Source organism: Caulobacter sp. DWP3-1-3b2 (assembly GCF_049896325.1).
Taxonomy (GTDB): Bacteria; Pseudomonadota; Alphaproteobacteria; order Caulobacterales; family Caulobacteraceae; genus Caulobacter.
On sequence record NZ_JAFCUB010000004.1, the window covers coordinates 136,745 to 193,348 of the forward strand.

At 67.2% G+C, this 56,604-nt stretch carries 49 protein-coding genes and 1 pseudogene (1 of these 50 running past the window's edge); 26 read left to right on the forward strand and 24 right to left on the reverse strand.

Annotated elements, in window-relative coordinates:
• Positions 1-35: 35 nt before the first annotated feature.
• The 4 genes from ACP7AG_RS04490 to phnC all read right to left on the reverse strand — a co-directional run bounded on the left by ACP7AG_RS04490 (position 36) and on the right by phnC (position 4,341).
• On the reverse strand, positions 36-1,322 hold the full coding sequence (locus tag ACP7AG_RS04490; protein WP_426010966.1) for an OprO/OprP family phosphate-selective porin: 1,287 nt from the start codon (positions 1,320-1,322) through the stop codon (positions 36-38).
• 350 nt (positions 1,323-1,672) lie between these two features.
• Entirely contained in the window at positions 1,673-2,500 is an 828-nt protein-coding gene (gene phnE, locus ACP7AG_RS04495) for a phosphonate ABC transporter, permease protein PhnE (RefSeq protein ID WP_426029921.1), read from the reverse strand.
• Positions 2,501-2,506: 6 nt separating this feature from the next.
• On the reverse strand, positions 2,507-3,511 hold the full coding sequence (gene phnD, locus ACP7AG_RS04500) for a phosphate/phosphite/phosphonate ABC transporter substrate-binding protein (protein WP_426029987.1): 1,005 nt from the start codon (positions 3,509-3,511) through the stop codon (positions 2,507-2,509).
• Between the two features lie 17 nt (positions 3,512-3,528).
• Positions 3,529-4,341 (reverse strand): phosphonate ABC transporter ATP-binding protein, encoded by an 813-nt coding sequence (phnC, locus tag ACP7AG_RS04505; protein ID WP_426029922.1) that lies wholly within the window; start codon positions 4,339-4,341, stop codon positions 3,529-3,531.
• Positions 4,342-4,588: 247 nt separating this feature from the next.
• Here phnC and ACP7AG_RS04510 point away from each other — a divergent pair, with 247 nt between their 5' ends.
• From ACP7AG_RS04510 to ACP7AG_RS04525, 4 genes are all read left to right on the forward strand, one after another.
• Positions 4,589-5,851, forward strand: coding sequence for a type III PLP-dependent enzyme (locus ACP7AG_RS04510; RefSeq protein WP_426010961.1), 1,263 nt, complete (start codon positions 4,589-4,591; stop codon positions 5,849-5,851).
• Between the two features lie 326 nt (positions 5,852-6,177).
• Positions 6,178-7,230 carry a 1,9-bis(guanidino)-5-aza-nonane synthase gene (locus ACP7AG_RS04515; protein WP_426029923.1) on the forward strand — a complete coding sequence of 351 codons (1,053 nt, stop codon included), beginning with the start codon at positions 6,178-6,180 and terminating at the stop codon, positions 7,228-7,230.
• A gap of 196 nt (positions 7,231-7,426) precedes the next feature.
• Positions 7,427-7,909 carry a transcriptional repressor gene (locus ACP7AG_RS04520; RefSeq protein WP_426029924.1) on the forward strand — a complete coding sequence of 161 codons (483 nt, stop codon included), beginning with the start codon at positions 7,427-7,429 and terminating at the stop codon, positions 7,907-7,909.
• Positions 7,910-8,093: 184 nt separating this feature from the next.
• Positions 8,094-9,044 (forward strand): thioesterase family protein, encoded by a 951-nt coding sequence (locus tag ACP7AG_RS04525; protein WP_426029925.1) that lies wholly within the window; start codon positions 8,094-8,096, stop codon positions 9,042-9,044.
• Between the two features lie 34 nt (positions 9,045-9,078).
• Here the strand turns inward: ACP7AG_RS04525 and ACP7AG_RS04530 are convergent, their stop codons facing one another.
• Entirely contained in the window at positions 9,079-9,984 is a 906-nt protein-coding gene (locus tag ACP7AG_RS04530; RefSeq protein WP_426010954.1) for an alpha/beta fold hydrolase, read from the reverse strand.
• 73 nt (positions 9,985-10,057) lie between these two features.
• Between ACP7AG_RS04530 and ACP7AG_RS04535 the strand changes: the two genes are divergently transcribed.
• The 5 genes from ACP7AG_RS04535 (at position 10,058) to ACP7AG_RS04555 (ending at position 13,470) form a co-directional block, all read left to right on the forward strand.
• Positions 10,058-10,495: a DUF488 family protein gene (locus tag ACP7AG_RS04535; protein ID WP_426010953.1), complete on the forward strand. Its 438-nt coding sequence runs from the start codon at positions 10,058-10,060 to the stop codon at positions 10,493-10,495.
• 74 nt (positions 10,496-10,569) lie between these two features.
• Positions 10,570-10,989 carry a hypothetical protein gene (locus ACP7AG_RS04540; protein ID WP_426010951.1) on the forward strand — a complete coding sequence of 140 codons (420 nt, stop codon included), beginning with the start codon at positions 10,570-10,572 and terminating at the stop codon, positions 10,987-10,989.
• A gap of 137 nt (positions 10,990-11,126) precedes the next feature.
• Positions 11,127-12,542 (forward strand): dihydrolipoyl dehydrogenase, encoded by a 1,416-nt coding sequence (gene lpdA, locus ACP7AG_RS04545; protein WP_426029926.1) that lies wholly within the window; start codon positions 11,127-11,129, stop codon positions 12,540-12,542.
• 245 nt (positions 12,543-12,787) lie between these two features.
• Positions 12,788-13,042: a type II toxin-antitoxin system Phd/YefM family antitoxin gene (locus tag ACP7AG_RS04550; protein WP_426029927.1), complete on the forward strand. Its 255-nt coding sequence runs from the start codon at positions 12,788-12,790 to the stop codon at positions 13,040-13,042.
• Positions 13,042-13,470, forward strand: coding sequence for a type II toxin-antitoxin system VapC family toxin (locus ACP7AG_RS04555; RefSeq protein WP_426029928.1), 429 nt, complete (start codon positions 13,042-13,044; stop codon positions 13,468-13,470). The genes ACP7AG_RS04550 and ACP7AG_RS04555 overlap by 1 nt, the downstream gene beginning before the upstream one ends.
• 129 nt (positions 13,471-13,599) lie before the next feature.
• Here ACP7AG_RS04555 and ACP7AG_RS04560 read toward each other — a convergent pair whose 3' ends face one another.
• The 3 genes from ACP7AG_RS04560 to ACP7AG_RS04570 all read right to left on the reverse strand — a co-directional run bounded on the left by ACP7AG_RS04560 (position 13,600) and on the right by ACP7AG_RS04570 (position 17,480).
• Positions 13,600-15,582, reverse strand: a complete 1,983-nt coding sequence (locus tag ACP7AG_RS04560) for a methyl-accepting chemotaxis protein (RefSeq protein WP_426029929.1) — start codon at positions 15,580-15,582, stop codon at positions 13,600-13,602.
• A 139-nt stretch (positions 15,583-15,721) separates the two neighbouring features.
• Positions 15,722-16,663 carry a tyrosine recombinase XerC gene (locus ACP7AG_RS04565; protein WP_426029930.1) on the reverse strand — a complete coding sequence of 314 codons (942 nt, stop codon included), beginning with the start codon at positions 16,661-16,663 and terminating at the stop codon, positions 15,722-15,724.
• 136 nt (positions 16,664-16,799) lie between these two features.
• Complete coding sequence (locus tag ACP7AG_RS04570) at positions 16,800-17,480, reverse strand: DUF484 family protein (protein ID WP_426010942.1); 681 nt, start codon at positions 17,478-17,480, stop codon at positions 16,800-16,802.
• Between the two features lie 164 nt (positions 17,481-17,644).
• Between ACP7AG_RS04570 and ACP7AG_RS04575 the strand changes: the two genes are divergently transcribed.
• On the forward strand, positions 17,645-19,807 hold the full coding sequence (locus tag ACP7AG_RS04575; RefSeq protein WP_426011299.1) for a primosomal protein N': 2,163 nt from the start codon (positions 17,645-17,647) through the stop codon (positions 19,805-19,807).
• A 194-nt stretch (positions 19,808-20,001) separates the two neighbouring features.
• Here the strand turns inward: ACP7AG_RS04575 and ACP7AG_RS04580 are convergent, their stop codons facing one another.
• Complete coding sequence (locus ACP7AG_RS04580; protein WP_426010941.1) at positions 20,002-20,784, reverse strand: TerC family protein; 783 nt, start codon at positions 20,782-20,784, stop codon at positions 20,002-20,004.
• Positions 20,785-20,900: 116 nt separating this feature from the next.
• On the opposite strand from ACP7AG_RS04580, the gene ACP7AG_RS04585 reads away from it, so the two are divergent.
• The 4 genes from ACP7AG_RS04585 (at position 20,901) to ACP7AG_RS04600 (ending at position 25,101) form a co-directional block, all read left to right on the forward strand.
• Positions 20,901-21,998: an acyltransferase family protein gene (locus tag ACP7AG_RS04585; protein WP_426029988.1), complete on the forward strand. Its 1,098-nt coding sequence runs from the start codon at positions 20,901-20,903 to the stop codon at positions 21,996-21,998.
• A 67-nt stretch (positions 21,999-22,065) separates the two neighbouring features.
• A complete protein-coding gene (locus ACP7AG_RS04590; protein WP_426010939.1) occupies positions 22,066-22,749 on the forward strand; it encodes a CHAP domain-containing protein in 684 nt (227 codons plus the stop codon).
• Positions 22,750-22,800: 51 nt separating this feature from the next.
• Complete coding sequence (locus ACP7AG_RS04595) at positions 22,801-23,760, forward strand: magnesium transporter CorA family protein (protein ID WP_426010937.1); 960 nt, start codon at positions 22,801-22,803, stop codon at positions 23,758-23,760.
• 69 nt (positions 23,761-23,829) lie between these two features.
• Positions 23,830-25,101: a pentapeptide repeat-containing protein gene (locus ACP7AG_RS04600; protein WP_426029931.1), complete on the forward strand. Its 1,272-nt coding sequence runs from the start codon at positions 23,830-23,832 to the stop codon at positions 25,099-25,101.
• A gap of 293 nt (positions 25,102-25,394) precedes the next feature.
• Here the strand turns inward: ACP7AG_RS04600 and ACP7AG_RS04605 are convergent, their stop codons facing one another.
• Positions 25,395-26,249 (reverse strand): crotonase/enoyl-CoA hydratase family protein, encoded by an 855-nt coding sequence (locus tag ACP7AG_RS04605; RefSeq protein ID WP_426010933.1) that lies wholly within the window; start codon positions 26,247-26,249, stop codon positions 25,395-25,397.
• A 99-nt stretch (positions 26,250-26,348) separates the two neighbouring features.
• Between ACP7AG_RS04605 and ACP7AG_RS04610 the strand changes: the two genes are divergently transcribed.
• The gene (locus ACP7AG_RS04610; RefSeq protein WP_426010931.1) at positions 26,349-27,140 is read left to right on the forward strand and encodes an SH3 domain-containing protein; all 792 of its coding nucleotides are present in this window, start codon (positions 26,349-26,351) and stop codon (positions 27,138-27,140) included.
• Between the two features lie 131 nt (positions 27,141-27,271).
• Here ACP7AG_RS04610 and odhB read toward each other — a convergent pair whose 3' ends face one another.
• The 7 genes from odhB to ACP7AG_RS04645 form a co-directional block, all read right to left on the reverse strand.
• Positions 27,272-28,525 (reverse strand): 2-oxoglutarate dehydrogenase complex dihydrolipoyllysine-residue succinyltransferase, encoded by a 1,254-nt coding sequence (gene odhB / locus ACP7AG_RS04615; RefSeq protein ID WP_426029932.1) that lies wholly within the window; start codon positions 28,523-28,525, stop codon positions 27,272-27,274.
• A 55-nt stretch (positions 28,526-28,580) separates the two neighbouring features.
• Positions 28,581-31,544: a 2-oxoglutarate dehydrogenase E1 component gene (locus tag ACP7AG_RS04620; protein WP_426010929.1), complete on the reverse strand. Its 2,964-nt coding sequence runs from the start codon at positions 31,542-31,544 to the stop codon at positions 28,581-28,583.
• 168 nt (positions 31,545-31,712) lie between these two features.
• Positions 31,713-32,597: a succinate--CoA ligase subunit alpha gene (gene sucD / locus ACP7AG_RS04625; protein ID WP_426010927.1), complete on the reverse strand. Its 885-nt coding sequence runs from the start codon at positions 32,595-32,597 to the stop codon at positions 31,713-31,715.
• Positions 32,598-33,797, reverse strand: coding sequence for an ADP-forming succinate--CoA ligase subunit beta (gene sucC, locus ACP7AG_RS04630; RefSeq protein ID WP_426029933.1), 1,200 nt, complete (start codon positions 33,795-33,797; stop codon positions 32,598-32,600).
• Between the two features lie 242 nt (positions 33,798-34,039).
• Positions 34,040-37,396: a glycosyltransferase gene (locus tag ACP7AG_RS04635; protein ID WP_426029934.1), complete on the reverse strand. Its 3,357-nt coding sequence runs from the start codon at positions 37,394-37,396 to the stop codon at positions 34,040-34,042.
• Between the two features lie 87 nt (positions 37,397-37,483).
• Positions 37,484-38,188, reverse strand: coding sequence for a TetR family transcriptional regulator (locus tag ACP7AG_RS04640; RefSeq protein WP_426029935.1), 705 nt, complete (start codon positions 38,186-38,188; stop codon positions 37,484-37,486).
• A 79-nt stretch (positions 38,189-38,267) separates the two neighbouring features.
• Positions 38,268-38,822 carry a DUF2306 domain-containing protein gene (locus tag ACP7AG_RS04645; RefSeq protein ID WP_426029936.1) on the reverse strand — a complete coding sequence of 185 codons (555 nt, stop codon included), beginning with the start codon at positions 38,820-38,822 and terminating at the stop codon, positions 38,268-38,270.
• Between the two features lie 170 nt (positions 38,823-38,992).
• Between ACP7AG_RS04645 and ACP7AG_RS04650 the strand changes: the two are divergent.
• Positions 38,993-39,725: pseudogene (locus tag ACP7AG_RS04650) on the forward strand (LytTR family DNA-binding domain-containing protein).
• Between the two features lie 16 nt (positions 39,726-39,741).
• Here the strand turns inward: ACP7AG_RS04650 and ACP7AG_RS04655 are convergent.
• Positions 39,742-41,670, reverse strand: coding sequence for a methyl-accepting chemotaxis protein (locus tag ACP7AG_RS04655; RefSeq protein ID WP_426029937.1), 1,929 nt, complete (start codon positions 41,668-41,670; stop codon positions 39,742-39,744).
• A 294-nt stretch (positions 41,671-41,964) separates the two neighbouring features.
• Positions 41,965-44,895 carry a DNA polymerase I gene (gene polA, locus ACP7AG_RS04660; protein ID WP_426029938.1) on the reverse strand — a complete coding sequence of 977 codons (2,931 nt, stop codon included), beginning with the start codon at positions 44,893-44,895 and terminating at the stop codon, positions 41,965-41,967.
• Between the two features lie 153 nt (positions 44,896-45,048).
• Between polA and ACP7AG_RS04665 the strand changes: the two genes are divergently transcribed.
• Positions 45,049-46,398, forward strand: a complete 1,350-nt coding sequence (locus tag ACP7AG_RS04665) for a TonB family protein (RefSeq protein WP_426029939.1) — start codon at positions 45,049-45,051, stop codon at positions 46,396-46,398.
• On the opposite strand, the gene ACP7AG_RS04670 is transcribed toward ACP7AG_RS04665, so the two are convergent.
• Entirely contained in the window at positions 46,395-47,198 is an 804-nt protein-coding gene (locus tag ACP7AG_RS04670) for an isocitrate lyase/PEP mutase family protein (protein WP_426029940.1), read from the reverse strand. The two genes, ACP7AG_RS04665 and ACP7AG_RS04670, sit on opposite strands and share 4 nt — an antisense overlap.
• 279 nt (positions 47,199-47,477) lie before the next feature.
• Between ACP7AG_RS04670 and ACP7AG_RS04675 the strand changes: the two genes are divergently transcribed.
• From ACP7AG_RS04675 to leuB, 8 genes are all read left to right on the forward strand, one after another.
• A complete protein-coding gene (locus ACP7AG_RS04675; protein ID WP_426010910.1) occupies positions 47,478-47,672 on the forward strand; it encodes a hypothetical protein in 195 nt (64 codons plus the stop codon).
• A gap of 55 nt (positions 47,673-47,727) precedes the next feature.
• A complete protein-coding gene (trmD, locus tag ACP7AG_RS04680) occupies positions 47,728-48,465 on the forward strand; it encodes a tRNA (guanosine(37)-N1)-methyltransferase TrmD (protein ID WP_426029941.1) in 738 nt (245 codons plus the stop codon).
• A 3-nt stretch (positions 48,466-48,468) separates the two neighbouring features.
• Entirely contained in the window at positions 48,469-48,864 is a 396-nt protein-coding gene (gene rplS, locus ACP7AG_RS04685; protein WP_426010908.1) for a 50S ribosomal protein L19, read from the forward strand.
• 402 nt (positions 48,865-49,266) lie between these two features.
• Positions 49,267-50,199: an iron-containing redox enzyme family protein gene (locus ACP7AG_RS04690; RefSeq protein ID WP_426029942.1), complete on the forward strand. Its 933-nt coding sequence runs from the start codon at positions 49,267-49,269 to the stop codon at positions 50,197-50,199.
• 144 nt (positions 50,200-50,343) lie between these two features.
• Positions 50,344-51,798: a 3-isopropylmalate dehydratase large subunit gene (gene leuC, locus ACP7AG_RS04695; RefSeq protein WP_426029944.1), complete on the forward strand. Its 1,455-nt coding sequence runs from the start codon at positions 50,344-50,346 to the stop codon at positions 51,796-51,798.
• On the forward strand, positions 51,798-52,406 hold the full coding sequence (leuD, locus tag ACP7AG_RS04700; RefSeq protein WP_426029946.1) for a 3-isopropylmalate dehydratase small subunit: 609 nt from the start codon (positions 51,798-51,800) through the stop codon (positions 52,404-52,406). The genes leuC and leuD overlap by 1 nt, the downstream gene beginning before the upstream one ends.
• Before the next feature lie 4 nt (positions 52,407-52,410).
• Positions 52,411-52,713: a putative quinol monooxygenase gene (locus ACP7AG_RS04705; protein WP_426029948.1), complete on the forward strand. Its 303-nt coding sequence runs from the start codon at positions 52,411-52,413 to the stop codon at positions 52,711-52,713.
• Positions 52,714-52,725: 12 nt separating this feature from the next.
• Positions 52,726-53,778: a 3-isopropylmalate dehydrogenase gene (gene leuB, locus ACP7AG_RS04710; RefSeq protein WP_426029949.1), complete on the forward strand. Its 1,053-nt coding sequence runs from the start codon at positions 52,726-52,728 to the stop codon at positions 53,776-53,778.
• A gap of 426 nt (positions 53,779-54,204) precedes the next feature.
• On the opposite strand, the gene ACP7AG_RS04715 is transcribed toward leuB, so the two are convergent.
• Genes ACP7AG_RS04715 through ACP7AG_RS04725 form a run of 3 tightly spaced genes read right to left on the reverse strand, consistent with a single transcriptional unit; the run spans position 54,205 to position 55,660 of the window.
• Complete coding sequence (locus tag ACP7AG_RS04715; RefSeq protein ID WP_426029950.1) at positions 54,205-54,603, reverse strand: SRPBCC family protein; 399 nt, start codon at positions 54,601-54,603, stop codon at positions 54,205-54,207.
• A gap of 9 nt (positions 54,604-54,612) precedes the next feature.
• Complete coding sequence (locus tag ACP7AG_RS04720; RefSeq protein ID WP_426029952.1) at positions 54,613-55,245, reverse strand: lysoplasmalogenase family protein; 633 nt, start codon at positions 55,243-55,245, stop codon at positions 54,613-54,615.
• Complete coding sequence (locus ACP7AG_RS04725; protein ID WP_426010896.1) at positions 55,238-55,660, reverse strand: YkvA family protein; 423 nt, start codon at positions 55,658-55,660, stop codon at positions 55,238-55,240. The genes ACP7AG_RS04720 and ACP7AG_RS04725 overlap by 8 nt, the downstream gene beginning before the upstream one ends.
• Positions 55,661-55,715: 55 nt before the next feature.
• Here ACP7AG_RS04725 and ACP7AG_RS04730 point away from each other — a divergent pair, with 55 nt between their 5' ends.
• Entirely contained in the window at positions 55,716-56,498 is a 783-nt protein-coding gene (locus ACP7AG_RS04730; RefSeq protein ID WP_426010894.1) for an SDR family NAD(P)-dependent oxidoreductase, read from the forward strand.
• Positions 56,499-56,540: 42 nt separating this feature from the next.
• Here ACP7AG_RS04730 and ACP7AG_RS04735 read toward each other — a convergent pair whose 3' ends face one another.
• Positions 56,541-56,604 carry the end of a CC0125/CC1285 family lipoprotein gene (locus ACP7AG_RS04735; RefSeq protein ID WP_426029953.1) on the reverse strand. It continues 569 nt past the right edge of the window, so the window shows 64 of its 633 coding nt (coding positions 570-633); its start codon lies off the right edge, out of view; the stop codon is at positions 56,541-56,543.

Consider the following 56,604-nt stretch of genomic DNA (forward strand, 5'->3'; position numbering starts at 1 on the left):
GAAGACGGGCCGGCCTGGCGGCCGGCCCGTCGGTCTTAGAAGTCCAGCTGGGCGCGGAACTGCAGTTGCTTGATGTCCGAGCCGCGGCCGACGACGACGGGGTCAACCGAGCCGTCGGTGTAGTTGGCCATGAAGCGCACATAGGCGGTCGGGTAGTAGTTCACGCCCAGGGTCCAGGCGGTGTACTTGCCGGCGTCTTGCGACAGGGTCCGACCGGCGGCGGTCGAAGCGGTGTCGTAAGCGTCGTTCAGGTCGGCATAGTCGTAGCGCAGGCCCAGTTCCACGCCGCCGAAGCCGCCAGCGGTGATCGGGTTGAGGATCTTCGGACGCTTCATTTCGCCAGCGGCCGGATCGTAGTTGCGGGTCTCGCCCGTCGGCCAGAAGCTGACGAAGGCGTAGCCGACCTTGATGTCCGCGTTCGAACCCGGAGCCACCGTGGCCAGGCGCTTGACCTTGATGTCCGAGAATTCGCTCTGGATCGACAGGTTGTTATGGATCCAGGCGCCTTCGGCGGCGAAGGTCTGGTCGGAGTCGCCGATCGCGCCCGTGCTGTAGTAACGGCCCGAGTTGCCGTAGTTGGTGTCGGTGCGGCCTTGATAGGCGAAGGCGGCTTCGTTGCCGTGGTTGCGGCTGCGGGCCGACAGGGCCAGGTGGACCTTGTCGGTGTCGGTCAGGATCGGGGCGTAATGGCCGCGAAGGGTGAAGCCCAGACGCTCGTTGGAGTTCTGGTTGGTGGTCAGGCTGGCGGCGGTGTTATTGATGTCAGCGTTGTTGATGCTGTCGCCCTGGACGGCGCCGGTGACGCTCCAGTTGGGACCATTGACCTTGCCGACGACGCTGAGCAGGTAGCTGTCGACGCCGAAGTCACCATAGGGACCGCGGTCCATGAAGGTGGTGAAACGGGTGGAGGTCAGGTTTTCGAGGCCGGCGGCCTTGATGTTACCAAACAGGATCGAGCTGAACTCGGTCGGCTTGAGCTCGATGACCACGTCGTCCCAGGACCAGCCGCCGCCGTTCACCGCGCCGCCTTCGGCCTTGTAGGCGATGGCGTTGTTCAGCTTGCCTTCGACGCCGAGGAACACCTGGCGACCGCGAATGTTGCTGGTCTTGTAGTCGGTGGCCGCGCCGTTGCGATTGACGTCCTGGAACACGCCGTCGAGCAGGATCCGACCGCGGACCTTGAAATAGACGTCGTCATTGGTCCATTGCGGCGCGCCCTTCCAGGCGACCGTGGTGTCTTGCGCGTGAGCCGCGACGCCGAGGCCGCAGGCGAGCATGGCGCCCAGCGCCGCGCCACTGACCAGCGAGGTCTTGATCCGCATGTGAGAAATCCCCTTAGGCTTTGCCCCCTGTCCGTTGGTCCGGATCAGGTAGGAGCGCTTTACGGGGGACCCGTGACGGTTCCGCCACCCTTTGATGACAGCTGCGTGACACGGCTTTTCAAGGTGTTAACTGTTGCCAGAGGGCCACAGGATCGGACGCGGCATCGTCCGTTCACGGGCGGGTTTTCTGGTCGCCCCGCCCTCCAAATTCCGCTCATCCCGGCGAATGCCGGGACCCAGATCCCATAGCGGTGTGGATGATTGGAAGGACTCAGAGCGCCTGGCGTAAGCTCCAAAGCCATTCCAGCTGGGTCCCGACTTTTGTCGGGATGAAAGGATATAGAGGAAGCCTACAGCAGCCGTGTGCGGATGATCTGCGACAGCAGGTCGATCAAGGATACGGCCACCACGATGACCAGGACGATGCAGCCGGTCTGGTCGTACTGGAAGCCGTTGATCGAATCCAGCAGCACCTGGCCGACACCCCCGGCGCCGATCAGCCCCAGGACCGTCGCCGAACGGCTGGAGGACTCGAAGCGGTAGAGCGCATAGCTGGTCCACAGCGGCGCGACCTGCGGGATCACCCCCCAGACCACTTCCTGCAGCTTGCCCGCTCCGGTGGCGCGCACGCCCTCGACCGGGCCCTTGTCGATCGACTCGACCGCCTCGGCGAACAGCTTGGCCAGCACGCCGCCGGTATTGAACATCAGGGCCATGACGCCCGCGAAGGGACCAAGGCCCACGGCGGTGATGAAGATCAGCGCCACCACCAGGTCGGGCAACGAGCGGATGATGTCGAGCAGGCGGCGGACAGGCTGCTGGATCCACCATGGGCTGATGTTGCGCGCGCCCAGCAAACCGAGCGGGATGGCGACGATGATCGCCAGGGCCGTGCCCCACAGCGCCATCTGGATGGTCTGCCACATCTTGCCGATATAGAGGGGCCAGTCGGCGGCCAGAAACGCCTGGCGATCAACGAACGGCGAGAAGAAGCCACGCCCGAACTCCTGCATCTTGCCGGCTTCGATGAAGAGTTGCGGGAACTTGTCGATTTCGGCCGGCTTGAAACTGATCACCAGCAAGGCGATGACGCCGCCCCACAGCAGGACGTCGAAGGCCCGCGCCGAGATCGGCTTGCTCGGCGGCGGGGGAACGGCGCTCATCGCGGTGCTCGACATTGGCGATCAGTTGGCCGGGGCGGAGACGCCGGCCTTGCCGTCGGCGATCACGCGCTCGGCCTTGATGCCTGCCAGCGTCTTCTCGGCGGCCGCCAGCTTGGCGGGATCGCCGGCTTCGCGGGCCAGGCCGACGTTTTCCAGGGCTTCCATTTCGCGCACCACAAGCAAGTGGCTGTCATCGGCGGCCTTGAAGCCGCCCATGCTAAGGCGCTTGAGATTGGCGCGTTGCTGGGCCGCGGCCGGAGTGTCGCCCTGGCCATAGGTCAGGAAAAACTGACGCAGCTTTTCCTTGATCACTGGGTCGAGGTCCTTGCGCCAGACGATGGGGTCTTCCGGCAAGGTGGGTGACTCCCAGATCACCTTGACCTTGTTGGCCTGGGCGCCGCCCTTGGCCAGGCGGTTGAGGCCCAGCGCGGTGGAGTTGTTTGTTGAGGCGTCCAGCTTGTGATTGGCCACCGCGAACAGATTGGCGTCATGGCTGGCGCTGAGCACGGTCTTGAAACAGGTCTCGGGCTTCTTGTTGGCCGGGATGAACAGATAGGTCATCGGGGCCAGGGTGCCCGAGGTCGATTTCTTGTCGCCGATCCCGAAGTTCAGGGTCTTGTCGCATTTAAGCAGCCCCTCGACGGTGAGATTGCTGTCGGCCGGCACGATGATCACCGACTTGTAGCCGTCGACGCCCGACGGGTCGAAGGTGCGGGCGAAGACCTCGCCGTTCGAGCGGCGCACGGCCTCCAGGCCCGACTGGTTGGAGAACCAGCCGACGTCGGTCTGTTTGGCGCCCATGGCGACGATCAGCGACGAATAGTTGGACGAGAAGAACGGCTTCACCTTCATGCCGGTCGACGTCTCCATGTCGGCCAGGATGGGCTTCCAGTAGCCCTCCATGTTCTGGGCCGACTCGGTGGACAGGATCGAGAAGGTGATGGTGTCCTTGACCTTGGGGACCTCGGATTTCGGCGCGCAGCCGGCCAGGGCCAGGGTGGCGACAGCGGCGGCGAGGCCGGCCATACCAGTGCGGCAGCGGATCATTGCGGAGCTCCTTCCCAGAATACGTCCTCGAATTCCGGGCCGTAAATGTCGATGAGTTTGGCGCGGTCAAGACCGTCGGTCGGGCCGTCATAGACCTTTTGGCCGGCCTTCAGCGCCACCACGCGGTCGCAATAGCGCAGGGCGTAATCGACCTGGTGCAGGGTGACCACGACGGTCAGGCCATCGGACTTGTTCAGATCACGGAGGATCTCCATGACCTTACGGGCCGAGACGGGATCGAGCGAGGCGACCGGCTCGTCGGCGAGGATGATCTTGGCCTTCTGGACCAGGGCCCGGGCGATGGCGCCGCGCTGCTGCTGGCCGCCCGACAGGGTGTTGGCGCGCTGGGCGGCATAGTCGGCGACGCCGACCCGGTGCAGGGCCGCCATGGCCGCCAGCCGCGTCTCGGCCGGCCAGGCGCCGAAGAAACCGCGCACCGGACCAATCCGCCCCAGCGAGCCCAGGGCGACATTGGTAAATAACGAGAGGCGTCCGACCAGATTGAACTGCTGGGCGATGAAGCCGATGCGAACCCGGGCCTTGCGGACCTGGTCGCTGACCCGTCCCTTGGCCTGCACCGGGCCGCCGAACGCGGTGATCACGCCCTCGCCCTCCTTGCCGTCCAGAGGGGCATCCACCGTCTGCAACCCGTCGATCGAGCGCAAAAGCGTCGATTTGCCCGAACCCGACGGACCGATGAGCGCGATCATCTCGCCGCGACTCACGTCGAGCGAAACGGCGTCCAGCGCCCTGCGCGACCCGAAGGTCTTGGAGGCGGCGCGGATCGAGAGAACGGGTTCCGACATCATGGTCGGGGCGAATCCTTAACGGGGTTTCTGGCGCAGGGAAGTGCGTTCGTCGGTTTGGGGCACGGACGCAATGGATTTGTGACGGCCCGTGGAACAATTCACCTGCCAACGGCCGGAACCCCCGCCTCCGAAACACTCTTTACATCAAGGAGCGATGACCCTATTTCGCTCCCTCCGGCGGACCCGAAGTCCTCATAAGCGCTGCTAACGCCGGCCTGGGTTTAACTTTTGCAGGGGTCTACGTGAATTGCACACGTACCATAACCCCCTGGACCTGGTCCGTGAGCGGTCACCGGAACGTCCCGTCGCACTCGTGCGACCCGACGCGGTGTCCGTAGCGGCGCGCTGGTTCCAGGCTGAATTCAAGGGCGACGTCTTTTACGCGGTGAAGGCCAATCCTTCGCCGTGGGTTCTCCGCGAGCTCGTGGAGGCCGGCGTCCGCTCGTTCGACGTGGCCTCGCTCAACGAGATCGAGCTGGTGGGCGAACACGCCCCAGGCTCGCGCATGGCCTTCATGCACCCGGTGAAAAGCCGCGTGGCGATCTCGGCCGCCTATTTCGATCACGGCGTGCGAACCTTCTCGTTCGACACCCATGAAGAGCTGGCCAAGATCCAGGACGCGACGGGCAACGCCAAGGACCTCAACCTGATCGTCCGCATGGGCGTGCAGGCCGAGGGTGCGGCCTATAGCCTGTCGGGCAAGTTCGGCGTCGAGCCGCACAATGCCCCCGAACTGCTGCTTGCCGCCCGCCGCGCGACCCAGGACCTGATGGGCGTTTCCTTCCATGTCGGCAGCCAGTGCATGCGTCCCACCGCCTACCAGGCGGCGATGGCCCAGGCCTCGCGGGCTTTGGTTCGCGCCGGCGTGCTGGCCGATGTCGTCGACGTGGGCGGCGGTTTTCCCTCGATCTACCCGGGCATGGTGCCGCCCGACATGTCGGAATATCTGGCCGCCATCGACCGCGGCTTCAACGACATGATGGTCCACGAGACCACGAAGCTGTGGTGCGAACCCGGTCGGGCCCTGGTGGCCGAGGCCTCGTCCCTGCTGGTCAAGGTCGAGCTGAAGAAGGGCGACGCGCTCTATCTGAACGACGGCTCCTACGGCTCGCTGTTCGACGCGGCGCACATGAAGTGGCCCTTTCCGGTCAAGCCCTACCGCAGGGACGGCGCCGAGGCGGCGGAGGAGGCCTTGCGCCCCTTCCGCTTCTACGGCCCCACCTGCGACAGCGTCGACCACATGCCGGGCCCCTTCTACCTGCCCGACAGCATCGACGAGGGCGACTATATCGAGATCGGCATGCTGGGCGCTTACGGCGTGGCGATGTCGACCCGCTTCAACGGCTTTGGCGAGATCGACACCGTCGAGGTGCAGGACGCGCCGATGGCCTCGATGTACGGCCTGGCCAAGCGCTCGATCCCCACGCCCCGGCCCGAGGCCGAGGAACGCAAGATCGTCCGCTTCTCGCGGCCCAAGGGCGCGGCGGGCAAGAAGCGCCGTCGTCGCTGATCCGTCGCGGTTTTGTCCTAAACCCGCCCTGAGCTTTGTTGCTCGAGCTCTAACGCCGTCTCCCCGGCCCTCAGGTCGCGCGTAGCGCGCGCCTCAGGGCAAACTCCGGCCGGGCCCAGGTGAAGCCCAGAGCCTCTCTGGATGAATCTGGGTCGCGGCCTTCGCAGGGAAAACGGGGTTGGGTGTCTGGCGATAACAGATTAGAACCCCACCCGCTCGCCGGACGTTTGTCCGTCCGCGCCAATGCTATCGCCCCCACCGGTCGCTCCGTCCCGGTGGATGGCCACTTCTAACGACGGGCGTCCAAAGTCAGGGAAACCGAAGCGATGAACGCTCCCGTTCCGAACAACACCAAGGCCGAGCTACTCCAGAACGTCGTCGAGCACATCGACATCGCCAGCTTCGACGCGCGCCCGATCATCGACGCCATGCGCAAGATGAGCTTCTCCAGCCGCGACACCGCCCGCGCCGCCGACATCTTCAACATGGCCCTGGCCGACCGCGACTGCTCGCCATGGCTGATCCTGGCCGGTTCCACCTCGGCCGGCGGCTGCATGCACGTCTATCGCGACATGGTGAAGAACGGCATGATTGACGCCGTGGTCGCCACCGGCGCCTCGATCGTCGACATGGATTTCTTCGAGGCCCTGGGCTTCAAGCACTACCAGGCCGCCGGCCCGGTCGACGACAACGTGCTGCGCGACAACTATATCGACCGCATCTACGACACCTATATCGACGAGGAAGAGCTCCAGAACTGCGACCACACGATCCTGGAGATCTGCAATCGCCTTGAGCCGCGCGCCTATTCCTCGCGGGAATTCATCTGGGAAATGGGCAAGTGGCTCAGTGAGGGCAACGCCAAGAAGCCCGGCTCGCTGATCCAGACCGCCTATGAGGAAGGCGTGCCGATCTTCTGCCCGGCCTTCGTCGACAGCTCGGCCGGGTTTGGCCTGGTCAAGCACCAGAAGGAACGCATCGCGGCCAAGCAGCCCTATCTGATGATCGACGCGGTGGCGGACTTCCGCGAACTGACGGATATCAAGATCGCGGCTGGCACCACCGGCCTGTTCATGGTCGGCGGCGGCGTGCCCAAGAATTTCGCCCAGGACACCGTGGTCTGCGCCGAGATCCTCGGCGTCGAGGCCGAGATGCACAAGTACGCCATCCAGATCACCGTGGCCGACGTGCGCGACGGCGCCTGCTCGTCCTCGACGCTGAAGGAGGCCGCCTCCTGGGGCAAGGTCAACACCACCTATGAGCAGATGGTGTTCGCCGAAGCCACCACCGTGGTGCCGCTGATCGCCTCGGACGCCTATCACCGCGAGGCCTGGAAGGGCCGCGAAAAGCCCCGGTGGCAGAAGCTGTTCGCGAAATAGTTTTGGTTTCAGCTCTGGGTGACACCCCAACATCCGTCTTCCCGACCAAGGCCGGGGAGGCGGAAATGGGTTGAGTATTCAGGCTGGAAATTCGCTCGACTCCTCCAAGGTCCCGGCCCCGGCGGAAAAGGTTCTTCCCCTGTGGGATCGGTGGGGGGAGTTGCGTCCAACGTCCCAGACCTCTACCTCTCGCCCCATGGCCCACGCCGCTTGCGACCACGATCATCATAACCACGGCGTCGCCGGCGACGGCCTGGCGGCGGAACTCGCCGCCGCCGAGGCGCGCTGCGCGACGGCCGACCAGCGACTGACCGCGCCGCGCCGCCGGGTGCTGGAACTTCTGCTCCAGGCCGGTCAGCCGGTGAAGGCCTATGACCTGATCGCCAGCTACGCCATTGATGGTCCACCTGCGAAGCCGCCGACCGTCTATCGGGCCCTGGACTTCCTTGAGAAACAGGGTTTCGCCCACCGCATCGAGAGCCTCAACGCCTATGTCGCCTGCCGCAAGGAGGCTGACGGCCACGCCGCCGCGTTCCTGATCTGCGACTGTTGCGGCGCCACCCGAGAGATCGAGCCCAGGGCTAGCGCCGAGATCATCGCCGCCGGGGCGAGCGCGGGCTACGCCCTGACGGCGGTGACGATCGAAGCGCACGGGCTATGCGGGGATTGTCGGGGTTAGACTTTCAGCCTCGGCGGATGGGTTTGGGGACACACACTCATTCCGCCGCCCGCGCCAGGTTGGCCAAGGCCGTGGGATGAGTTTGTGTCCCCGTCCAATCCACGGCGCCGTCCGTCCTGATTGCGAATAGGCCGCGAACCCCGCTAGGGTCCAGCCAACCGTTCCATCGCCGAGACTCCCCACCATGACGACCCAAGAGGCCGCCTACCCCGGCGTCGAGATCTGGCGCGGCGGGGTCAATACCTGGGACTGCGACGAGATGGGGCACATGAACGTGCGCTTCTACGTCGCGCGGGCCATGGAGGGCCTGGCGGGACTCGCGGCCGAGCTAGCCCTGCCCCACGCCTTTTCGCCCTATGCCAACGCCACGATCTTGGTTCGCGAGCAGCACATCCGCTTCCTGCGCGAGGCCCATGCCGGCGCGACCCTGCATATGCTGGGCGGGGTGATCGAGATCACCGACACCGAGGCTCGGCTGTTGCAACTGTTGATCCACACCGCCACAGGCCAGCTCGCCGCCACGTTCCAGACCACGGTCGCCCATGTCACACCGCGCGAGGGCGAGGCCTTCCCGTGGCCGTCGGTGACCCGGGAACGCGCGCGGGTCCTGAAGGTCGAGGTTCCGGAGATGGCCCGGGCCCGCAGCCTGGAGCTGGGGCCGATCGAGACCACCGCCAGCCTGGCGCGCGCAGACGCCCTGGGCCTGCAACGCATCAGCCTGGGCGCCCTGGCCGCCACCGATTGCGACGTGTTCGGACGCATGCGCGCCGAGCAATTCATCGGCCGCGTGTCGGACGGCATCGGCAGCTTCATCGGCCCTTTCCGCGACACGGTGGTCGAACACGCCGAATCTCCACCCGCCCAGGTCGGCGGGGCCGTGCTGGAATACCGCATCGCCCAGCTGGCCTGGCCCCGGGCGGGCGACCGGGTAGAGATCCGTTCGGGCCTGGTCGGCACGACGGGCGCCGCCATGCGGGTGGTCCACTGGATGCTCGACCCGACGACGGGCCGCCCCTGGGGGACCTCCGAGGCGGTGGCGATCGCCTTCGACCTCGACGCGCGCAAGGTGGTGGCGATTTCGGACGCGGCGCGCGCGGCGCTGGGTGAGAAGTCTGTCGAGGGGCTGGCGCTGTGATTTCTGAGACCCTCTTCCAGAGGGGTTTTAAAAACTAGGTCGCCATCTCGAAGATCGCTTCCCGCACCAGGTCGGGCCGTTCCATCGGCAGGAAGTGGCTCGCGCCTTCCACGGTCTCGACCGACACCTTCGGATAGCGCCGCGCCAGCCGTTCGGGGTCGCCGACCCGGCAGGTCGAGCCCCGCTCAGCCCGCAGGATCCGCGCTTGGCAGCGCAGCCGCGCCATTGCTCGCCAGGGATCGTGCGCCTGGGCGCTGTAGTTGGAGGCCTCCCAGGCCGGGGCGCAGGCCAGTTCGACCGCGCCGTCGTCGCGATCCTTGAAGCCGCCGCCGACATAGTCGGTCAGCATGGCCTCGGGCCAGGTCTTGAAGGCGCCGCGGCCGCGATAGGCGCTGAACGCGGTCTCGCGATTGTCGAACACTGCCCGCCGGCGCAGGGCGCCTTGGACCATCGGCATGCGCTTCCACAGCGCGCCCGAGGTCCACGGCAGGTGGGCGTAGAGCGCCAGGAGCCGCGGCATGATCACGGGGTCGAGCAGCACCAGACCGCTGACCGCCTTGGGCGCCTCGGCGGCCGTCAGCAGGCTGACGGTGCCGCCCATCGAATGGCCGGCCAGCACCACCGGCGCCTGGTCGAGCACCACCAGCAGGGCCAGCAGGTCGTCGCGCAGGTCCAGCCAGTTTCGACGACGAGCGGGATCGGCGGCCAGCCGGCTGGAGCCGTGTCCGCGCTGGTCGACCGCCATCACCCGCAGGCCCGCCGACAGCGGCGCCAGCAGGGCGCGGTAGGTCTGGGCGTTGAAGCCGTTGGCGTGGACGAAGACCACGTCGACCGGGCGATCGGCCGGACCGAACTCCAGCACCGCCATCTCGCCAGCCCCGGCCCGGCTGTCGATCGGGATGAAACGTCGTCGGGGATCCCGAAACACGGCCGCGTCCATGGCGAAAAGCTCCCGTTGCGGCCACTGGAGCCTAAACTAGGCTCGCCGCGTTGCCTCGTCCATGGAGCCCGCCATGAAAAATCGCCTCGCGACCATCGGCTACCAGACTGACACCCAGGCCGGGATGATCGCCCGGCTCAAGGCGGCCGGGGTCGAGACGGTCGTCGACGTGCGGGCCGTGGCCTCGTCGCGCAAGGCGGGGTTCTCCAAGACCCTGCTGGGTAACAGCCTCAAGGCCGAGGGCATCGACTACGTGCACCTGCGCCCGCTGGGCACGCCCAAGGCCGGACGCGACGCGGCGCGGGCGGGGCGGACCGACGAGATGCGCGAGATCTTCCACGCCCATCTGGCCGAGCCGTCGGCCCAGGTCGCCCTGGGCGAGGCGATCGACCTGGCGGGACGCAAACGCATCGCCCTGCTCTGTTACGAGGACGACGCCCGCTGCTGTCACCGCGCCATCGTGGCCGACGAGATCCGCCAGCGGTTGAAGTGCGAGGTGGTGGACCTCTAGGTCATCACGCCACGTGGTGACTTTCACAGACCCGCTCATGGGTCTAGCCTCCCCGAAAGCCTGGGGAGGTCGCGATGAAATATCTACGCTGGCTATTGGCCGCAGCCGTGGCGTTGTACGCCCTCATGGTCGCCGTGCCGGCCACCTTCACCCTACTCTACAAACTTCGCCTGCTGGTCCTGACCGACATCGTCAAGTCGCACGAAGCCCTGATGGACACCCTGTCCTGGCCGCGCGTGATCCTGCTGTGCGCGGTGGTCATCCTCTACTTCGTCGCCGCCTGGCGGCTGGCCCTGGCCAAGGGGCGGGCCTGGCTGGTGTTCGCCATCGCCTATGTCGGCGACGCCCTGGGCTGGCTGTGGATGCAGGGACCGGTCTATGACGCCACCTTCCCGCCCGGCCAGCGCCAGTCGAACCTGACGATCATCGCCGTGATGGCGGTCGTCGGCCTGCTGATCGCCTGGGTGGACTTGAGCAAGACACGAGCAAACTGAGCCTTTAGCGCTCTGTGGGTTGATCCTTGGGACGAAGGCGCTAGGAAGTACGCGCGCCCGCCGCCCCTTGGGAAACCGGGGGGCAGGCCCCATTTCTTGTCCGGCGCCATTCGCGGCGCGTCTCAAGGCGAAGATCCATGGCTCAGTACGACGTCGTCATCATCGGGGGCGGCCCCGGCGGCTACAACGGCGCGATCCGCGCCGGGCAACTGGGTCTGAAGACCGCCATCGTCGAAGGTCGCGGCAAGCTGGGCGGCACCTGCCTGAACGTCGGCTGCATGCCGTCCAAGGCGCTGCTGCACGCTTCGGAAATGTTCGACGCCGCGACCAATGGCGAGTTCGCCAAGCTGGGGATCGAGGTGAAGCCCAAGCTGAACCTGCAGCAGATGATGGCCCAGAAGGCCGAGAGCGTCGAAGCCCTGACCAAGGGCGTCGAGTTCCTGATGAAGAAGAACAAGGTCGACTATATCAAGGGCTGGGGCCGCATCGACGGACACACTCCTGAAGGTTTGGGCAAGGTGGTCGTCAAGGCCGAGGACGGCAGCGAGACCGTGCTCGAGGCCAAGAACATCGTCATCGCCACGGGCTCGGAGCCCACCCCGCTGCCGGGCGTGACCATCGACAACAAACGGATCGTCGACTCGACCGGCGCGCTCAGCCTCCCGGAAGTGCCCAAGAGCCTGATCGTCGTGGGCGCCGGCGTCATCGGGCTGGAGCTGGGCTCGGTGTGGAAGCGCCTGGGCGCCGAGGTCACCGTGGTCGAATATCTGGACCGCATCATTCCGGGCACCGACACCGAAGTGGCCACCGCCTTCCAGAAGATCCTCACCAAGCAGGGTTTCAAGTTCAAGCTGGGCTCGAAGATCACCGGCGCGACCTCGACCGACAAGCAGGTGCAGGTCACCGTCGAGCCCGCCGCCGGCGGCCTGGCCGAGACCCTGCAGGCCGACTATGTGCTGGTGGCCATTGGCCGCCGTCCGTTTACCCAAGGCCTGGGCCTGGAGACGGTGGGCATTACGCCCGACAAGCGCGGCGTGATCGCCAACGACCATTTCAAGACCTCGGCGCCGGGCGTCTGGGTGGTCGGTGACGTCACCAGCGGCCCGATGCTGGCTCACAAGGCCGAGGACGAGGCCATCGCCTGCATGGAGCTGATCGCCGGCAAGGCGGGTCACGTGAACTACGGCATCATCCCGGGCGTCATCTACACCAAGCCTGAGGTCGCCACCGTGGGTCAGACCGAGGACGAACTGAAGGCCGCGGGCGTCGCCTACAAGGTCGGCAAGTTTCCGTTCCTGGCCAACAGCCGGGCCAAGATCAACCACGAGACCGAGGGCTTCGTGAAGGTGCTGGCTGACGCCAAGACCGACCGCATCCTCGGCGCCCACATGGTGGGTCCGAGCGTCGGCGACATGATCGCCGAATATTGCCTGGCCATGGAGTTTGGTGGGTCGTCGGAAGACGTGGCCCGCACCTGCCACCCCCACCCCACCCGCTCCGAAGCCCTGCGCCAGGCGGCCATGGGCGTCGAGGGCTGGGTGACGCAGGCTTAGGCGAGCGCCGTCGGTCGCCGAACGAGCGAGGCTCCGGTACGGCGTCCCGCCTTATATTCGTCTAGCCTAGAGCATCGCGGAAAAGTGGCCACCGGTTTTCCGCAAAAGCGATGCGAAAACAAGAGTCTAGAGCAAGCCGTGCGATTCCTATATCGCGCGGCTTGCTCTAGGGGCGGTGCGGGAGAGCCCGTCGTCCCGAGGGTCAAATTGTAGTAACGTCACTACAACGACCCTCGGGCGAGCCAATGCCGATCACTACCTTATCGAGCCGTGAGTTCAACCAAGACGCCAGCGGCGCCAAAAAGGCCGCTACGAACGGCCCGGTGTTCATCACTGATCGGGGGCAGCCGCGTCATGTTCTGCTCAGCATCGAAGACTATCGGCGGCTAGCCGGCGCCCCGCGTAGCATTGCCGACGCCCTCGCGATGGCCGATGAAGCGCAGACGGAGCTCGAGCCCCCTCGCGTGATGATTGGCGTTGGGCCCGCCGATCTCGACTGATGTTCATCCTCGACACCAACGTCGTCTCCGAGTTGCGCAAGGCCCGGCATGGCAGGGCAAATGAGGAGGTTGTCGCATGGGCCGATCAGGCGGACGCCGCGACGCTCTACATCTCGGCGCTCACGATCTTGGAGCTTGAGACCGGCGTCCTGCAAATCGAACGCCGGGACTCCAGGCAGGGCGCGGCGCTTCGGGCTTGGCTCAATGACCAGGTTCTGGTGGAGTTCAAGGACCGCGTCCTGGCGATCGACACGGCCGTGGCGAGGCGCTGCGCGAGCCCGCATGTGCCCGATCCCAGGGCCGAACGGAATGCGCTGATCGCGGCGACGGCCCTTGTCCACGGCATGGTCGTGGTCACTCGGAATACAGCGGATTTCGTCGCCACGGGTGTTGCCCTGCTCAACCCCTGGCACCTCGGCGCGACCTAACGAGGCTTCATACAGCCCGATCTCCCCGAAACAAAAAGCCCCGCCGGGGCGAACCGGCGGGGCCTTCCTAAAAGTCCTCGGGGGGAGGAGACGCCCTCAGTCACGCGAGGGCGGTACGCTTACTGAACCCTAGAATTCTTCCCAATCGTCCGAGGACGGCTGGGCCGAGCCGGCGAATGCGGCGACCTTGGCCTGGGCGGCGCGGACCGGATTGGCGCCCGGACGGCTGGCCGAGGAGGCCGGCGACAGCACCGGACGGGCCGGGGCGCGGGTCACCTGGGTGGGCGGGGCGGCGCGGCGCGTGGTGGTGGTGCGGGACACCTGGGCGCCGCTGACCTGGAAACGGCCGATCATCTGCATCAGGCTGTTGGCCTCGCCCTTCAGGGCGTGGCTGGCCGCCGTCGACTGCTCGACCATGGCGGCGTTCTGCTGGACGGTCTGGTCCATCTGATTGACAGCGGCGTTGACCTCGTTGAGGCCGGTGGCCTGCTCGGCGCCGCCGGCGGCGATCTCGCTCACCAGGGCGTCGATCTCGCTGACCTTGCCGACGATGGCCTGCAGGGCCTCGCCGGTCTGGCCGACCAGGTTGACGCCGGAGGCGACCTGTTGGGTCGAGGACGAGATCAGGGTCTTGATCTCCTTGGCGGCGTCGGCCGAGCGTTGGGCCAGGGCGCGAACTTCCTGGGCGACGACCGCGAAGCCGCGGCCCGCGTCACCGGCCCGGGCGGCTTCGACGCCGGCGTTCAGGGCCAGCAGGTTGGTCTGGAAGGCGATCTCGTCGATGACGCCGATGATCTGGCTGATCGACTGCGACGACTTCTCGATCTGGTTCATGGCGTCGACGGCGCCGCGCACCACCACCGACGAGCGTTCGGCGTCGGAACGGGTCGAGGTGACGACGCGCGAGGCCTCGACGGCGCCGGCCGACGAGCGCTTCACCGTGGCGGTGATCTCGTCCAGGGCGGCGGCGGTTTCTTCCAGGCTGGCGGCCTGCTGCTCGCTGCGGCGCGACAGGTCGTCGGCGGCCGAGGCGATCTCGTCGGAGCCAGAGCCGATGCTATTGGCGGCCTGAACGATGGTGCGCATCGCCTCTTCCATCTGGGTGATGGCGCCGTTGAAATCGCTCTGCAGGCGCTGATAGGCCGGCGGGAACTGGGCGTCGACGCGATAGGTCAGGTCGCCTTCCGCCAGGCGGGTCAGGCCGGTGGCGATGTTTTCCATGACAAAGGCCTGTTCGCGGGCGGCGATCTCGGCGGCTTCCTGGTTGCGCTGACGTTCGGCTTCCGTCTCGGCGCTGACGCGCTGCTGCGCGGCCTCTGCGGTGCGCAGGGCCAGGGCGTTGTCCTTGAACACCTGGACCGAACGGGCCATGCCGCCGACCTCGTCCTTGCGCTGGGCGCCGACGACTTCGACATCGACGCTGCCCTGGGCGAGAACTTCCATGGTGCGCGACAGGTTGGTCAGCGGGGCCGAGATCTTCGAGCGGCCGATCCACAGGGCGAAGATCATGGCGGCGGCCGAGGCGATCACGCCGAACAGGATGCTCGCCAGCGAACCCGCGGCCGACGCCTTGGCGGCCTTGGCCACCATCGCCTTGGTATCGTCATTGTGGTGGTTATTGAAGGCGGTGACGTCCTTGTTGAGGCTGGCGATGTCGGGATCGATGACCCCCATCACCATCTTTGCGGCGTCATTGGCGTCCTGAAGACCCAGGTCGGCTCCTTGGCGGGCGCTGGAATAGATGGCGTCCAGGCGGGTTTGAAAGCCAGCGACCGCCTTGGTGCTCGAGGGATCGGCTTTCTTGATGTTGGCCAGGTTGTCCTTGGCGTCTTTATAGGCCTTGTCGATCTCGCCGCTGGCCTCCTTGGCTTCGGCCGAGGCCCCGCTATTGGAAACGGTGCGATAGGCCGCATATCCGATACCGGTGATGCGGCGGTTGAACCGCGCGGCTTCCAACTCGGCCGGCGCGCGCTGCTCGACCAGCACCCTGGTGGCGGCTTCGGATTTCTTGGCCTGCCAGGCGCCCACGCCGGTGATGGACAGCGCCACCACGGTCAGGATGACGGCCGGCAGGGCCACCTTGGTCGAAATCTTCAGATCGTCGAACTTCATCACAAACCCCATGTCCGGGCGCGTCCGAGAAGGAGGACGATTTCCGGTCTTGAACCTACAAGCGCTGAACGCCGTAAAAACGCGGTTAATAGCAGCGCTGTGGGCGAGCTCGCGTGACGGAATGTCACATCGCCGCCACTCAGGCCCGCGGGTGGGCCTTGCCATAGGCGGCCAGCAGGCCGGCGGCGTCGACCTGGGTGTAGCGTTGGGTGGTCGAGAGCGAGGCGTGGCCCAGCAGGTCCTGGATCGAGCGCAGGTCGGCGCCGGCTCCCAGCAGGTGGGTGGCGAAGGAGTGGCGCAGGGCGTGCGGGGTGGCGCGGTCCGAGAGGCCCAGACGGCCGCGCAACGTCTGCATCGTGGCCTGGACGTGGCGCGACGACAGCGGCCCGCCCCGCTTGGCGCGAAATAGCGGTTCGTCGGGCGTCAGGGCGAAGGGCAGGACGGCGACATAGGCTTCGATCCCGGCCCGCACGGCGTCGAGCACCGGCACGATGCGGGTCTTGCCGCCCTTGCCGGTGATCCGCAGTATCTCGGCCAGCGGCGCGTCCTTGCGCAGCAGAGACAGGGCCTCGGAAATCCGCAGGCCGCAGCCCCACAGCAGGGTCAGCACCGCCTGGTCGCGGACGACCTCCCAATCGTCGCGGTCGGGGTCGAGGCCGAGCTCGGCGATCAGGCCATGAGCCTGGTCCTCGGTCACGGGGCGCGGAGCCCCGACCTTAATACGCGGCCCGCGCACCAGGCCAATGGCGGCGTTGGGGGTGTCCAGCCGGTGGTCGAGATAGCGGTGGAAGGCGCGGATCGACGACAGGCTCTGCGACAGCGAGCGGGAGGAGAGGCCCTCCCCGTCTTGAGAGAGGGAACCGCCGCGTCGAAAGGCCAGATAGGCCCGCAGCTCGGCGGCGGTGACCGCGCCGAGGTCGGCGACCGACTGGGCCTCGCCGCGATGGCGCTCCATGAAATTCAGATAGGCTGTCACGTTGTCGCCATAGGCCCGCACCGTGCGCGGCGAGGCGCGGCGCTCGTGGGCCAGGTGCTCGAGCCAGGCGGCCAGGGCGGCGCGGGCGGTGTTGGGGGGGGTCACTTCCTCCCTCGCGCAGCGGGGGAGGTGGCGCGATGCGAATACGCATCGTGACGGAGGGCGCGTTGCGGCGGCGGGAACGCCCCCTCCGTCCACTCCGCGTCCACCTCCCCCGTTTTACGGGGGAGGAGAAGAGGACTCACAGCACCGGCCAACGCTCGGCCGTGCGTTCGACGACGCGGGCCAGGAACGAGACCAGCTCGGTTCCCATGTCGGCGGAGAAGCCGTCGGGGTCGGCCGAGCCGAAAGCCAGCAGGCCTTGGCGTGACGGCTCCCAGACGGCCAGGCGGACAAGGGCCATGCTCTTGATGGTGTCGAGGCGGTCGCCGAACAGGCCCAGGGCCGGGGCGTGGAAGCCCATGCGGGCGACGCCGTGGTCGCCCATGATCATGTCGATCTGGCCGTCGATCAGGGCGTGCCAGCCGGCCGGCACGCGGCCAGGGCCTTCCAGCACCACCACGCCGGCGGCCAGGCCAAAGCGCAGGGCGGCCATGTCGTCGACGCGCCGGGCGAGATCGGAATGGTTGCGCGCGTCAAGCAGGTCGATCACCGCCGCGTGGGTCTGGGCCTGGGCCGAGAAATTGGCGCGGGCCGTGGCCTCGATCTCGCGGCGGACCCCCGCCTCGCGCTGATGGGCGGCGGCGGCGCGGGCCAGGGCCAGGGGTCCGAAATCGACGACATTGCTGGCGTCGGCGCGAAGGCCCAGGTCGCTGAGCAGGTCGGGATCCCGATGCAGAAAGTCGGGCTCGGCGCGCAGGAAGTCGCGGACGGCGTCGGCGTGGACGGGATGAGGCGACATCGCCTGGGTCGCGTCGGTCATGGTCGCTCTACTCCATCCACACTGAGTCCCCATATGCTGGGCAGGCGGGGACAACCCTGATGAAGCCCCAGGTTCGGTTAACAGCCGCTTATGGGCGACGACGCGCCGTCTCGACCTGGGAACGTTTCCAAGGCAGAACCCGAACTCCGCCCATGTCAGGTCCCATGCCCCGCATCGCCTCCGTCCTGCTGCCCATGCCGCTGCCCGAGGCCTTCGACTATGCCGAGCCGGAGGGCCTGGGGCTGGTGGTCGGCGACCATGTGACCGTTCCGTTGGGTCCAAGAGTGATTCGCGGCGTGGTCACCGCCATGCGCGACGGCGCCGGTCAGAACCGGCCGCTCAAGCCGGTTCTGGAGCGGGTGGACGACCCGCCCCTGCCGCCCGGCGTACTGACCTTCATCGACTGGGCGGCGCGCTATTCGGTCGATATCCCAGCCTGGCCCCTGGCCATGGCCCTGCGCGGCCTGCGCCATCCCGCCGCCAAGCCCGACAAGGCCCTGGTGTTGACCGGAACACAGCCCGCGCGCATGACGCCCGCCCGGCTGAAGGTGCTGGCCGCCGCCCAGGCTGGCCCTATCGCTTCGGGCGCCCTGGCCACGGCGGCGGGCGTCTCGACCGGCGTGGTCAAGGGGCTGGTCGACGAGGGCGCGCTGGCCGTGACCTGGATAGAGCCCGACCAAAGCTTTCCCCAGCCCGACCTCTCCCTGCCGGCCCAGACCCTCAATCCCAGCCAGCAGGCCTCGGCCGACGTACTGGCCCAGATGCTGGCGGCCGGCGGCTTCCAGGCGGCCCTGCTGGACGGGGTAACGGGCTCGGGCAAGACCGAGGTCTATCTGGAGGCCGTCGCCGCCGCCTTGGCCGCCGACCCGCAGAGCCAGGTGCTGATCCTGCTGCCCGAGATCGCCCTGACCCAGGCGGTGATCGCCCGCTTCGAGCAGCGGTTCGGCGTCGCGCCGGTCGAGTGGCACTCGGGCGTCTCGCCGCCCAGGCGCCGACGGGCCTGGGAGGGCGTGGCCACCGGCCAGGCGCGGATCGTGGTCGGGGCCCGCTCGGCCCTGTTCCTGCCGTTCAAAAGCCTGCGCCTGGTGATCGTCGACGAGGAGCACGACGGCTCGTTCAAGCAGGAAGAGGGCTTCATCTACCAGGCCCGCGACCTGGCCGTGGCCCGCGCCAAGATCGAGGGGGCGCTGGTGGTGCTGGCCTCGGCGACGCCGTCACTGGAGAGCCTGTGGAACGCCCAGCAGGGTCGCTATCGCTGGCTGCGCCTCAGCGCCCGCCACGGCGCGGCGCAACTTCCGGACATTGACCTGATCGACATGCGCGAGACCCCGCCGGAGCCCGGCCGCTGGCTGTCGCCGCCGCTGGTCAAGGCGGTGTCGCTGGCCCTGTCGCGCGGCGAGCAATCCTTGCTGTTCCTCAATCGCCGGGGCTATGCGCCACTCGTTTTGTGCCGGGCTTGCGGCGAGAAGATGAAGTCGCCCGACACCGACAGCTGGCTGGTCGAGCATCGCTATACCGGCCGCCTGGTCTGCCACCTGACCGGCTTCTCGATGAAGAAGCCCGAGGCCTGCCCCCACTGCCATGCCAAGGACAGCCTGGTGTCGATCGGTCCGGGCGTCGAGCGGGTGGAGGAGGAGGCGCGCCACCTGTGGCCCGACGCGCGGGTGGCGGTGTTCTCGTCCGACACGGTGTTCGACGCGGCCGGGGCGCGGGCGCTGGTCGAGACCATGGCGGCGGGCGATATCGACATTCTCGTGGCCACCCAGGCCGCCGCCAAGGGTCACAACTTTCCCAACCTCACCCTGGTGGGCGTGGTCGACGCCGACCTGTCCCTGCGCGGCGGCGACCTGAGGGCCGGGGAACGGACGTTCCAACTGCTGGCCCAGGCGGCCGGGCGGGCGGGCCGCCACGAGAAGCCCGGTCGGGCGCTTCTCCAGACCTACGCGCCGGAGCATGGCGTGCTGCAGGCCCTGAAGGCCCAGGACCGCGACGCCTTCGTCGAGGCCGAGATGGCCATGCGCCAGGAGGCCGGCCTGCCGCCGTTCGGCCGCCTGGCGGCGGTGATCGCCTCGGGGCCGGACGCCGCCGCCCTGGAAGCCTATTGCCAAGCCCTGGCGGCGGCGACGCCCAATGCCGAAGGGGTGGAGGTGTTTGGCCCCGCCGACGCGCCCCTGGCCCTGGTGCGCGGCCGGCGACGCAAGCGGTTCCTGGTCCGGGCGGATCGCTCAGTGGACCTGCAGGGCTTTCTGGCGGCCTGGCGGGCGCGGGCCAAGGTCCCGAACTCGGTGCGGGTGGTGTTCGACGTGGATCCGTACAGCTTCTTGTAGAGATCCGGGGCGCAAGTGCGGGTCCGGGCAGGATTGGGGACAGGCGCATGGGCCTGTCCCCAGCCGAGATGTTCCCAGCCAAGACGGGGGCTAGAGCATTTTTCGAGCGAAGCGGTTCTGGTTCGCGTGAAGAAAAATGCGTCAAAACAAAAGATTAGAGCTCACGGCCTCACGCAGTCAGGTCGGGAAATGCTCTAGTGGCCCTTTCCGCCGCCCTTCTTGCGCGACATCATGTTCAGCCCCTCGACCCCGCCCGAGAAGGCCATGGCCGCGTAGATGTAACCCTTGGGCACATGGACGCCGAAGCCCTCGGCGATCAGCACGGCGCCGATCATCAGCAGGAAGCCCAGGGCCAGCATGACCACGGTGGGATTGTTGTTGATGAAATTGCCCAGCGGGTCGGCGGCCACCATCATCAGGCCCACGGCCACGACCACGGCGATGATCATGATCGGCAGGTGATCGGTCATGCCCACGGCGGTCAGGATCGAGTCGATCGAAAACACGATGTCCAGCAGGATGATCTGGAAGATCGCGCCGCCGACATTGGAGATCGCCGCCGTCTTCACGTCGGGCGCGGACTCGTCCTTGGCCGGATCGACGCTGTGGTGGATTTCCTTCGTGGCCTTCCAGATCAGGAACAGGCCGCCGGCCAGCAGGATCAGGTCGCGCCACGAGAAGGCGGTCTCGAAGCTGGGTTCGCCATGGGCGTTCAGCGGTCCGACGATCCCCAGGTCGATCACCGGGTGAACCAGGCCGACGATGAAGGCGATGGTCGACAGCAGGACCAGCCGCATGATCAGGGCCATAGAGATGCCGATCTTGCGCACCCGGCCACGGTCGGCCTCGGGCAACTTGTTGGACAGGATCGAGATGAACACCAGGTTGTCGATGCCGAGCACGACCTCCATGACGATCAGGGTGACCAGGGCGGCCCAGGCGGCCGGATCTGCGGCGAGGTCAAGGAGTTCGTTCATCGTACCGTTCTAACTTCGGTGTGGAAAACGCGTCTGCGCCTCCCCCACAAGAGGCGCCGTCCATGCAAGGGACGCGACGGAAGCCCCCAGGCTTCGCCAAACCAAGAGTCGAGATGATGCCCGACGCCGCCAATATCAAGCCCCTGACGGCCCTTCGGTTCTTCGCGGCCTTCTGGGTGGTGATGTATCACTACTGGCCAAACCTCTCGGCGGCCCTCCCGCCGGCGATTATTGGCAAGGGTTATCTGGGCGTCGAGGCCTTCTTCACCCTGTCGGGCTTCATCCTCTGCCACGTCTATCTGCAGGGCTTCGGCGCGGGAACGTTCCGCTATGGCGACTTCCTTTGGAACCGGATGGCGCGGGTCTATCCGCTGCATCTGGTTACCCTGGTCGGCGTGGGTCTGATGGCTGCCGCCGCCGGCCTGGCCGGCATCGCCGTCGATCACAACATGCTGGCCTGGAGCGCCCTGCCCGCCAATCTGCTGCTGGTCCAGGCCTGGGGCTTCGCGCCGTTGGCCGGCTGGAACCATCCGTCCTGGTCGATCTCGGCCGAGTGGTTCGCCTATCTCAGTTTCCCGATCTTCGCCCTGGCCGCCTGGCGGCTGCGGGATCGGCCGCGGGTCGCCGTTTGCCTGGCCCTGGCCCTGATCGCCGCGCTCTATCCGGCCTTCCAGGCCCTGGCCGGCTCTCCGCTGACCGAGGCCACCATCCGCTGGGGGTTCCTGCGCATCGTGCCGTGCTTCGCCTATGGCTGCGCCCTGCACGCCCTGTGGCGCTCCGGCGCCGTGACCGGACGATTCTCAGGGCTGGCTGCCTGTTTCGCGGGCGCCGCCGTGCTTCTGGCCGTGCATTTCGGCGCCCCGGACCAGATCATCGTCATGACCCTGGGGGGGCTGATCGTCACCCTCGCGGGCATGGCCGCCGCAGGGTCACGCTTTGCGACCCAAGCCCCGCTCGTGTACTTGGGCGAGATCAGCTACTCGACCTACATGATCTGCATCCCCTGGAAGATCCTGGCGGGCAATGCAGCGGCCAGGCTTTTGAAGATCGAGGGCGAGCAACTGCCCCTCTATGCTTGGCTGGCGATTGTTCTGGCGCTGGTCCCGCTGTCGGCGATGTCGTATCACCTCATCGAGAAACCGGCCCGCGAACGCATGAAAGCTTGGGCGCGAGGCTGGCGGTCGCGACGCCCTGCCACGATTAGCGCCGGATAAACAGACTTTTCATATCTGTCTGTCAGGGTTATCCCTTGGCTCAGTGACGCGGGGGAGCACCCAAAGCATGACGAAACGGACGAGAACCTTCTGGGGTTCCCTGGCCGCGGCCGCCATGATCAGCCTTGTGCCGATGACCGGCGCGCAGGCTGACGGGTATTGGCAGTGCGTCCCGTTCGCGCGTCTGATGTCGGGCATCCAAATCTTTGGCGACGCCCGCACCTGGTGGACCCAGGCGGTCGGCAAGTACGACACCGGCTTCATGCCCCGCTCCGGCGCCGTTCTCTGTTTCAAGCCCACCGCCCGCATGAACCTTGGCCACGTCGCCTTCGTCAGCCAGGTGCTGACCGACCGGGTGATCCAGGTGACCCACGCCAACTGGTCGATCATCGACGGCGGCCGCGGCCAAGTCGAAAAAGACGTCACCGTGGTCGACGTCTCGCCAGCCGGCGACTGGAGCGCCGTGAAGGTCTGGTACGACCCGATTCGAGATCTGGGCACCACCGTCTATCCGACCCACGGCTTCATTTACCAGAACGCCCAGGCCACCACGATCGCCGCCGCCACCTCGAAACTGGCCTTGGCCCAGAACGCCGCCGTCTCGCTGGCCAAGTCGGCCGCCAACCAGGTCGCCGCCTCGGTCCGCGCCAGCTCGCCGCTGGACATGATCAACCAGGCCGCCGATTCGACCGACCGCATCGCCGCCCTGATCGCCTCCTCGCAAGACAACGACAAGCCGCAAGCGCGTTGACCTGAGGCGCGCGCTGGGCCATGCCCGGCGCGTGAACAAAGCGACCCTTCCATGCTGAGAGTGCTGCGCCATGGCGCGCCGGGCTTCGAGTCGGGCGGCTTAAAGCCCGACTGGCGGCTGCCCGACGACGCGGTGTGGATCGAGTTGGTCGATCCTACCCGCGCCGAAGAAGTGGCGGTCGAGAAATCGATCGGCCTGCTGCTGCCCACCCGCGAGGAGATGGCCGAGATCGAGGCCTCCTCGCGCCTCTATCAGGAGGATGGCGGCACCTTCATGACCGCCACGGTTCTGGCCCACGCCGACAGCGACCTGCCCACCGCCGCCCCCGTGACCTTCGTGCTGACCGGCCAGCGGCTGGTCACGATCCGTTATGTCGAGCCGAAAGCCTTCGCGGTGTTCGCCGCCCAGGCCGAGCGCCAGCCCAGCCTGTGCCCCAGCGGCGCCCAGACCTTCCTGGGCCTGCTGGACGCGGTGATCGACCGCACCGCCGACATTCTCGAGCGCACGGCGGGCGAGGTCGAGGTCCAGTCGCGGATCATCTTCAGCCGCCCGCGCGGCGCGGCGTTCGAGGCGATCCTCAACCGCTTGGGCCGGGCCCAGATCATCAATTCTAAGGCTCGCGACAGCCTGGTCAGTCTGGCCCGCCTGCTCAGCTTCGCCAGCCTGGCCGACCAGTTCGAGGGCGACCGGGAACTGCGCGACCACCTCAAATCGCTGCAACGTGACGTCCAGTCGATCACCGACCATTCCAACTACCTGTCGGGCAACATCACCTTCCTGCTCGATGCGGCGCTAGGCTTTATCAACATCGAGCAGAACGCGATCTTCAAGATCTTCTCGGTCTTCTCGGTGATGTTCCTGCCGCCGACCCTGGTGGCGGGGATCTACGGCATGAACTTTCAGCACATGCCGGAGCTCGCCTGGCTGCACGGCTACCCGTTCGCCATCTTCTTGATGATCGCCGCCGCCGCCGGACCGCTGCTGTGGTTCAGACGTCGCGGATGGCTTTGACTTTTCTGGGCAAATCGAACCTTTCCTTAAAGCCGACATGACAGGGTTCGGCGAAAAGAGCCCACCAGAATGTCCGCCGCCGCCCCCTCCGCTCAAGCCGGCCTGATCCGAACCCTTCCGCTTCGGGCGTTGAAGGCCATGGTCGAGGCCCACGCGCGCTACCTGAAGGGCCAGCCGGGCGGGACCCGGGCCAACCTCTCCTATGTCGATCTCGACAACGTCAATCTGGAAGGCGTCAATCTTTCGGAAGCCGACCTGACGGGCGCACGGCTGTCGGGGGCCCTGATGGCCCGCGCCGTCCTGACCCGCGCCACCCTCTACGGGGCCGACCTGCGCGACGCCGACCTGCGCGAGACCGACCTGTCACGCTGCGACCTGCGCGGGGCCTGCCTGCGCGGGGCCAACCTGTCGGGGGCCGACCTGTCGGGCTGCGACCTGCGCGAGGGCGTCACCGCCACCCAGGACGCCGCCGAGGGCTTCAAGATCCTCCAGCACCGCGCCCGGCGCGGCGAGTTGGACCATGCGGTGGCCCGCGGCGCCAACCTGGCCGGCGCCCAGATGAGCGGCGATTTCGCCCGGGCCGCCGACCTGACCGACGCCGACCTGACCGGCGTCAGCCTGCAGGGCGCGCGGCTGAATCACGCGATGCTGGATGGCGCCAACCTCTCGCGGGCCAATCTCTACAACGCCGACCTGAGCGGGGCCTCATTGCGCAAGGCCGTGCTGGTCGGCGCCGACCTGGCCGGGGCCAGCCTCGAGCACGCCGACCTGACGGGGGGGCTGCGCGCCCCGCCGCCGCTGATCTATGTCGATGACGAGCCGCTGCACGACATTCTCGAACTGCACGAGTTGCACATCGCCACCCAGGGCCGCGACGGCGCGGCCGCCAGGATCCCGATGGTCGATTTCAGGCCGCTGAAGCGATTGAAGGGCCGCAAACTCAGCGGTCTGTCGGCGCCGGGCGCGATCTTCTTCGGCATGGACCTTGAGGGCGCGCATCTGCAAGGCGCCAACCTGGCCGAGGCCGACCTGCGGGGCGTCAACCTGCGGGGAGCCGACCTGCGGGGCGCACGTCTGGTCGGCGCTCAATTGGCTCGGGCCGACCTGAGCGGCGCCAGGCTGGGTCCCCTGACCATCAGCCAGGGCCGGATCCTGCGCACCGACCTCAGCCGCGCCAACCTCCGTAACGCCAACCTGACCGGGGCCAGCGCCCGCCGCGCCCGCTTCATCGACGCCGATCTCGGCCGCTGCAAGCTGGACGGCTGCGACCTGACCAGCGCCGAGCTGCCGGAAGGGTTCGCGGGCTATCCGCCGCCCGATGCGGCGGTGAAGGCGCGCTGATAGGCGGGCCGCGCCCCCCCGCGAGCGACATCGGCCGCCAGATTCGGACAGGCCTCCAGGATCCCCGATCCCGTCAATCTGCGCAGAGCGGTCACCATCATCAGGTCGCCAGCGCTGAAGACCCCGTCGAACCAGTCGCCGTCGTCCAGGCGCGCGGAAAGCTGGTTCAGCCGGTCACGGACGCGTTGATCGCGGCGTCAAATGCAGGCGGTTTCGGCAGTCCCGGATCCGCAGCTCTGCGGGCCTTGTCCGGGATGACAACCGTTACACGGCCTGAACAGCGCTTCCCAGAGCTACATGCGCTTTCGCAGCGGCACGAGGTCGGGATAGACCGGTTCGCGGCCCTGGGCCTTGGCCTGGAAGGCTTCCATCATGTGCGGCGGCGAGAACATGCCGGTCTGCCAGGTGGCGATATAGTCCAGCCCGTCCCGGATCGAATGGTCGCGGGCGTAGTTGATCATCACCTTGCTGCCAGCCACGGCCAGGGGCGACTTGCTGGCGATTTCGCGGGCGGTGGCCAAGGCGTGGGCGACCACCTCTTCGTGGGTGGCGAACACCTCGTTGACCAGGCCGATGTCACGCGCCCGCGCGGCGGGCAGCCGCCGGCCCGTATAGGCCAGCTCGCGCACCCAGCCCTCGGGGATCAACTTGCACAGGCGCGGGAAGGTGCCGACATCGGCGGTCATGCCGATATTGATCTCGTGGATCGTGAAGAAGGCGTCGGCGGTGGCGTAGCGAATGTCGCAGGCGCTGGTGAAGTCCACCGCCCCGCCGATGCAGCCGCCCTGGATGGCGACGATCACCGGCATCCGGGCCTCGTCCAGGCAGTTGAACGTGTCCTGCAGGTGATGCACGTGGCGGCGGAAGCTCTCGGCCGCCACGAAACGGTCGGCGGGTTCTCCCCCGGTCACCCCCTCACCGTCGGTGAACACCGACAGGTCCATGCCGGCGCAGAAATGCTTGCCGGTCGAGGAGATGACGATGCAGCGGGCGCGGGCGTTGTCGTCGATGTCGCGAATGATCGCCGGCAGTTCGTTCCAGAACGCGCGGGTCATGGTGTTCAAGGCCTCGGGGCGCTTGAGGATCAGATGGGCGACACCCGCCTCGATCTCGACGTCAAAGCAGCTATAGTCCAACTTGTCGTGCACGTGCCTTCCTCCCTTATCGTTGATTAGTTGTATCACGAGAGCCAGGCGCGCCAACCAATCTCAAGCTTTCAACGCTTTTCAACCGAAGGAACATCGCCCATGACCAGACATCAAATCGCCGCCGCCCTCTCGGTCACGGCCATGCTCGGCTCGCTTGTCGCAGCCCCCGCCCCCGCCATGGCCCAGTCCAAGGGATTGGGCGGGCTGTTCTCCTGCGAAGGCTCGGGCAAGAAGCAAGAGGGCGGCGCCCTGGTCGGGGCCGGCCTCGGCGCTTTGCTGGGCAGCAAGATCAGCAAGAACGAAAAGACCCTGGGCGCCCTGGTCGGCGCGGCGGCCGGCGCGGCGGCGGGCTCCTATATTGGCTGCCGCATGCAGTCGACCGACACCGCCCTGGCCCAACAGGCCACCAAGCGCGCCCTGGAAGAGGGCCGCTCGCAGACCTGGAACAACCCGCGCACCGGGGCCTCGGGCCGGATCGACGTGGTGTCGTCGTCCTACGGCCCGCCGCTGAGCGGCGATGGCCTGCGCTTCGAGCGCAATGTCAAGGTGCTGGACAGCTATGACGCCGTGAGCGGCGACTATACCGCCCGCTCGACCGCCAACCTTCGGGCTGGCCCGTCCACCCGTTCGGCGGTGGTCGGCAAGCTGTCGGCCGGCGATCGGGTCGAGGTCCTGGGCGGCGTGCCGTCGAGCAACTGGCTGCTGGTCGGCCGCGGCGGCTATGGCGCCGGCTATGTCTCGACCTCGCTGCTGGCCCAGAATGGCTACGGCCCTGCCCCCGGCTGCCGGGTGATCGCCGCCTCGGTCAGCACCTCGGGCGATCGTCCGACCACGGAGCGCTACAGCGCCTGCAAGGATACGCGCGGCGAGTGGCAGCTGACCCAGGCCTAAAACTAGGGCCGCAGGCCCTTCTCTATCCGTCTTCCCGGCCTTCGCTGGGAAGACGGATAGAGGCAGACATGGAAACGGCGTGCGGGCCAGGCCCGCACGCCGTTTTCTTGATCAACCCTGAAGGCGGCCGACTACAGTTCGAGCAACAAACGCTGCGGATCTTCCAGGGCTTCCTTGACCTTGACCAGGAAGGTCACGGCGCCCTGGCCGTCGACCACGCGGTGGTCGTAGCTCAGCGCCAGGTACATCATCGGCCGGACCTCGATCTTGCCGTTCACCACCATGGCCCGCTCCTTGATCGCGTGCATGCCGAGGATCCCCGACTGCGGCGCGTTGAGGATCGGGGTCGACATCAGCGAGCCGTAGATGCCGCCATTGGTGATGGTGAAGGTGCCGCCCTGCATGTCGTCGATCGACAGCTGGCCGTCGCGGGCCTTCTTGCCCAGGGCGCCGATGGCCTTTTCGATCTCGGCCAGGCTCAGGGTGTCGGCGTCGCGGACGACCGGAACCACCAGGCCCTTCTCGGTGCCGACCGCCACGCCGATATCGTAGTGGTTCTTGTAGACGATGTCGGTCCCATCGATTTCGGCATTGACGTCCGGCACGGACTTCAGGGCGGCCACGACGGCCTTGGTGAAGAACGACATGAAGCCCAGCTTCACGCCGTGCTTCTTCTCGAAGATGTCCTTGTACTGACCGCGCAGGGCCATCACCGCCGTCATGTCGACCTCGTTGAAGGTCGTCAGCATGGCGGCGTTGTTCTGGGCTTCCTTCAGGCGACGGGCGATTGTCTGACGCAGGCGCGTCATCTTCACCCGCTCTTCGCGCTCATGGATGGCGCGCGGCGCGGCCGGGGCGGCGGCCGGAGCCGGGGCGTTGGCGCGGGTTTCGAGGGCGGCCAGGGCGTCGCCCTTGGTCACCCGGCCGTCCTTGCCGGTGCCGGCGACCTTCGACAGGTCCAGATTGTTCTCGGCGGCGATGCGGGCCGGGGCCGGGCTGACCGGGGCGACGGTGGTCGCAGCCGGGGCTGCGGCGGCGACCGGAGCGGGCGCCGGCGTCGGCGCGGGAACAGCGGCCGGAGCCGGAGCCGGAGCAGCGGCGGCAGGCGCAGCGGCAGGCGCGGCGGCGGCCGGAGCGGCGGTCGCGGCGGCGCCTTCGGTCACCACGCCCAGCACGGTTCCAGGAACCACGGTGGCGCCTTCCTCAGCGCCGATCGAGGACAACACGCCATCGGTCGGAGACACGACCTCAAGGCTGACCTTGTCGGTTTCCAGTTCGACGAGAAGTTCGTCCTTCTTCACCGCCTCACCGGCCTTCTTGGTCCAGCGCGCGACCGTCGCTTCGGTGACGGATTCGCCGAGGGCGGGGGTCATGATGTCGGCCATGTGGGGTTCCGATGTCTCTGGTTTGGTCGGCGGGTTCAGGGTCGAGGCGAAGCGGTCAGGCGAACGCTTCGGTCAGGAAGGCTTCGAGTTCTTTCAGGTGGCGGCTCATCATGCCGGCGGCCGTGGAGGCCGAGGCGGGACGACCCACATAACGCGCGCGCTTGGCCTTGACGTCCAGCTTGGCCAGGCTGAGCTCGATCCACGGATCGACAAAGGTCCAGCCGCCCATGTTCTTGGGCTCTTCCTGGCACCAGACCAGCTCGGCGTTCTTGAAGCGGCCCAGCATGCCCAGCACCGACTTCAGCGGCCAGGGATAGAACTGCTCCAGGCGCACGATATAGACGTCGTCGCGGCCCGACTTGGCGCGAGCGTCGATCAGGTCGTAATAGACCTTGCCCGAGCAGAAGATGACGCGGTTGATCTGATCGTCGCTCTTCAGCTTGATCCCGCCGACGTCGCAGCCGGCTTCGGCCCCGTCGATCATCACCCGGTGGAAGCTGGAACCCTCGGTCATGTCGGCCAGGTTCGAGACGGCCTTCTTGTGACGCAGCAGACTCTTGGGCGTCATGACGATCAAGGGCTTGCGGAACTCGCGGTGCATCTGGCGACGCAGGGCGTGGAAATAGTTGGCCGGGGTGGTGCAGTTGACCACCTGCATGTTGTCCTCGGCGCACGACTGCAGGAAGCGCTCGAGGCGCGCCGAGCTGTGCTCGGGACCCTGGCCCTCATAGCCGTGCGGCAGCAGCATGGTCAGGCCGCTCATCCGCAGCCACTTGCGCTCGCCCGAGCTGATGAACTGATCGATGACCACCTGGGCCCCGTTCACGAAGTCGCCGAACTGGCCTTCCCAAAGGGTCATGGTGTTGGGGTCGGCCAGCGAGAAGCCGTATTCGAAGCCCAGAACCGCCTCTTCCGACAGGGCCGAGTCGATCACCTCGTAATGGGCCTGGCCGGGGCGGATGTTGTTGAGCGGCGTGTAATGTTCTTCGGTCGTCTGGTCGATGACGTCCGAATGGCGCTGGGTGAAGGTGCCGCGCACGCTGTCCTGGCCGGACAGGCGGACGGGGAAGCCCTCGTCGAGCAGGGTGGCGAAGGCCAGGTGCTCGGCCGTGCCCCAGTCAATGTTCTCGCCCTTCTCGATCGCCTCGCGGCGATTGTCGATCACGCGCTTGACGGTCTTGTGGGCGTTGATGCGGTCGGGAACGGTGGTGATCTGGCGACCGATCTCCAGCAGCCGCGTCGCGGCGACGTCGGTCTTGCCCTTGCGCTCTTCGTCCCCGGCCAAGGCCAGGCCCTTCCACTTGCCGTCCAGCCAGTCGGCCTTGTTGGCCTTATAGGCCTTGCCGGCGTCAAATTCCTTGTCGAGGAAGTTCTCGAACTCGGTGACCCAGCCCTCGGCCTCGGCCTGGGTGGCCACGCCCTCGGCGATCAGGCGGCGGCTATAGATTTCGCGGGTCGAGACGTGATCCTTGATCTTGGCGTACATCAAGGGCTGGGTCATCGTCGGGTCGTCACCTTCATTGTGACCGAACCGGCGATAGCAGAACATGTCGATGACCACGTCCTTGCCGAACATCTGGCGATATTCGGTCGAGACCTTGGCCGCGAAGACCACGGCCTCGGGGTCGTCGCCATTGACGTGGAAGATCGGGGCCTCGACCATCAGCGCCACATCCGAGGGATAGGGCGAGCTGCGCGAATAGCGCGGGTTGGTCGTGAAGCCGATCTGGTTGTTGACGATGAAGTGTATGGTGCCGCCCGTGCGGTAGCCCTTCAGGCCCGACAGGGTGAAGCACTCGGCCACCACGCCCTGGCCCGCGAAGGCCGCGTCGCCGTGCAGCAGCAGCGGCAGCACGTGGCCGCGGCCGGCGTCGGGCTGTTCGCGCAGGGCGAAGGCCTGCTTGGCGCGGGCCTTGCCGATCACCACCGGATTGACGATTTCCAGGTGCGAGGGGTTGGCGGTCAGCGACAGGTGGACGCTGTTGTCGTCGAACTCACGGTCCGATGAGGCGCCCATGTGGTACTTGACGTCGCCCGAACCCTCGACGTCCGAGGGCAGGCTGGTGCCGCCCTGGAACTCGTGGAAGATCACGTGATAGGGCTTGCCCATCACGGCGGCCAGCACGTTGAGGCGGCCGCGGTGCGGCATGCCCAGCACGATGTCCTTCACGCCCAGCGCGCCGCCGCGCTTGATGATCTGCTCCAGGGCCGGGATGCAGGCCTCGGCGCCATCGAGGCCGAAGCGCTTGGTGCCGGGGAAGCGCTTGTGTAGGAAGCGTTCGAAGCCCTCGGCCTCGATCAGCTTCTTCAGGATGGCGATCTTGCCCTCCTTGGAGAACACGATTTCCTTGTCTCGACCCTCGATGCGCTCCTGCAGCCAGGCTTTCTCGGTGGGATCCGAGATGTGCATATATTGCACGCCGACATTGTCGCAGTAGGTGCGGCGCAGGATCGACAGGATCTCGCGGATCGACGAGATTTCCAGGCCCAGCACGAAGTCGAGGAAGATCGGGCGATCGTAGTCGGCTTCGGCGAAGCCGTAGGTCGCGGGGTCCAGCTCGGGAGCCGAGGCCTTGGGCTCCAGGCCCAGCGGGTCGAGATTGGCGGCCAGATGGCCGCGCATCCGGTAGGCCCGGATCATCATGATGGCGCGCAGGCTGTCCAGCGTGGCGGCGCGAACGGCTTCCGACGACGAGCCCGGCGACTTGGCCTCGATGGCCTTGGTCATCTTGGCTTCGACGGCGGGCGCGACCGAGGGCCACTGGCCGTCGATCGCCGACAGCCATTCGGGACGCACGATAGGGGCGGCCTTGGGCGTCCAGGACGGATCCAGCGCGGCGCGCTTGACCTGGTCGGCCTGGTCCTGAAGCGTGGCGAAGAAGGCGGCCCAGGACGGCTCCACCGATCCGGGGTTCTCGGCCCACCGGGCATAGAGGTCCTCGACGAAGGCCGCATTGGCTCCGTAGAGGAACGAGGTCTCGGTCAAGACCTGGTTGATGATACCCGCGTCGTCCGCCATCGTTTTCGCCTTAGATCCCTTACGGTACCGGTAGCCCAGGGCCGTAAATATAGTCTCTCAATCACCCGGGCGCCCGCCATGTCCGGCGGGGCCCAGGTGATTTTTTCGGATCGTCGACTGGCGGTCGCAAAAAACCTGGGCCCCGCAGGGCGGGGTCTCGGTGTCGTTTTAGCCCTTGAGGACCTCAAGCAAGGTCTCGCCCAGACGGGCCGGCGAGGGCGAGACGCGGATGCCCGCGGCCTCCATCGCCGAGATCTTGTCTTCCGCGCCGCCCTTGCCGCCCGAGATGATCGCGCCGGCATGGCCCATGTGGCGGCCGGGAGGGGCCGTGCGGCCGGCGATGAAGCCGACCATGGGCTTGCTGCGGCCGCGCTTGGCCTCGTCGGCGATGAACTGGGCGGCTTCTTCCTCGGCCGAGCCGCCGATCTCGCCGATCATCACGATCGACTTGGTGGCTTCGTCGGCCAGGAACAGCTCCAGAATGTCGATGAACTCGGTGCCCTTGACCGGATCACCGCCAATGCCGACCGCCGTGGTTTGGCCCAGGCCCGCATTGGTCGTCTGGAACACCGCTTCATAGGTCAGGGTGCCCGAGCGCGAGACGACGCCCACGCTGCCGGCCGAGAAGATGCCGCCCGGCATGATGCCGATCTTGCACTGGTTGGGGGTCAGGACGCCGGGGCAGTTGGGGCCGATCAGGCGCGACTTGCTGCCTTGCAGGGCCTTCTTGACCTTGACCATGTCCAGCACCGGGATGCCTTCGGTGATGCAGATGATCAGCGCGATCTCCGCGTCGATGGCTTCCAGGATCGAGTCGGCCGCGAAGGGCGGCGGGACGTAGATCACCGAGGCGTCGGCGCCGGTGGCCTCCTTGGCTTCGCCGACCGTGTCGAACACCGGCAGGCCGATGTGCTGCTGGCCGCCCTTGCCGGGGGTGACGCCGCCGACCATCTTGGTGCCGTAGGCGATGGCCTGTTCGGAGTGGAACGTGCCCTGGGCGCCGGTGATGCCCTGGCAGATGACCTTGGTTTCAGAACCGATAAGGATCGACATTTAGCGAGCACCCTTCACGGCGGCGACGATCTTTTCGGCGCCGTCGGACAGATCATTGGCGGCGATGACGTTCAGGCCGCTTTCCGAGATGATTTTCTTGCCGAGTTCGACATTGGTGCCTTCCAGGCGCACCACCAGCGGAACCTGCAGGCCGACTTCCTTCACCGCGGCGATCACGCCCTCGGCGATGATATCGCAGCGCATGATGCCGCCGAAGATGTTGACCAGTATGCCTTTGACGGCCGGGTCGGCGGTGATGATCTTGAAGGCCGCGGTGACCTTCTCCTTGTTGGCGCCGCCGCCGACGTCGAGGAAGTTGGCCGGCTCGGCGCCGTACAGCTTGATGATGTCCATGGTGGCCATGGCCAGGCCCGCGCCGTTGACCATGCAGCCGATTTCGCCGTCGAGGGCGATATACGCAAGGTCATACTTCGAGGCTTCGATTTCCTTGGGGTCTTCTTCGCTCTCATCGCGCAGGGCGCGGATGTCCGGCTGGCGATAGAGGGCGTTGCCGTCGAACGACACCTTGGCGTCCAGAACCTTCAGGTGATCATCCGCCGTGACGATCAGCGGGTTCACTTCCAGCATGGCCATGTCCTTGGCCAGGAACGCCGTATAGAGCTGGGTGAGCAGGGTGGCGGCTTCCTTGGCCAGGCCGCCGGTCAGGCCCAGGGCCTTGGCCAGGGCGCGCGCATGGGTCGGCCAGACGCCGGTCGCCGGATCGATCGAGAAGCTGTGGATTTTCTCGGGAGTGGCGTGGGCGACGTCCTCGATGTCCATGCCGCCTTCGGTGGAGGCGACCACCGAGACCATCGAGGTCTCGCGGTCGACCAGCAGCGACAGGTAGAATTCCTTGGCGATCGCCGCACCCTCCTCGATGTAGAGGCGGTTGACCTGCTTGCCCTTGGGGCCGGTCTGGTGGGTCACCAGCACGCGACCGAGCATCTCGGCGGCGTTGGTCTTGACGTCTTCCACCGACTTGACGACGCGAACGCCGCCCTTGGCGTCGGGGCCCAGGCCCTCGAACTTGCCCTTGCCGCGGCCACCGGCGTGGATCTGGCTTTTGACGACAAACACCGAACCACCCAGCTTTTCAGCGGCGGCTACAGCCTCCTCGACGGTGAAGGCGGGATAGCCGCGCGGAACGGGGACGCCGAACTCCGCGAGGACGGCTTTGGCTTGGTGTTCGTGAATGTTCATGAGGGACCGGTCTCGGGGCGACGGCTTCTGAAATGTGGCCGGGTTATAGGAGTGCTATTTGGCAGGCGCAACCGCGCGCGGACCGATTAGGCCGCTCATGTGAAAAAGTGGGCCGGCCTTGCCCAACCCCGACACGGCTTGGACTTTTCGGCGCACATCCGCTTTTCAGGAGGCCTGGCCGGTCCGCGGCGTCGCATAAAAGGTACCGCTACCAATAACTTGACCGAATGAAAACCTTGTCATCACCCGGCCTTCACCGTCGCCGAGCCCCGCCGCTCCAGCTTGCCCCAGCCGACCCGGCCGCCCCGCGCGGCGGTCAGCACCGACTTGACCACCACATAGTACATCAGCTGGCGATAGCCGAAGCGCTGCACGGGCAGGTACGGAAGGTCGGCCCAGGGCGCGCGCTTCTCCAGCGCCATGCCCAGCGCCCCGGCCGATAGGTCCACCAGGATGAACACCGCCCAATAGAGCAGGCCCCGGATGGTGTCGTCGGGTGACCATTCCACCGGGTGGGCGATGGCGCCGTACAGGCCGGAGATCAGCCCCCAGACCACCGCCAGATCAACCAGGGGGGCGGCGACGGCCAACAGGATCTGGAAAAGCCAGATCTGCGGCAGGGCCACAAAACCCAAGGCGGGTGTCTTGGGGCTGAACAGCGCCGCGCGATGCTTCCACACGCACTGAAGGGTGCCGAACGACCAGCGGAAGCGCTGCTTGAGCAGGCCCGCCACGGTGTCGGGGGCCTCGGTGAAGGCCTGGGCGGCGGGATCGAAGGCCACCTTCCAGCCGGCGCGCTGACAGGCGATGGTCAGGTCCTGGTCCTCGGCCAGGGTGTCCGAGGGATAGCCGCCCAGGTCGTCCAGCACGCTCTTGCGCCAGGCGCCGACCGCGCCCGGCACCACCGTTACCGCGCCCAGGGTCGCCAGGGCGCGACGTTCGAGGTTCTGGGCGGTGACATATTCCAGGGCCTGCCAGCGGGTGACGGTATTGACCCGGTTGCCGACGATGGCGTTGCCGGCCACCGCTCCGATGGTCGGATCCTGGAACCAGCGCACCAGGCGCCCGATGGTCTTGGGCGGAAACAGCGTGTCGGCGTCCAGCGCCACCACATACTCGCCCTTGGCGACGGCCAGGCCGCGATTGACCGCCCGCGCCTTGCCGCCGTTCGGAAAGCTCAGCAGGGTGACGCGCGGATTGTCGCCGTGGGCCTTGCGCACCTCGTCGGCGGTGGCGTCGGACGAGCCGTCGTCGAGCACCAGCACCTCGAGGTTCTTCCACTCCGACTCCAGGATCCGCGCCACCGAGGCGGCGATGACCTTCTCCTCGTTGAAACAGGGTATCAGCACGCTGACCAGCGGACCGGTTTCGGGATCGAGGTTCTGCGGGCTTTGATGCGTCGAGCGGTGAACCAGGGCCAGTCCCGCCAGGAACACCAACCGCGCCATGCCCAGGGCGATGGCGGTGATGAACAGGGCGGCCAAGCCCGCCTTCACCCCGCGAAACAGGCCAAAACCGACGCGGTCCAGCGCCAGGGCCACCGGGTCGCGATCGCTGACCGGCATGACCTGGGCTGGCGTCATCCCGGCCAGTTCCCCGACCGTCACCAGGCGGTAGCCCCGGGCGCGGATGGCGTCGATCAGGCCCGGCAGGGCCGCGACGGTCCGCGACCGGTCGCCGCCGGCGTCGTGCAGCAGCACCACCTGACCCGGCCGGTCGCCCGGATGGTCGAGCCTCTCCAGGGTGCGGTCGATGATCGTCTGGGGCGTTGGCTTCTGCCAGTCGTCAGGGTCGATGCGGAGGCCAACGACCAGATAGCCCAGGGTCTGGGCGATCACCAGCGGCGCCACCTCGTGCGGGGTCGAAGGCTCGGCGTCACCGAAGAACGGCGGGCGGAACAGGCGCATCGAGCGGCCGGTGATCACCTCGAACAGGCGCTGGGTGGCGTTCAGCTCGACATCGGTCTGGGCGATCGGCGTCTCGCCGATATTGGGGTGGGTCCAGGTGTGGCTGCCCACGTCATGGCCCTCGGCGACCTCGCGCTTCACCAGATCGGGCCTCGTCTGCATGTTCTCGCCGATCACAAAGAAGGTGGCCGGGGCGTTCTTGTCCTTCAGGACCTTGAGGATCTTCGGCGTCCAGCGGCCGTCGGGGCCGTCATCGAAGGTCAGGGCCACCAGACCGGGCTTCTGGCCGTAGCGCTCGATCACGTAGGAACTGGGTAGGGTGTCATAGGTCTGGCCGGAGATCAGGCCGGTGTCGGGATCGAACTCCAGGGTGCGTTTGCCGGGCGTGGGCAGGGCCGAGACCCGCAGCACCTCGCCGCCGCCGTCGAAATCGACGCTCTGGCCGGCCGGGATGCGGGTCAGGCCGGCGGCCGAGACCTGCCCATAGGGCTTGCCCAGCACGCTCCAGACACCCGGATCCTCCATGCCCATCCGCCACAGGCCGTAGCCCCGCGGTCGCCACTGGTCGGTGACCTTGACCGCGTTGAACAGGGTGGTGGCGTCAAGGAACCAGACGACATGCTGGCCGCCGCCGTCGTCCTCATAGCCATAGGTCGGGTTCAGGGCGTCGTCGTCCATGTCGATGGTCGCACCGGCGTCCTGGGCGTTGCGCATGGCCTCGTGGAAGGTGACCGCGTCACCGGCCGCCGGCTTGCCAGCCTTTTTGATGGTCCAGTCGTAGCCATAGGCGCCCAGGGCCATGATCGTGCGGGCGGGATCCAGCTTGGCGAACCGCTTGGCCAGTTCGGACTCGTACCAGTCCTGGCCGGCGTTGGGTCCCGGATCGCCGAAGGCGTAGTGCTGGTCATAGGCCATCAGCACCAGGGTGTCGGCGGCGTCCTGCAGACGCTTGAGCGGCCAGCCCTCCTCGTCGAACGGCGCGGTGACCCACACCTCGCGACCCTGAGGCTTCAAGGCCGCGCGGGCCTCGTCCAGCAGCTTGGGATAGTTCGCCAGACCCTTGGGCCCCAGGTTCTCCAGGTCGAAGACATAGCCGCCATAGCCGCGCTTGACCGCCAGATCGGCCAGGGTGGTCACGAGCTTGTGGCGGGCGGCGGGATCAGCCAACAGGGCGTCGGCTAGCGGGCCGTTGAAGCTGGCATTGGCCGAGTTGTGGACCAGGGGAAGCACCGCAGGATGGTTGGGCGCGGCGGCGATCCGCGCCACGCCCTGCGGGTCGTCGTCGACTGTCACGTCGCCGGCCGAGCTCTTCAGCGCCACCCACTGGGGCGACACCACGTCCAGCTTGTCGATATTGCGCCGCAGGGACTCGCGGGAGTCCTCGTCCCAGCTGACATAGAAGCCGACGCTGATCGGCCGGGCCGGGCCGATCCCCGCCGCTGCGGCGGGGCGGGGAACCTTGCGCCAGGCCAGGGTGGGCTTCAGCCGATGGGCCGTTTCCTTGTGCAGCGACGACAGGATGTGCGGGTCCCGCAGGATCACCGACGGCAGGCGCGGGGCGAAGGCCAGGGTGGCCAGGAAGGCCGCGACGATCGCCGCCAGCGCCGACAGGCCGATCCCCAGGATCAGACGCATCCGCCGGTCCCGCTTGCCGGTGGGATCGTGGAAGATGTGCCGGTCGTCGCCGCTCATGGTCAGGGTTCCGCGTTCCTCAGGGCTCTTGTAGCCCGAAATGGGCGGAACGGTGGCGCTCCGTCGAACGGCGTCTATTCCGGAAAATCAAGCCTTCGCCGCCCGCGCGATCACAGCCTCGAAGCCGGCGGCGCAATAGGCGAACAGCCGGGCGCGTACCGCGCCGAGGTCGCTGGAATGGCACTGCCCCTCGGACAGCGAGTCGATGCGGCCAGTCTCCGACAGGGCCAGCATCATCGAGCCGGTCAGGAACTGGTAGCTCCAGTACAGGTCGCGATATTCAGCGTCCGGACGAACGACCTTCAGGGTTTCGACCAGGCGGTGGACGACGGGGTCGAAGAACCGCGCCATGGTCTCGCCGCCCCAGGCCGGGGTGTTGTTGACCTGGGCCACCAGGGCGAAATAGCTCTTCCAGCCCTGACCGCCGTCCTGCGAGATGCGCAGCAGCGGTTCGATGAAGGCCTCGATCACGCCCTCGACGGTCATATCGCCCGCATGAACCCTCTCATAGGCGTCCATCGACAGGCCGCGGGCGGTGTTGAGGATTTCGGCCCGGCGCAAGAACACCGCGTCGAACAGCTCGCGCTTGGCGCCGAAATAATAGTGGATCAGGGCGGTGTCGACGCCGGCCTCTGCGGCCACCTGGCGGATGGTCACCCCGTGGAAGCTGTGTCGCGCGAACAGCCCCTCGGCGGCGTCGAGGATGGTTTCCTTCAGGTCCCGGCCGGTGGCCTTGGAGGGACGGCCGCGCCCGGCCGTCTTGGCGCGAGGAGCTCGAACTGGCGACGTCATTTTTCTGCGATCCGCGCGTGGCTTGACCGTTCGTAGGCCCTGCCTTGGCCGGGTGGCAAGCGTGGCGCGCGCACCGTCCCTAGCCGAACACCATCTGCCACATCAGCCGACCGGGCAGGAAGGCGGCGGCCCCGGCGATCAGCAGGCCGCCGACGAACAGGCCGGTCATGGTCCGGCCGTGCAGGCGGACATTGTGCTTGCGGGCCGCGAACACCCCCATCGGCAGGGCGATCAGGGTCCAGCCGGCGAACAGATGCAGGAAGCTGAAGTTCCCGTTGGTGCGATGGATGAACAGCGACGAGATCGCCGCCGTGGCCATAGCGATGACCCAGACCCACCCGAGGGTGCGGTGCAGGGTGTCGCCCTTCAACCCCAGCACCAGCGCCACCCCCACCAACAGCGCCGTGCTGACCGCCGCGACATGAAGGCGGATCTGGATGGGCGCCATCGCCAGGAGCTCCAAATGCGGCGCATGCAGATGGCCTGGCAGGTGCAGGAAGCGGTTCGCGATGGCGGCGGGCCCGACGCCGTGGACCGCGCCGGCGGCGAGGATCAACACCACCGTCACGGCCAGGCCGATGAAGATCGTGCGCATGAAGTGAGCCGGACTGATGAACGGGCTTTGGTCGGACATCTTGTTTCTCCCGAAGCGATCAGGCCGTGGTAGGCCGATCAAGGCTGGTCCGGCTTAGGGCCAGCGGTTTGGGGGGTCATCGGCAGGTGCGTGAGAAAGCGTCGGGAGTTCGTGAACGGCGCCCGGGCGCCATTGGCGAAGCGCCAACGGACACCGCCAAGCATGGTCCGCTGGTCGCCTTCCTGAAGAGCTTCGCCCGGCCGATCGCCGTCGCGGCGGCGGCCGGCGCCTTCCTGGCCCTGATCGGCGCGCTCGGGAGCGGCGCCATGCCGATCGTCCCCCGCCTGGCCTATTGGATCGGCCTGTGTGTGCTGGGCGCGGTGCTGGGCAGCCTGGTCGCCCGTCTGGTCACGCGGTTGCGACCGGATATCGACGCGCCCTGGCTGCGGGGCCCTGTCATCGTCGCCGTGCTGACGCCGCTGTTCACCCTGCTGGTCTGGGTCGCCGGCGGTCGCCAGGCTCTGACCCCGCGCATCGTCGCCACCTATCTTGGCGCCACCCTGGTGGTGACCAGCGGCATGACAACCCTGATGCTGCTGGCCACCCAGCGGCGGGTCGAAACCCACGCCGCCCCGCCGGAAGCCGCCCCGCCCCGCTTCCTTGAACGCCTGCCGCCTCGCCTGCGCGGAGCCGAGATCCACGCCGTCGAGGCCGAGGACCACTATCTGCGGCTGCACACCTCCAAGGGACAGGACCTTGATCCTGCTGCGCCTGTCCGACGCCGTGGCGGAGCTCGAGGGCATCGAGGGCGCCCAGACCCACCGCTCATGGTGGGTGGCCCGCGACGCGGTCGAGACCGCCAAGCGCGGCGACGGCCGCGCGACCCTCACCCTGAAGGGCGGCGTCGAAGTTCCGGTCAGCCGGGCCTATGCGCGGGGGCTGCGGGAAGCGGGATGGTTCTGAGTCTGACTTTGGCCGCCTAGAACTCTTCCCACTCGTCGGCCTTCATCGCGACGGCCGTGTTTCCGCGCGACGCGGGGGCGGAACGTCCTGGACGGACGGCCGTGTTGGGACGAGCGGGCGCCGGCGAGCGCCGGGCCGGTGCGAAGGCCGCTTCGGCGCCGACCTTGAAGCGCCCGACCAAGGCCGACAGTTCGGTGGCCTCGTCTTTCAGCGAGTGGGTGGCGGCGGTGGCTTGCTCGACCATGGCGGCGTTCTGCTGGACCACCTGGTCCATCTGGTTCACGGCGGTATTGACCTCGTGCAGGCCGGTCGATTGTTCGGTGGCCGAGGCCGAGATCTCGGTGACCAGGGCGTCGATCGACGCCACCTGCTCGACGATGCGGCGCAGGGCCTCGCCGGTCTGGCCGACCAGATTGACGCCGGCCTCGACCTGCTGGGTCGAGGTCGAGATCAGGGTCTTGATCTCCTTGGCGGCGTCGGCCGAGCGTTGGGCCAGGGCCCGCACTTCCTGAGCGACGACGGCGAAGCCGCGGCCCGCGTCACCGGCCCGGGCGGCTTCGACGCCGGCGTTCAGGGCCAGCAGGTTGGTCTGGAAGGCGATCTCGTCGATGACGCCGATGATCTGGGCGACCTGGGCGGACGAGGTCTCGATCTCGGTCATGGCGCTGACCGCCTGGCTGACGATCTTGCCGGATTTCTCGGCGTCGGCGCGGGCCACGGCGACCACGCTGGAGGCCTTCTTGGCGCCGGCGGCGGTCTTGCGGACGGTGGCGGTGATCTCGTCGAGGGCGGCGGCGGTCTCCTCCAGGCTGGCGGCCTGCTGCTCGGTGCGGCGCGACAGGTCATCCGAAGCGCTGGCGATCTCATCGGTCCCGCTGTTGACCCCGCCCGTGGCGGCGGCGATGGCCTTCATCGCGTCCTGCATGCGGTCCGCAGCGGCGTTGAAATTGGCCTTCAGGCTCTCGGCCTTGGGCGAGAAGGGAATGACGATCCGGTGGGTCAGATCGCCGCCGGCCAGATGATCCAGGGCCTCGTTCAAGGCGCCGAAATTGACGGCGTCGCTGCGCTCGACCTGAGCCTTCTCGTCCGCCACGGCGGCGCGTTCGGTCTCGGTGGCGCGGCGCTGGCTGGCGGCGGCGCCCTCGATGCCGATCTTCTCGATGGCGGCTTCCTTAAAGGTGAGGACGGCGGCGGCCATCTGCCCGATCTCGTCCTTGCGGCCGATCGCCGGAACCTCGACGCTGTTGTCGCCCGAAGCCAGGCGGCGCATGGCTGCGGTCATGGCGGCCACGGGTCCGACTATGGCGCCCGACAGCAGCAGGCCGCCCCCCAAGGCGATGGCGATGGTCACGGCGGCGCCGATGGCCAGGGCCAGGGTGGTTGCCAGCGAGGCCTTCTTCTGCGCGGCGGCCTCGGTGGCCAGCACGGCTTCGGAATCCTCGACGATGGCTTCGATGGTGTCCTCGACCGGCGTCACCGCCTGGTCGGCGACGCCGTCGTGCTTGACCAGTTCGACGGCCTGCGGGCGGGTCAGCGGATCGCGGCCCAGGGCCTCGCCCGGCTCGATGGCAAGCTTGCGATAATCGGCATAGGCGGCGTCGACTGCGGCGATGCGGGCCAGGTCGGACTCGTCGCCCATAGCCAGGACGCGCAGCTTGTCGAGGGCGGCCATGAATTTCGGCTTGTGAGCTTCTTCCAGGCGCTTGACGTAGTAATCGTCGCCAGAGAGCAGGAAACCGCGCAGCGAGTTCTCCTGCCGCGTCAGACGGAAGGCGGCGGTGTCGGCGGCGCGCAGCGACTCGTAGGCCTGCTCGGTGCGATCGACCGAGCTCTCGTACTCGTGCTGGTTCACATAGAGAGTGGCGGTCATCACGGCGATCGCGGTCAGCATGACGGCGAAAACCGTCATCAGCTTGTGGGGGATCTTTAAATCGCCAAAGTTCATGGCCGCTCTCCGGTGTTGGGCGGCGAGCACGGGAGCCTTCAGATCGACAGGTATCTAAACCGCAGCTGAAGCGCCCGCGTCGCACGCCATTTGTGCGGAGAAGACGGTTTCCACGACCTTAACTGTACCGTGACCCAACGTCGCAGCGCCTGGTGGGACGGGTAGCGGAAATTACGATACCGGTAGCATTTCTATGTTTGAGCTTGCGTCTAGCGGGCATCCAGGTTTCCGCAGCGGAAGCACTCCACCCCAGGCGGTGAGGCGCACGTGCAAAAATAATTCGTGCAATAGCGCTTAGTGCGCCTCGTCCCAGTTGACGGCGGCTCTGGCCTCGACGGTCAGCGGCACCGAGATGTCCACCGCCGGCGCGGCCGCCCCCTCCATGACCTCGCGGGCGACAGCGATGGTGGCCTGCGCCTCGGCCTCGGGGGCCTCGAAGACCAGTTCATCGTGCACCTGCAGCAGCATCCGGGACGACAGCCCCGCGGCCGTCAGCGCGCTCGGCATGCGGATCATGGCGCGACGCATGACATCGGCCGCGGCGCCCTGGATCGGGGCGTTGATCGCCGCCCGCTCGGCGAACTGCCGGTGAGCCACCGACTTGCCGCCGATGTCGGGAATGTTGATCTTGCGGCCAAAGATGGTGGTGACATAGCCGTGCTGGCGCACAAAGGCCTTGGTCGTTTCCATATAGGCCTGGATGCCGGGGAAGCGCTCGAAATAGGTCTTGATATAGGCCCCCGCCTCGCCCTGCGGGATGGACAGCTGGTTGGCCAGGCCGAACGCCGAGATGCCGTAGACAATGCCGAAATTGATCGCCTTGGCCCGGCGGCGCACCTCGCTGGGCATGCCCTCGATCGGTACGTTGAACATTTCCGACGCGGTCATGGCGTGGATGTCCAAGCCCTCCTGGAAGGCGATCTTCAGCTGCGGGATGTCGCCGATATGGGCCAGCAGGCGCAGCTCGATCTGGCTGTAGTCGGCGCTGATCAACACCTTGCCCGGCGCGGCCACGAAGGCCTTGCGGATCTTGCGGCCCTCCTCGGTGCGGATCGGGATGTTCTGGAGGTTGGGGTCCGAAGACGACAGCCGGCCCGTCGTGGTTGCCGCCAGGGCGTAGGAGGTGTGGATGCGATTGTCTCCGCCCGGCGCGATGGCGGCGATCAGGTTGTCGGTATAGGTGCCCTTCAGCTTCGAAAGCTGGCGCCAGTCGAGCAGCACGCGCGGCAGCTCGTGCTCCAAGGCCAGGCTTTCCAGCACGTCGCTGTCGGTCGACCATTGGCCGGTCGCGGTCTTCTTGCCGCCCTTCAGGGCCATTTCGCCAAACAGCACGTCGCCGATCTGCTTGGGGCTGCCGAGGTTGAACGGTCGGCCGACCAGTTCCTGGGCCTTGGCCTCGAACTGCGCCATGCGCATCGAGAACTCGTTGGACAGCCGGCGCAGGGTCTCGGGATCGACGCGAATGCCGTCGTTCTCCATGGCCGCCAGCACGGTGGGCAGCGGACGCTCCAGGGTCTCGTAGACCGTCAGCAGGCCCTCGCGCGCCAGGCGCGGCTTGAGCACAGTGTAGAGCCGCAGGGTGACGTCGGCGTCCTCGGCGGCATAGGCCGTCGCTTGATCGAGGGCGACGTGCTTGAAGCTGATCTGCGCCTTACCCGCGCCGGCCACCTGCTTGAAGGGGATCGGCTTGTGGCCCAGATGCAGCTCCGACAGCTCGTCCATGCCATGGCCGTGCAAACCGGCCTCCAGCACGTAGCTGATCAACATGGTGTCCTCGATCGGACCCACATTAATCCCGTAGCGCGCCAGCACGGCGATGTCGTACTTGGCGTTCTGGGCGACTTTCAGAACCGCGGGGTTCTCCAGCAGCGGCTTCAGCGCGGCGATCGCGTCTTCGAGTGAAACCTGCACCAGGTCGGCGGCGGCCTCCAGGGCCAGGCCGTCCTTCTCGCAGTGGCCGACTGGAATGTAACAGGCCTCGCCCGGCGAGATCGCCAGGGACACGCCGCATAGGCCGGCCGTGGCCGAGGAAAGGGCGTCGGTCTCGGTGTCGAAGGCGATGACGCCCTTGGCCGTGGCCTTGGCGATCCAGGCATTGAGGGTCTCCAGGTCCTGGATGCGCACATAGGCCGCGTGGTCGATGGACACGGGCTCGGCCACCGGATTGGCGGCCGCTCGCGCGGCGGCGGTCATGTAGGACACGCCCAGCACCGGCGCGGTCGGGGCGCTGGGGGGACGATCCCCAGACGGGCCCAGCGTGCGCGGCGCGGCCGAGGCGTTGCCGTCGCCGACCCGGCGGGCCAGGGAGCGGAACTCCATCAGCTCCAGGAAGTCGGCCAGCACCTGCTTGTCGGGCTCGCGCACCGTCAGGTCGTCGATCGGCTCCGGCAAGGGCGTGTCGCAGTCGAGTTTGACCAGCAGGCGCGACAGGCGGATCTGGTCGGCATATTCGATCAGGGTCTCGCGACGCTTGGGCTGCTTGATCTCGCCGGCCCGTTCCAGCAGCGTATCGAGGTCGCCATATTCGTTGATCAACTGGGCGGCGGTCTTGATGCCGATACCGGGGGCGCCAGGCACATTATCAACGCTGTCGCCGCACAGGGCCTGAACATCCACCACCTTGTCGGGATAGACCCCGAACTTTTCGAACACCTGCTCGCGGTCGATGCGCACGCCCTTCATCGGGTCGAACATCGAGACGCCGTCGCCGACCAGCTGCATCAGGTCCTTGTCGGAGCTGACGATCACCGTCTCGCCGCCCAGCTCGCGCATCCGGCAGGCATAGGCGGCTATCAGGTCGTCGGCCTCGTAACCCGGCAGCTCGATAGCCGGCACGCCGAAGGCCAGGGTCGCCTCGCGCACCAGCGGGAACTGGGGGATCAGGTCCTCGGGCGGCGGCGGGCGGTGGGCCTTGTACTTGTCGTAGAGGGTGTTGCGAAACGTCTTTTCCGAATGGTCCCAGATCACCGCCAGGTGGGTGGGCGCGTCGCCCTGCATGTCGCGCAGCAGCTTCCACAGCATGTTGCAGAAGCCCTGCACCGCGCCCACCGGCAGACCGTCGCTCTTGCGGGTGAGCGGCGGCAGGGCGTGATAGGCCCGAAACAGATAGGCCGAGCCGTCGACCAGGAACAGCCGGACGGCAGGACCGTCCTGGGTCAGGGGGCGGTCTGCCTCGGCCAGAGCGGCTTCAGCGGAGACGGCGGAATCGGCGAGCGTGTCGGTCATGGGGCCAAGATAGGCGGTCGAGAGGCGCGCGGGAACACCTTGAGACCGGATTGACGAGGGACTGGCGCGCACGATCGGAAAGTTCTAGAAACTCAACCTCAGGCCGTGTGGAAAGTTGTGCGGCGCTCGGGGAAGAACATGAGGATTTGGGGCTTGGCGGCGCTGTCCGCGTTCGCGTTCGCGTTCGCAAGCGACGCCGTCGCGCAAAAAGCGCCGGCGAACCAGGGCTGGCAGATCACCTCGCGCTACGTGACGCCTGCTGAGACGGCCGCTACCTATCCCAAGGTTGCCGCCGAGCAGAAGGCCAGCGGTTGGGCGTCTCTGGACTGCACAGCGGACGACCAGGGTCGCGAGATCGATTGCCACATCTTTAAGGAAGAGCCAGCGGGTTTGGGCTTCGGCGAGGCCGCCATGGCCTTGGTGACCAAGGAGCGGGTCAAGACAAAGGACCGAGAGGGCCACTCTATCGTCGGCCGGCGCTTTCTGACGAGTTTCCGATGGCTCGCGCCCGGCGACGCCAATCCCGACTGGATGAGGAAGCCGACCTCACAGGATCTGGCGGGGGTCTATCCGACGGCGGCGGCCAAGAGGGGCGTCGATGGTTCAGCCAGCATCAGTTGCCAGCTCAGTGTCGAGGGTTTCCTGCAAAAATGCGTGGTGGCGAGCGAGTCGCCCCCTGGGCTCGGCTTTGGCCAGGCCGCCCTGCAGTTGGCGCCGCAGTTCCGGATGACGCCCAAGATTCGCGCGGGCAAGCCCGTGGTCACCGACGACGTGGTCATTCCCATCGCGTGGAAGGGATTTCGCGAATACAACGCCCCCGCAGGCAGCGCCAACAGCCTGGTCTTGGATCCGCCCTGGGACGCCACGCCGACCGCCGAACAAGTTCGCGCCGCTTGGCCGGCCAACGCTAAGGACGCCGCCTCCGGCCAGGTCGCCCTGCGTTGCGGATTCAACAGGACCGGCGGGCTGACCCGCTGCGACGTCATCTCGGAAATTCCGGCCAACCGGGGTTTCGCCAAGGCCGCCAAGTCGATGACTGACAACTTCAGGGTTCGCTTCACACCCGATCAAGCTAAGGATCTGGACGCATATAGCGTCGATGTGCCTTTTCGCTTCCGCGATCCAGCCGGTCCCGATCTGCGCTCCGTCACCAAACCGCGCTGGATCAGAACCCTCACGCCCGAAGGCATGACCACGATCTACCCGGAGGCGGCGATCAAGGCCGGCGTCTATAGCGGCCTTGGCATTGTCGGCTGCATCGTGAACGCCCACGGCGGTCTCGCCGACTGCGAGGTGAAACGCGAAGCGCCGAGCGCTCTGGACTTCGGCGCAGCGGCGATTGAGGCGGCCAAGCTGATGTCGATGAACCCCTGGAGCACAGAAGGCGAGCCCATGGACCACCTGACCATCACCCTGCCGATCCGCTTCACATGGCAGGAAACGGCGTCTACCGCGCCTGCATCTGGATCGGCATCTGCCCCCCCAACCACCAACAAGCCCTAGCCGAACCGCGCGTTGAGGTCGGGCAGGTCCCTGGCGAACGCCGCGTAGCCGGTGGTGTCGCCATCGACGAGGAAAGTCTTGGTCGCGCTCAGTATCGCGCCATAGGCCGCGCGGAACGGACCCGTCGCCGAGCTCAGCCGGCGCACGCCCAGCGCGGCGAGGCGCGTCGCCGGCGGCATGCCCGGTCGGCCCATGGCGTTCAGAGGCAGGGCGGTCGCGGCCGCGAGCGTCGAAAGCACGTCTTCCTCGATGGGCAGCGGCACGAAGATCCCGCTGGCGCCGGCCTCGGCGTAGAGCGCGGCCCGGCGCAACGTCTCGGCCAAGGCCGCCTCGCCCTGCGCCAGGCCGGCCAGATAGACGTCGGTGCGGGCGTTGATGAACAGCTTCACGCCGGCCGCCTCGGCGGCGGCCCGCGCCGTCTCGATCTTGCGGGCGTGGATGTCTGGATCGCGACGGCCGTCTTCGAGGTTGATCCCGACCGCTCCGGCCCCGATCACCGCCTTGACGGTCTCGGTCAGCTCGGTGAGGTCGTCGGTATAGCCGCCCTCGATGTCGGCGGTCAGCGGGACCTTGATCACCCGGCCGATGCCGGCGATCACATCGATCAGGGCCGAGACCGGCAGGGCGTCGCCGTCGGCATAGCCCCGCGCCCAGGCCACGGCGGCGCTGGAAGTGGCCACGGCGGCGGCCCCGGCGTCTTCCATCAGGGCCGCGCTGGCGGCGTCCCAGGCGTTGGGCAAGATCAGCACGTCCGGGCCGGCGTGCAGGGCGTGGAAACGGTCGGCGGTGGTCTGGGTCACGGGCGGGCTCACTGGCTGGACGGCGGGACTATGGTCCGGCACGGCGGCGTGCGTCTCGCGGAAATCGGACCCAATTGACCCGCTGCTGACAGGTTTCGGCGCCCTCGCCCGCCCTTGCGGCGCCGCCGCGAAATGCGGCGAACGCGTCGTAATGCCGCCTTGGCGAGGTCAATCGCTTCGCCTAGAGGCAGGAGGCCCGCCAAGGCCGCCTCCACGGGAACCTCCCCCGCTCCCGGGCTTTGGATTGAACGACCCGAAACGCAGGAAGACCCCTCGCCCATGATTTCATGGAAGAAGATCCGTGTCGGTGCGGCGCTCGCCGCCGCGACCCTGACCACCGCCGCCGTGCTGGCGGTGGCCCCCGTGCATCACGCCGCGCCGGCAGCCGACCCCACCCGCGAGCCGGTCAGGTTGACCCCGCCCTTGATGCCCGCCGAGGCCGGCAAGCCCCTGCCCAGGACCATCCTGACCTGATCGATGAGGGCCTGACCCTCTCGTCTTCGCGCACATGCGGCGCTACAGAGCGCCCATGCCGTTCACCGCCACCGTCTTGACCATGTTCCCCGAGGCCTTCCCCGGCCCGCTCGGCGTTTCGCTGATCGGCACGTCGTGGAAGGAGCAGGACCTGTGGCGTTTGGAAACACTGGACATTCGGGGCTTTTCCACAGATAAGCGCGGCTTCCTCGACGACACCCCTGCGGGTGGCGGCGCGGGAGCGGTACTCAAAGCGGACGTCATCGCCGCCGCGCTTGACAGCGTGGAGGTCGGTGGACGGCCGCTTTTGTACATGAGCGCCCGGGGCCGGCCCCTGACCCAGGCGCGTGTCAAGGAATGGTCGAAGGCTCCGGGCGTCATCGTCCTGTGCGGCCGTTTCGAGGGGGTGGACCAGCGGGTGCTCGACGCCCGGGGATTCGAGGAGGTCTCGGTCGGAGACGCGGTGCTCGCCGGTGGCGAGGCGGCGGCGATGGTCGTGATCGAGGCGTGCGTTCGATTGGCTCCAGGGGTTCTGGGCAATTTCGAGAGCACGCAGGAAGAAAGCTTCGAGGACGGTCTCCTGGAGCATCCGCAGTATACCAGGCCGCGGACGTTCGAAGGACGGGATATCCCCGAGGTGCTGCTGTCGGGCGACCACAAGAAGGTGGCCCAGTGGCGGTCCAGTATGCGTGAAGAGACCACCCGCGAGCGGCGCCCCGATCTTTGGGAAGCGCATCTCGCCAATCAACAGGCAAAAGGCGGCCCGAAAACGGGTAAGCCCAAAGGAGATTGAGACATGGCTATCAATATCATCAAGGAACTCGAGCGCGTTGAATCCGAGCGTCTGCTCTCGGCCCGCGCCATCCCGGAATTCGAACCGGGCGACACCCTGCGCGTCAATGTCCGCATCAAGGAAGGCGAGCGCGAGCGCGTCCAGGCCTATGAAGGCGTCTGCATCGCCCGTTCGGGCGGCGGCATCCACGAGAGCTTCACGGTCCGCAAGATCTCGTTCGGCGAAGGCGTGGAACGTCTGTTCCCCCTGCTGTCGCCGAACATCGAAAGCATCGAAGTGAAGCGTCGCGGCGTCGTGCGTCGCGCCAAGCTCTATTATCTGCGCGACCGTCGCGGCAAGTCGGCCCGGATCGCCGAACGCGCCACCGTCCGCAAGGACAAGACCGTCATCGCCGAATAGGCCTGACCGTTTCTGCAAGATCGAACGAGGCCCCAGCGGAAACGCCGGGGCCTTTTTCTTCGAGCTCGCCCAAGGTCAAGCTTTAGTGCATCCGCACGTACATGTTGACAGAACATTGTTCTGGGGTGTTTGATGAACTACCCCCACCGCTTCGGCGACGGGCTTTCAGACCGCTCCCTTGCAAGGTGTGGCCGGCTTTAATGACCTCAGGTCTCGAAGCCAAATAACGATACGAGGGCGCGCCACCGAGCGCGCCCTCTTTCGTTGGCGTCTGCGACGCCGCCTCTGTCAGTCAAGTAACTCAGGAACACCTGGCCTGAAATCCCGTTACGTCTTCCCAAGATGAGTCTCGGCGCACCCTCGGTCGCCGTCTCGCCCCATGGATAGTCTACGGAGAGCAAGATGTTTGGTGGTCAACGCCTGGCGAACCTGGGTCTCTTCACCCCCGAATTTCCCGACGCCGAAGCCCTGCATCGCGGTCTGGCCCACTGGAACCATCGCCGAATGGCGGTGGCGACCCCCACCGCCGGCTGGCGCGCGGAAGTGGCTGAGGAAGCGCGCATGAAGCGGCTGGAAGGCGAGTTCGTCGAGCAGTTCCGCGCCTCTATCGCGCCCATGGTCGCCGACCTGCCGACCGATCCTGACGGTTTCATCGGCTGGTTCGAGGACCTCAAGGCGTTCGGCCCCGGCCAAGGCGATCCGCTGTTCGACTGGCTTGAGGTCGAGGCCAGCCTGGAGGACCTGAAGTGGTTCCTGACCCAGGAAGCCGCTGGCGAAGCCGGGTTCGACGACCTGGTCGCCCTGACCCAGGTCAAGCTGTCGGACCGCGCCAAGCTGGAACTGGCCCGCAACTACTGGGACGAGATGGGCCGCGGCAACGCCAATGGCATGCACGGCCCGATGCTGACCCGAACCACCGCGGTGCTCGGCCTGACGCCAACCATCGACTTCACCCTGTGGCAGTCCCTGGCCCTGGCCAACGCCATGACCGCCTTCGCCACCACCCGTCGCTACACCTACCAGTCGGTCGGCGCCCTGGGCGTGGTCGAGCTGACCGCCCCAGGCCGCGTGGCCCTGGTCGACGCCGGCCTCAAGCGGGTCGGCGTGGCGCCGGAGGTGCGCAAGTACTTCGCCCTGCACGCTGTGCTCGACGTCGAGCACTCCAAGGCCTGGAACGCCGAGGCCCTGATCCCGCTGGTCACCGAGAATCCCGACTGCGCCCGGCACATCGCCGAGGGCGCGGTGATGCGGTTGATCTGCGGCGAGCAGTGCTTTGATACCTACCGCGCCCACCTGTGGGCCCATGCCCACCCCCTGGTCTACGCTGCCGAATAGGCCATTCGAGGCAAGAAACTGCGCCATGGCGACTCGCGCTGTGCCTCTGGGGGCACGAACGACCGCGAGCGCCGCGATCGACCTCGAATTTTGAGCGCTGGCCGCTTTACGCGCCCCCGCTCAAGGCCTAGATGCGCGGGTATCATGAGCTCCGCACCCAAGACCCTCCCCAAGACCCTCTACGACAAGATCTGGGACGCCCACGTCGTCAGTCAGCAGGACGGCGAGGCGATCCTCTATATCGACCTGCACCTGATCCACGAAGTCACCACGCCGCAGGCCTTTGCCGGCCTTCGCGCGGCGGGCCGCAAGGTGCGCCGACCCGACCGCACCCTGGCCGTGGCCGATCACAATATCCCGACGCAGGGCCAGGCCCTAGGCGTCGACGCGGTGACCGACGAAGAGGCGCGGCTGCAGCTCCAGACCCTGGCGCGCAACGTCCAGGACAACGGCATCGAGTTCTTCCCGATGGGCGACATCAGGAACGGCATCGTCCACGTGGTCGGTCCCGAGCAGGGCCGCACCCAGCCGGGCATGACCATCGTCTGCGGCGACAGCCACACCTCGACCCACGGCGCCTTCGGAGCCCTGGCCCACGGCATCGGCACCTCCGAGGTCGAGCACGTCCTGGCCACCCAGACCCTGCGCCAGGAAAAGTCGAAGAACATGAAGGTCCGCGTCGACGGCCAGCTTGGCCCCGGCGTCACGGCGAAAGATGTCGCGCTGGCCGTGATCGGCGAGATCGGCACGGCCGGCGGCACGGGCTATGTCATCGAATTTGCCGGCCCGGTCATCGAGGCCCTGTCGATGGAAGGTCGCATGACCCTGTGTAACCTGACCATCGAGGGCGGGGCCAAGGCTGGGCTTATCGCGCCCGACGACAAGACCTTCGCCTATATCCAGGGCAAGCCGTCGGCCCCCAAGGGCGCGGCCTGGGAGATGGCGCTGGCCCACTGGAAGAGCTTCGCCAGCGACGCCGCCGCCCATTTCGACCGCACCGTGGTGATCGACGGTTCGGCGCTCGTGCCGATGGTCACCTGGGGCACCTCGCCAGAGGACGTCATCCCGGTGACCGGCAATGTGCCCGACCCGGAAAGCTTCGCCACGCCCGGCAAGCGCGCCGCCGCCCACCGGGCGCTTGACTATATGGGCCTGACCGCCGGCCAGCCGATCAGCGCGGCCCGTATCGACCGGGTGTTCATCGGTTCCTGCACCAACAGCCGGATCGAGGATATGCGCGCCGCCGCCGCCGTGGTGCAGGAAGCCTTCCTGCACGGCCGCCTGGTAGCGCCCCACGTCACGGCCATGGTCGTGCCGGGCTCGGGCCTGGTCAAGGAACAGGCCGAGGAAGAGGGGCTGGACGCCATCTTCAAGGCCGCGGGCTTCGACTGGCGCGAACCGGGCTGCTCGATGTGCCTGGCCATGAACCCCGACAAGCTGCAGCCGGGCGAGCGCTGCGCCTCGACCAGCAACCGCAATTTCGAGGGCCGCCAGGGCCGCGCTGGCCGCACCCACCTGGTCTCGCCAGCCATGGCGGCGGCGGCGGCGATCGCGGGACATCTGGTCGATGTGCGCACCTTCCTGACGGAGACCGTCTGATGCAAGCCTTCACCCGTCTCGACGGTCGCGCGGCGCCGCTGTCGCTGGCCAATATCGACACCGACCAGATTATCCCCAAGCAGTTCCTGAAAACCGTCGAGCGGGAGGGCCTGGCCAAGGGGCTTTTCTACGACTTCCGCTTCGACGGCGAGGGCCGCGAGAACGCCGATTTCCTGCTCAATCGGGCGGAGTACAAGGGCTCGTCCGTGCTGATCGCCGGAGACAATTTCGGCTGCGGGTCATCGCGTGAGCACGCCCCGTGGGCGCTGATGGACTTCGGCATCCTGTGCGTGATCTCGACCAGCTTCGCCGACATCTTCAACAACAACTGCTTCAACAACGGCCTGCTGCCGGTGGTGCTGAAGCCCGAGGAGGTCGCCCAGTTGATGGACGAGGCCAAGGGCGGCAACCACATGGTCAGCATCGACCTGGCCGCCCAGACGGTGATCTCGCCGTCGGGCCGGAGCTTCCATTTCGACATCGATCCCGTGCGCAAGGACAAGATGCTGCGGGGCCTGGACTTCATCGGCGAAACCCTGATGCACGGCGCCGATATCGATGTGTACGAAGGCAAGCGGGCGCTGGATCGGCCGTGGCTGGAAGCCTAGGGCAGTGACCCTGATCCTCGCCGGCACGATCCGCGTCGCGCCCGAGCGCCTGGCCGACCTGCGGCCTCACCTGCAAGCCCAGGTCGAAGGCAGCCGAGCCGAACTCGGCTGCCTGGACTACGCCCTGACCGAGGACTCGCTCGACCCCGGCCTGATCCGGGTCTACGAGCATTTCGTCGACGAGGCCGCCCTGGCCTTCCACCGCGCCAGCCCGCACATGGCCGCCTGGCGGCTAAGCTGCGCCGAGCTGGGCGTCCACGACCGCAACATGGCGTCCTTCGACGTCTCCGCCTATCGCGCCATCTAAGAGAGCCCTCCGATGTCCACGCTCCTGCTCCTGCCCGGTGACGGGATCGGCCCCGAGGTCTGCGCGCAGGTGCGCCGCGTGGCCACCGCCCTCACCCCGGATCTGAAGATTGACGAAGCCCTCTATGGCGGCGCCAGCTATGACGTGCACGGAACGCCCTTGACCGACGCGGTGCGCGACGCGGCCCTGGCCAGCGACGCGGTGCTGATGGGCGCGGTCGGCGGTCCCAAATGGAAGGACGCCCCGCGCCACCTGCGACCCGAGGCCGGCCTGCTGCAGCTGCGCAAGGAGATGGACGTCTATGCCAACCTGCGCCCGGCCTATTGTTTCGAGGCCCTGGCCGACGCCTCCAGCCTGAAGCGCGAGCTGGTTTCGGGCCTGGACATCATGTTCGTCCGTGAACTGACGGGCGGGGTCTATTTCGGCCAGCCGCGCGGCATCGAGGATCTCGGAAACGGCCAGAAACGCGGCGTCGACACCCAGGTCTACACCACCGCCGAGATCGAGCGCGTGGCGCGGGTGGCCTTCGAGCTGGCGCGCGGCCGAAGCAACCGCGTGGCCTCGGCCGAGAAATCCAACGTCATGGAAAGCGGCCTGCTGTGGAAGCAGGTGGTCACCGAGCTGCACGCCCGCGACTATGCCGATGTCGAGCTGGAGCACATCCTGGCCGACAACTGCGCCATGCAGCTGGTCCGCGCGCCCAAGCAGTTCGACGTCATCGTCACCGACAACCTGTTCGGCGACATCCTGTCGGACGCCGCGGCCATGCTGACCGGCTCGTTGGGCATGCTTCCCTCAGCCGCGCTGGGCGCCAAGGGCAAGCCAGGCCTGTACGAGCCCATCCACGGCTCGGCCCCCGACATCGCCGGCCAGGGCGTGGCCAATCCCCTGGCCGCCATCCTGTCGTTCGAAATGGCCCTGCGCTGGTCGCTGGGCCGCCTTGAGGCGGCTGATGCGCTGCTGTCGGCGGTCAAGGCGGCGCTGGAAGGCGGAGCCCGGACACGGGACCTGGGCGGGGCGTTGACCACGGCTCAGATGGGCGATGCGGTGCTCCGCAGGCTATAGAGCATTTCCCGACCTGACTGCGTCAGGCCGTGAGCTCTAATATTCTGTTTTGACACATTTTTCTTCACGCGAACCGAAACCACTTCGCTCGAAAAATGCTCTAGGCGGCCAATACTTGCTCCCTACGGGTCGCTTGGCGACCGTCTTCCGTTAAAGGGGGAGAAAGGGGCGGCCGTCGGGCAGGGGGGCAGGGGGGCAGGGGGCAGGTGCTGGACTATCTGGACGCCCGGCGACGTGGTGTTCGCGGCCGTTGCGGGAAGCCTGGCGCGGGCGCTTGATGGGATAGTGCCTCACCCTTTGGGGCCCTGTGGGGCAAGTGTCGATCGTAGATCGACGGAGGGGGCGTTGGCCGACGTGTGACCACGCCCCCACCGGCGCCTTCGCGCTGCCTCCCCAACAGCGGGAGGAGCTTAAGCTTCGCTCCGATCAAGCCTCCATGAGCGCCTTCAAGGTCGCCAGGTCCTTGGCCACGAGGCCTTGGTCTCGGGCGAAGGCCGCATCGTCCATGCCCGGGGCGCGGAACAGGGTCAGGGTCACCTCGGCGCCGTCGCCATTGGCCACCACCCGCAGCGGGATCGACAGCTCGGATCCGTCCGGCAGGGTCACCCAGTGGTCGAGCACGCCGTAGGGGTTCTCCGGCGAGAAGCGCACATGAACGTCGCCGTCCGGGCCGTGGGCGATCCAGCGGTCGCCGTCGCGGGTCAGGTCCGCGCCAAGGCCGGCCGTCCATTTCGGGAAGGTTTCAGGCGGCTGAGCGAAGGCATGGACCTCGGCGGAGGCCCGGGCGATCGATACGGTGATCGGACGGGTCTCGAACAGGGCCATCACGCTCTCCTACCGCAACATGCCGTAGGCGATCAGCGCCTGGCCGCCGAAGTAGAGGAACCATACCGCCCAGGCCGTCAATCGGGTCGATCCCGCAAGCTTGGCGCCCTTGAACAGGTCGAAGGACAGGACGGCGTCGGACGTCATGAAGGCCAGGGCCCCCAGCGCGGCGGGCCAGCGGGCGTGGGGCAGCAGCAGGCTCAGCGTCACCATGGCGACGATCGCGGCCACATAGGCCACGACCGCCGGCCGCAGCGCGCCGAGCGAGGGCCAGAGCCGCCACAGCATGACCGCTGCGGCCGCCACGACCAGCGGCGCCGTCGCCCAAAAGAGCGCGTCCACCGTCCCGCGCTCTTTCCAGAACAGCAGCGCATAGGCGACATGGCCAGCGAGGAAGGCGGCCAGGCCGAACGGCAGCCAGCGCTTGGGATCGCCGGCCAGGAAGGCGTCGCCCACCGCGCAGAGCGCCAGGGCGATGGCCAGCAGCGGTCCGCCACCCTGCCAATAGGCCAGCACCGCCAGGGCGCCAGTGGCCGCGGTCTTGACCACGGCGCGCATGAACGACGGCGGCCGCTCGACCAACAGCAGCCCATAGAAAAGCGCGCAGACGGCCGCCGCCGCCCACAATCCGCTGTCAGTCATCGTCGCCCATCTTGGTCAGGAAGGCCTTGGCAGCATCCTTGTGACGGGCCTTGAGGTTTCGGCCGACGATCGCGATGACCGCCGCGATCACTGCGGCGTCGTCGGTCAGGCCGACGGCCGGGAGGATGTCCGGAATGGCGTCGGTCGGCAGCACAAAATAGGCCAGAGCGGCGAACATCATGCCCTTGGCCGAAGCCGGCGTCGTGGGATCCCGGGCGCACCACCAAAGCGACAGCGCCTCGGCCGCGAACGGCGCCTTGGAGGCCACCTTGCGGATCTTCGGCCAGAAGCCGCGCGTCACGCGCTGCTCGTTGACCCGCACGGTCGCGGGGACCAGAGCCTTCCTGGGATCCAGCACGTCGTCCGGCTTGAAACCCGGATTGACGTCGGGGGATGGTTTGGCGTCGGCGCTCATCGGGTTAAACCGCTCCTCAAGGTTCCAGTTAAACGCAACCAAAGAGGAAACGTCCATGAAACTCGACAACACCGTCGCCGCCGTCGTCACCGGAGGCGGTTCGGGCCTCGGAGAGGCCACCGCCCGCGCCCTCGCCGCCCAGGGCGTCAAGGTCGCGATCTTTGACATGAACGAGACCACCGGCGAGAAGGTCGCCGCCGAGATCGGCGGCGTGTTCTGCAAGGTCAATGTCACCTCTGACGCCGACGTCGACGCCGGGTTCGAGAAGGCCCGCGCCGCCCACGGCCAGGAACGCATCCTCGTCAACTGCGCCGGCACCGGTAACGCCGCCAAGACCGCTGGCCGGGACAAGGCCACCGGCGAAACCAAACACTTCCCGCTCGACGCCTTCAACATGATCATCCAGATCAACCTGGTGGGCACCTTCCGCTGCATCGCCAAGTCGGCCAAGGGCATGCTGGACCTGGCGCCCCTGGAAGACGGCCTGCGCGGCGCGATCGTCAACACCGCCTCGGTGGCGGCGGAAGACGGCCAGATGGGCCAGGCGGCCTATTCTGCGTCCAAGGGCGGCGTGGTCGGCATGACCTTGCCGATCGCTCGCGACCTGATGAGCGAAGGCATCCGCGTCAACTGCATCCTGCCGGGCATCTTCAACACCCCACTGATGAACAACGCGCCCGAGGCGGTGAAGGCGGGGCTGGCGGCCTCGGTGCCGTTCCCCAAGCGCCTGGGCAACCCGGCGGAATACGCCCACCTGGCCCTGACGATGATCACCAACGACTATTTCAACGGCGAAGACGTGCGCCTGGACGGCGGCATCCGCATGGCGCCGCGATAGGCGCCAGCTTCCTTCTCCCCGCAAGGGGAGAAGGAAAGAAGGTTACTTCGCCACCGGCCGTTGAACGCTGGGCGTCAGGTTTTCCATGATCTGACGCGCGTCGTAG

Excerpts from the sequence above, each read along its gene's own strand:
- phnD (WP_426029987.1), bottom strand. The coding sequence starts at position 3,511 with ATGGCCGGCCTCGCCGCCGCTGTCGCCACCCTGGCCCTGGCCGGCTGC.
- ACP7AG_RS04530 (WP_426010954.1), bottom strand. The coding sequence starts at position 9,984 with ATGGACGCGGCCGTGTTTCGGGATCCCCGACGACGTTTCATCCCGATC.
- ACP7AG_RS04525 (WP_426029925.1), top strand. The coding sequence starts at position 8,094 with ATGACGACCCAAGAGGCCGCCTACCCCGGCGTCGAGATCTGGCGCGGC.
- ACP7AG_RS04535 (WP_426010953.1), top strand. The coding sequence starts at position 10,058 with ATGAAAAATCGCCTCGCGACCATCGGCTACCAGACTGACACCCAGGCC.
- ACP7AG_RS04675 (WP_426010910.1), top strand. The coding sequence starts at position 47,478 with ATGATTTCATGGAAGAAGATCCGTGTCGGTGCGGCGCTCGCCGCCGCG.
- ACP7AG_RS04610 (WP_426010931.1), top strand. The coding sequence starts at position 26,349 with ATGACCAGACATCAAATCGCCGCCGCCCTCTCGGTCACGGCCATGCTC.
- ACP7AG_RS04655 (WP_426029937.1), bottom strand. The coding sequence starts at position 41,670 with ATGAACTTTGGCGATTTAAAGATCCCCCACAAGCTGATGACGGTTTTC.
- ACP7AG_RS04600 (WP_426029931.1), top strand. The coding sequence starts at position 23,830 with ATGTCCGCCGCCGCCCCCTCCGCTCAAGCCGGCCTGATCCGAACCCTT.
- ACP7AG_RS04520 (WP_426029924.1), top strand. The coding sequence starts at position 7,427 with ATGGCCCACGCCGCTTGCGACCACGATCATCATAACCACGGCGTCGCC.
- leuB (WP_426029949.1), top strand. The coding sequence starts at position 52,726 with ATGTCCACGCTCCTGCTCCTGCCCGGTGACGGGATCGGCCCCGAGGTC.
- ACP7AG_RS04595 (WP_426010937.1), top strand. The coding sequence starts at position 22,801 with ATGCTGAGAGTGCTGCGCCATGGCGCGCCGGGCTTCGAGTCGGGCGGC.
- polA (WP_426029938.1), bottom strand. The coding sequence starts at position 44,895 with ATGACCGACACGCTCGCCGATTCCGCCGTCTCCGCTGAAGCCGCTCTG.
- leuC (WP_426029944.1), top strand. The coding sequence starts at position 50,344 with ATGAGCTCCGCACCCAAGACCCTCCCCAAGACCCTCTACGACAAGATC.
- lpdA (WP_426029926.1), top strand. The coding sequence starts at position 11,127 with ATGGCTCAGTACGACGTCGTCATCATCGGGGGCGGCCCCGGCGGCTAC.
- ACP7AG_RS04725 (WP_426010896.1), bottom strand. The coding sequence starts at position 55,660 with ATGAGCGCCGACGCCAAACCATCCCCCGACGTCAATCCGGGTTTCAAG.
- ACP7AG_RS04555 (WP_426029928.1), top strand. The coding sequence starts at position 13,042 with ATGTTCATCCTCGACACCAACGTCGTCTCCGAGTTGCGCAAGGCCCGG.
- ACP7AG_RS04640 (WP_426029935.1), bottom strand. The coding sequence starts at position 38,188 with ATGACGTCGCCAGTTCGAGCTCCTCGCGCCAAGACGGCCGGGCGCGGC.
- ACP7AG_RS04550 (WP_426029927.1), top strand. The coding sequence starts at position 12,788 with ATGCCGATCACTACCTTATCGAGCCGTGAGTTCAACCAAGACGCCAGC.
- ACP7AG_RS04580 (WP_426010941.1), bottom strand. The coding sequence starts at position 20,784 with ATGAACGAACTCCTTGACCTCGCCGCAGATCCGGCCGCCTGGGCCGCC.
- phnC (WP_426029922.1), bottom strand. The coding sequence starts at position 4,341 with ATGATGTCGGAACCCGTTCTCTCGATCCGCGCCGCCTCCAAGACCTTC.
- ACP7AG_RS04560 (WP_426029929.1), bottom strand. The coding sequence starts at position 15,582 with ATGAAGTTCGACGATCTGAAGATTTCGACCAAGGTGGCCCTGCCGGCC.
- ACP7AG_RS04720 (WP_426029952.1), bottom strand. The coding sequence starts at position 55,245 with ATGACTGACAGCGGATTGTGGGCGGCGGCGGCCGTCTGCGCGCTTTTC.
- ACP7AG_RS04585 (WP_426029988.1), top strand. The coding sequence starts at position 20,901 with ATGCCCGACGCCGCCAATATCAAGCCCCTGACGGCCCTTCGGTTCTTC.
- ACP7AG_RS04620 (WP_426010929.1), bottom strand. The coding sequence starts at position 31,544 with ATGGCGGACGACGCGGGTATCATCAACCAGGTCTTGACCGAGACCTCG.
- ACP7AG_RS04730 (WP_426010894.1), top strand. The coding sequence starts at position 55,716 with ATGAAACTCGACAACACCGTCGCCGCCGTCGTCACCGGAGGCGGTTCG.
- sucD (WP_426010927.1), bottom strand. The coding sequence starts at position 32,597 with ATGTCGATCCTTATCGGTTCTGAAACCAAGGTCATCTGCCAGGGCATC.
- ACP7AG_RS04575 (WP_426011299.1), top strand. The coding sequence starts at position 17,645 with ATGCCCCGCATCGCCTCCGTCCTGCTGCCCATGCCGCTGCCCGAGGCC.
- ACP7AG_RS04515 (WP_426029923.1), top strand. The coding sequence starts at position 6,178 with ATGAACGCTCCCGTTCCGAACAACACCAAGGCCGAGCTACTCCAGAAC.
- odhB (WP_426029932.1), bottom strand. The coding sequence starts at position 28,525 with ATGGCCGACATCATGACCCCCGCCCTCGGCGAATCCGTCACCGAAGCG.
- rplS (WP_426010908.1), top strand. The coding sequence starts at position 48,469 with ATGGCTATCAATATCATCAAGGAACTCGAGCGCGTTGAATCCGAGCGT.
- trmD (WP_426029941.1), top strand. The coding sequence starts at position 47,728 with ATGCCGTTCACCGCCACCGTCTTGACCATGTTCCCCGAGGCCTTCCCC.
- ACP7AG_RS04635 (WP_426029934.1), bottom strand. The coding sequence starts at position 37,396 with ATGAGCGGCGACGACCGGCACATCTTCCACGATCCCACCGGCAAGCGG.
- sucC (WP_426029933.1), bottom strand. The coding sequence starts at position 33,797 with ATGAACATTCACGAACACCAAGCCAAAGCCGTCCTCGCGGAGTTCGGC.
- phnE (WP_426029921.1), bottom strand. The coding sequence starts at position 2,500 with ATGTCGAGCACCGCGATGAGCGCCGTTCCCCCGCCGCCGAGCAAGCCG.
- leuD (WP_426029946.1), top strand. The coding sequence starts at position 51,798 with ATGCAAGCCTTCACCCGTCTCGACGGTCGCGCGGCGCCGCTGTCGCTG.
- ACP7AG_RS04690 (WP_426029942.1), top strand. The coding sequence starts at position 49,267 with ATGTTTGGTGGTCAACGCCTGGCGAACCTGGGTCTCTTCACCCCCGAA.
- ACP7AG_RS04570 (WP_426010942.1), bottom strand. The coding sequence starts at position 17,480 with ATGACCGACGCGACCCAGGCGATGTCGCCTCATCCCGTCCACGCCGAC.
- ACP7AG_RS04540 (WP_426010951.1), top strand. The coding sequence starts at position 10,570 with ATGAAATATCTACGCTGGCTATTGGCCGCAGCCGTGGCGTTGTACGCC.
- ACP7AG_RS04590 (WP_426010939.1), top strand. The coding sequence starts at position 22,066 with ATGACGAAACGGACGAGAACCTTCTGGGGTTCCCTGGCCGCGGCCGCC.
- ACP7AG_RS04715 (WP_426029950.1), bottom strand. The coding sequence starts at position 54,603 with ATGGCCCTGTTCGAGACCCGTCCGATCACCGTATCGATCGCCCGGGCC.
- ACP7AG_RS04490 (WP_426010966.1), bottom strand. The coding sequence starts at position 1,322 with ATGCGGATCAAGACCTCGCTGGTCAGTGGCGCGGCGCTGGGCGCCATG.
- ACP7AG_RS04645 (WP_426029936.1), bottom strand. The coding sequence starts at position 38,822 with ATGTCCGACCAAAGCCCGTTCATCAGTCCGGCTCACTTCATGCGCACG.